Genomic DNA, 57,671 nt, shown 5'->3' with positions numbered 1-57,671 from the left:
GTGGCACTGTGGCCACGGCCACAGACATCATGCAATGCGACCTGGGCATTAAGGATGGCCGTATTGTGGCCCTGGCCGAGCATCTAGAGGGCGATCGGGTGATTGATGCGGCGGGGCAGTGGGTTTTGCCGGGCGGGGTAGACGCCCATTGCCACCTCGATCAGCCGATGTCCGATGGCTCGGTGATGGCCGATGATTTTTATACTGGCACCGTATCCGCCGCCTGTGGGGGCACCACCACGGTGATTCCCTTCGCCTGCCAGATGAAAGGCGGATCGCTCAAAGATGCCGTCGCCGACTACCACCAGCGGGCCGACGGTAAGCCGGTGATTGACTATGCCTTTCACTTAATCGTGTCAGACCCCACCCCGGAGGTGCTAGAGACCGAGCTGCCCCAACTGATTCAGATGGGGTATACCTCCTTCAAAATCTACATGACCTATGACGACCTCAAGCTCAACGATCGCCAGGTGCTCGATATACTCGCCCTGGCCCGGCAAGAGCAGGCTTTCGTCATGATCCATGCCGAAAATGCCGACTGCATTGGCTGGATGGTGCAGCAGCTAGAGCGCCTGGGCCGCCTAGCCCCCCGTTACCACGCCGCCTCTCGGCCCATGCTGGTTGAGCGAGAGGCCACCCACCGGGCGATCGCCCTGGCCGAGCTGGTGGATGTACCGATTTTGATTGTGCATGTGTCTGGGGCCGAGGCGATCGAGCAAATTCAGTGGGCTCAAAATCGCGGTCTGAGAATCTATGGCGAAACCTGCCCCCAGTACCTGTTTCTCACCGAGGAGGATTTGGGTGGCGAGCACGGGTTTGAGGGGGCCAAATGCATTTGTAGCCCTCCCCCTCGGGATAAAGCCAACCAGCAGGTCGTTTGGGATGGGCTGGTGAATGGAGTGTTTCAGGTGTTTTCCTCCGACCATGCCCCCTTTCGCTATGCCGACCCGTTGGGGAAGCAGATTCAGGGCACTCAGGCATCGTTCAAGTATGTGCCCAATGGCATACCGGGCATTGAGACTCGCCTGCCGCTGCTGTTTTCTGAGGGCGTCTTGCAGGAGCGGATTGATATCAACACCTTTGTCGCTCTCACCGCTACCAACCCGGCCAAGCTCTACGGGCTGTATCCTCGCAAAGGCACGATCGCCATTGGCAGCGATGCCGATGTGGTGATTTGGAACACCGATCAGTCGATCACCCTCACCAACGATCGCCTGCACCATAACGTTGACTACACCCCCTACGCGGGTATGACCCTGCAAGCCTGGCCCGAAGTGGTGCTCTCGCGGGGCGAGGTGGTCTATCAGCAGGGGCAGTTCACCGCCGCAGCTGGGCGGGGCGAGTTTTTAGCCTGCGATCGCCCCGCCTATGCCAAACCCTACCGCCGCGATCGCCCCGTTGTTTAAAGGTTTAATCGCTTTATGGCTGCAATTCAGTCTTCGAGCAATCTGGCTTCGGGCAACAAGTCTTCGGGCAACCAATCTCCGGGCAACCTGATCGTTAAAAACGCCCTGGTGTTGCCCTCCGCCCACGCTCCGGCGCTGCCCCACACCGATATTTTGATCGAGCAGGGGGTGATCACGGCCCTGGGGCCAGATCTGGCTCATCCCCCCGACTGTGCGGTGGTCGACGCCACCCATCGGCTGGTGGCCCCCGGTTTAATCAACGGCCATTTTCACTCCCATGAGCATTTCCACAAGGGTCGCTTCGACAATTTGCCCCTAGAACTGTGGATGCATTTTGTTCGCCCGCCGGTGCCACCCCCGGCCCTCACCCCTGACCAGGTCTACCTGCGGACGCTGATTGGCGCGATCGAAGCCCTGCGCACGGGCACTACCTTTGTGGTCGATGACGTAAACCAGGCCCCCCAGCTCTCGATCGATTGCATTGAGGCGGTGTTTCGCGCCTACGATGACATTGGTCTGCGGGCCTTAGTCAGCGTCAGCCTCTACGATTTACCCTTCTACCGGGCGGTGCCCTTCTTTGATGAGGAAATGCCCGCCGCCCAGCGTCAGGCCCTCGATCGCCAGGGAGCCCCCAACCGCGATCGCCAGCTAGACATTGCTCACCACCTGGCCAAAACCCGCCATCCCCGCCAGCATCGGGTCGGGTATGTAGTCGCCCCTTCGGCCCCCCAGCGCTGTACCGCTGCTTTTTTAAAGGAACTGGCCGCCCTGGCCGAAACCTACGACCTGCCGATGATTCTCCACCTGCTTGAAACCCGCTTGCAGGCGGTGACGGGTCAGCTGTTCTACCAGCGCTCTATGGTCGATTATTTAGACGATTTAGGGGTTTTGTCTGAGCGTCTGGCCCTTCAGCACTGCGTGTGGCTGACCCCTGATGATATTGAAACACTCAGCCGCTCGGGGGCCAGCGCCGTTTACAACCCGCTGTCTAACCTCAAGCTGGGCAGTGGGTCGATGCCCTTGCGATCCTTTCTCGCAGCCAATGTCAACGTGGCCCTGGCCAGCGATGGCTGCGGCTCCCGCGACAGCGTCAATATGCTCTCCGTCGTTCAGGCCGCCGCCCTGCTGAATAAGTCGCCCCACGACCCGCCCGAGCAATGGGTCTCGGCAGCAGAAGCGTTTCACTGCGGCACCGTTGGCGGGGCAAAAGCCTTTGGCCACGGTAGTGATCTGGGCAAAATCGCGGTGGGCTACCAGGCCGATCTGGTGGGCTATCGATGCGATCGCATGCCCTTTGTGCCGCTTAACCATCCGCTGCGACAGCTCACCTACGCTGAAACCGGCGGCTCGGTAGACTTAGTCATCGTCGATGGTGCTGTAGTGATGGAAAACAGCCGCCTTATTACCCTTGATGAGCCGCAGATCATTGAAAAAATCTGTGAGCTACACCGGCAGCTATTACCAAACCTCGAAGCCTCGGAAGCCACGGTAAAGGAGCTATTGCCCTACTACCGCCGCATCTACGATCGCTGCTTAGAACAAGACATTGATCCATATTATTCACAGAGATGACGGGCATCGCCTTAGCGTTATGAATAATGCAGGCTAAAGCATCGACCAAGTCGACAGCGGCGGGAATATTTGTTAGGGTGTGACTACCCAGTCATATGACCGATCAGTCACCCTGCGATTGTCGCTCTGCCGCCTATGCCCAACGCCACCTTTTTTAACCTACCCAATGCCAAGCGCCAGGGGATTGTCAATTGCGCGATCGCAGAATTTGCCAGCACGGACTACGACAGCGCCTCGATTTCTAACATCACCAAACAGGCCAAGATCGCCAAGGGAAGTTTTTACCAATATTTCGCTGACAAAAAAGACCTTTACCTGCATCTGATCGACCTGGCTACAGAGCAAAAAATCGCCTACTTCAAAGCCTCTCATCCCCCAGACTCGCAGCTTGGCTTCTTTGGCTATCTGCGCTGGCTGTTCAGTGCTAGCACCCAGTTTGACCTGGCCCACCCGGCCCTGAGCCAGATCGTCAACCGGGCCTTCTACGGCGACCTCTACTTCCGCGATGAGGTGCTGAAACGGACCCAGATCGCTTCCTTGGGCTACACCCGTGAGCTGGTCGAACAGGGGATTGCCCAGGGCGATATCGACCCCAGTATCGATACCGACTTTGCGGTATTTATGCTCAGCACCCTAGCTCACCGGCTACGAGACTTTATTCCCCAGCGGTTGGGCCTAACGCCAGAACAGCTGGCTCAAAGTCAGCTCTCCCAGGAGGATTGTGCTGCCATTGAGCAGACCTTTGACGATCTGGTGCGAGTGCTGGAGCACGGCTTGGGGCGATCGCCCAACCCGGCCCCCCACTAATACGTGACCAAGCTGATGTTGATGGGGGTGAGCTAGGGTTCACGGTTTCAGGTACACGGTTCACAGCTTGCCTTAAACCGCAGACCGTGAACCGTAAACCCCGCCGACCTGTCATCTTGCCGTAAACCGCAGACCGTAAACCGCATCCCCCTTTGCCTATGAGCCTCTGATTGTCAGAAGCTCACCGTTCGTCCTGTTCATATTTCTGCCCAGTGATTGCCATGGTTTCTCAACCCTATCCGTCCGACGCTACCGCCCCAGACTCGACAAAACTAGACTCGCCGCCGCTGGCTACGGCTGAGTCTCCCGGCTCTGCTCCCCCCGACTCCAGACCTGCTTCTAGTCCTGCATCTACACCGAATCGACAGTCCCGGCTTAGGCGCTTTTGGTGGCTGATTCCCCTGGTGGGGGTGGTGTTTACCGTGGGCGGTATTTCGGTGGTGCGTCTGCGAGATGCCGCCAGCGAAGCGGCGGTGGTGGCGGCCCCGGCACCTCTGACGGTGCAAACGGTGACCGCAGAGCGAGGCTCGATTCAGGCCTGGGTGTCGAGCGAGGGCACGGTGCAGGCGGTGCGGTTTAAGCACCTGGCCTTTGATGTCGATGGCGATATCACCTATTTGGCCAGCCGCGAGGGGCGCACCCTGCGGGCGGGCGACGCCGTGCGCCAGGGAGAACTGCTGGCCCAGATCGACGATCGCACCCTCCAGGCCGACATCAACCAGGCGGAGGCTCAGGTGAATGAAGCCCAGCGGCAGCGCGGGGCCGCGACCGCCAATGTGGCCCAGATGGAGTCGCAGGTGGCCTCGGCCCGAGCCCAGGTGGCCCAGGCCGAGGCCCAGGTAGCCCAGGCCCAAACAGCGCAAAATCTGGCCCAAACCGAATTGCAGCGGTATCAGCAGCTGTTTAGCCAGGGGGCAATTTCCGCCAGTGATCTCGACAATCGGCGCGGCACCGTACAGGATGCGGGTAGCCAGGCGGCAGCGGCCCAGGCTCAGGTGCAGACGGCCCAGGCCCAGGTCAGCACCGCCCAGGCCCAGGTGCAGTCGGCGCGGGAGCAGCTCCGGGCGACAGATTCGCAGATTGCCACCGCCCAGGCCCGGCTCAACCAGGCCCAGGTGACCCTCGAAGGCACGCGGCTCTACGCCCCCTTTGATGGCATTGTCGCCTACCTCAATATTCGCGAGAACGAGTACTACAGCCTCCAGGCGGTGTCGTCGCAGCTGGGCAACTACCAGGAGCTGCTGAGCCGGGTGCCGATTGTGGTGATTGACCCCAGCGAGTTTGAGGTGGTGGCCGACCTGTCGGCGGGTGTGGGCGATCGCATTCAGCCCGGCCAGACGGCCCTGGTGACCGCCAGCAATGGCACAGCCCTAACTCAATCCCAGGCCGGGGGTAGCCTGATCGACAGCGCCCAGGCCCAGGGCAGCATCTTTGCGGTGAATCCGGCGGTCAGCCCCGGCAACCGGGCGATTCAGGCGACGGCGCGGATGACCAGCGGCTCGGGTAATCTCCAGCACGGGGCCAGCGTCAATCTCTGGATTGCCGCCGCTGAGCAGGGCGATACCGTGGTGGTGCCGCTGAATGCGATCGCCTTTCGCGATCAGGGGGCCTACGTCTTTGTGGTCAACGAAGCGACTAGCACCGTCGAGCAGCGGCCCGTGGAGCTGGGCCTGGAAGGGTTTGACCAGCGGGAGGTTCTCAGCGGCCTGCAGGCCGGAGAACAGATCGTCACCGTGGGTCAAAACGGTCTGGCCGACGGGGCCACCGTGCGCGTGGTCGGCGATCGCGCCACTCAAGGAGGGCTGTAGCCATGGCTGCTCATAACATCCCCGTTCAGAACTCCGTCCCTGAACCTGACCCGGCTCCCCTGGGCCAACCGGCGGCGCAATCGAGTTCCCCGTTGACCCGCTTTTTCTTTCTGCGCACGGTGTTTGGCATTTTGCTGACCCTGCTGATGGTGTTTGGCGGGCTGCTGGCCTACGGCTCGATGGTCAAAGAGTCGAACCCGGATATTGCCCTGGCGATCGCCACCGTCACTACCACCTGGGGCGGCGCTGACCCCGAGACCATTGAGCAACAGGTCACCAACGAGCTAGAAAAAGAAATTCAGTCGGTGGAGGGGGTGAGTACCCTAGACAGCGCCTCCTTTAGCGGCTTTTCGCTGATCAATGTTGAATTTCGGGCCGATGCCGATGTCGATCAGTCGATTCAGCGGCTGCGAGAGGCCGTGTCTCGGGCCGAATCGAACCTGCCTCGGGAGGCCGATCAGCCCTCGGTGCAGGCGATCTCGGTGACCGATGCACCCATTCTCACCGTGGCCCTGTTTGGCGACCTCGACCCGGCCATTCTCAGTCAGGCGGCCCAGCGGCTGCAAGATCGGCTGGAGAAGGTGCCGGGGGTGACCGAGGTTGACCTGGGTGGTGCCCGCGACGAAGTCGTGCAGGTGCTGATGGACCCCAACCAGCTCACCAGTCTGGGCATTTCGCCGATGACCGTGGCGAATCGGCTGCGCACCGCCAACAGCGACATGCCATTAGACGACATTGAAAGCGATGCCATTGGCACCCAGGTGCGCTTTTACGGTCGGTTTCGGCAGCTAGAGGACTTGCAGAATCTGCCCATCACCCGACTCGATGGTCGCGTGGTGCGGCTCTCGGAGCTGGCCGACATTCGCCGCGAGCTAGAGCCAGAGACCAGTCTGGCGGCGATCAGCATCGCCGGGTCAGACTATACCTCGGTGGTCAGCGTCTCGATCAAGAAGGTGCCCGGGCAAGACACGATTCGGGTGATCGATAGCGTGCTGGCGGATCTAGAGGCCGCCCAGGGCGACCCGACCCTCTGGCCCCCCGGCATGGACTATGCGGTGACGGCGGACGACTCAGAGCTGATCTGGGAGCAGCTCGGCAACCTGTTTACCAATGCCATCCAGGCGATGATCGCGGTGTTTGCCGTGCTGTTTGTGGCTCTCTCCTGGCGGGAGGCGCTGATTGCCGGGCTATCGATTCCGCTGACCTTTTTAGGCACGCTGACGGTGCTGTGGCTGACGGGGTCAACCCTCAACAACATGGTGCTGATCGGCATGGTGCTGGCCCTGGGGATGCTGGTGGATGTGTTTATTTTGATGATGGAGGGGATGCATGAGGCGATCTTTGCCTCGGGGCTGAGCTTTAACCAGGCGGCCCTCAAGACGGTGAAAACCTACGCCGCCCCCGCCTTTGCCGGGCAGCTAACCACGATTTTGGCGATGACACCGCTGCTGGCCATCGGCGGCACCCTGGGCAAGTTCATTCGGCTGCTGCCGCTGACGGCGGTGATCTGCCTGCTGCTGAGCTTTGCGATCGCCCTGCTGATCGACATTCCCCTCTCCCGCTATCTGCTCGGCAACATCAAAGACCGCCGCAAGTCTCGGGTTGATCGCCTCAGCGAAACTGCCTCGGCCCGCTTCGTCCACTGGAGCCTGCGCTACACCGTGCGCAGCAAAACCACCGCCCGCGCCTGGACGCTGTTTGCCCTGACGTTGTTTGTCACCGCTACGCTGGCCTTTAGCCAAATTCCCACGGTGTTCTTTCCCGACGAAGACAGCGTCAAGCTGAGCATCAACGTCGAACTGCCGCCCAACACCACCCTGGCGGTGTCGCAAACCGTGGCCGACGATCTGGGGGAGACCCTGCGCCAAAAAGACTACTTCGACAACGTGATCAAATACGCGGGCCAGAGCAGCACCCTGGTCAGTACCGGTACCCTCCAGCCCACTACCGGCAGCTACCTGCTGGGGTTTTCTGGCATTTTGGTGCCCGAAGGCGATCGCAACCAAGTCTCCCAAGCCATCGCCAACGACCTGCGGGTTGAGCTAAACCAGTCCCTGGCCCAGTACCCTGGTGCCACCCTGCTGGTGAGCACCGAAAGCTCCACCGGGGCGGGCGACCCGATACAAATCGAAATTACCGGCAGCGATATGACCGAGCTGCGCCAGCTCTCCAACCAGGTGCAAAACCTGCTGCGGCAAGTGCCAGGGGCCACCGACGTGCGCGACAACCTGGGCAACCTCCAGTCTGACCTACGGCTGATTCCCCGGCGAGCAGAGCTAGATTTCTACGGTCTCAACGAAGACGAACTGGCCACCCAGGCCCGCTACTACATGACCGACACCGAAGTCGGCCAGTTTGTCATCGGCGGCAACCAGGACGATATCGACATTCGCCTAAGCACCGCCTGGCCCTCGCGCCAGGGCACCGTCGGCGGCCCCACCCGTCGCGATGAGCTGTCGCTGGTGCGCTTCTTTGGCAGCAACCCCGACCAGCCGGTGGTACCGGCGGGCGCGGTGGTAGAGGCGGTGCAGGGCCAATCGCCCCTGTCGATCACCCACCGGGGCGGTCAGCGCACGGTGACGGTGCTGGCCAAAAACACCAACCGCACGGTAGGCGAAATTCTCGCCGATGCCGAGCCGCTGCTGGCAGACAGCCAGGCCACCTGGCCCACGGGCTACAGCTACGCCTTTGCCGGCGAGGCCGAAGACCAGGCCGAAACCTTTGGCTCGGCGGGCCAGGCCCTGGTGCTGGCAATCTTCTTGGTGTTCGCCGTGCTGGTCTTACAGCTCAACTCCTTTAGCCAGCCGATCATTATTTTGATGACCATTCCCCTGGCGCTGATTGGCACCTTCGGCGGCTTTTTCCTGGCCTGGATTCCGTTTTCGTTCACGGCGTTTATCGGCATCATCGCCCTGGTGGGGATTGTGGTCAACAATGCGATCGTCATGGTAGACACCATGAATACCTACCGCCAGGACGGCATGACGGTGCAAAAAGCCGCCGCCCACGGCGTGTCCGATCGCCTGCGCCCGATTCTCACCACCAGCATCACCACGATCATTGGCCTGGTGCCCCTGGCCTTCAGCTCGCCCCGCTGGATGCCCCTCTGTAGCACCATCATCTTCGGCCTGATCGCCGCCACCGGCATTGCCCTGATCGTGATTCCCTGTCTGTATCTGCAGTTCACGCCCAAGCTGGAGGAGAGGGTCTGAGGGGTGAGGCGGTGCGATGGACCCGTGAACCCTTGCTACACCTGTGGCCCTATTGTCTAGCCCTAAGGCGTTTGCAAACGATCCGGTACGATGTCAATATCCGTGACCGAATAAGGTTGACCATTCAAGCACTTGCGAAACTCATCTCTTACCGTGAGGCCACTATGCCACGTGGTGTTAGCAACAGACTGACCATTTATTTTTACATCAAAGCTTTGAACGTCTTCCATCCCTGCTAATGCGGCATCAATAGTCGGCACAGCAAAAGCAATTACCCCAAAGGGAAGATTGGGCATTGCGTAATTAAAGGCCTTTACCGTAGCGGGGGGTTCATCATTTTGGGTCAGAGTAACTGTAATTGTCTCGACTGTTGTTGGACTCGGAATAGCTTCTGCTGCGAGAGCATTATTCCTCACCTCCCCATACATCGTTCTCTGTGTTCCTTAAATAATGAGTACTCCTCTGATTTTGACGCTGAAGTTAGACCAAACCACTTTCGAGCAAGTAAACAGGTTACGCCAGCAGTACTTTCCCCCAGAGCGGAATGTCGTCCCGGCCCACGTTATTCTGTTTCACCAGTTACCGGGCGATCAAGAATCGGCTATTTCTCACAGTTTGCAAACCCTGTGTGCTCAGACACGACACTTTCCTGTTTCCCTGCCCTCGCTCCAGTTTCTGGGCAACGGCGTCGCCATCAACGTGAGTTCCCCAGCGCTGATGCAATTACACAAAACCCTGGCGATCGCCTGGGACGCCTGGCTCATCCCTCAAGATCGCCAGGGCTACCGCCCGCACATCACAATTCAAAACAAAGTAGAACCCGCCACAGCCCGCCAGCTACACGCCGAACTGGACGCACAGTGGCAACCCATAACGGGATGGGGAGAAGGCCTGCTGTTGTGGTATTACCAACGAGGGCCGTGGGAGTTAGCCAAAGAATTTTGCTTTGCCCAATAGCGCTTGCCCCAGGTAGAGAATGACTGTCTAAGCCAATCGGAAGACAAGCAGAAAACCAAGGGGTTTATCCAGTAGTTTCTGCCAAGCTGAGGATCGCGGCCAGGGAAAACGAAGGACCGACCCACGAAGAAGGGCACCTTCACGAGGTAGGACAGATCGGTTCGACAGCCCCGCAAGTGTCACAGCCAACTGTCATACAAGCCAAAGAACGCTTAATTTCGTAACCAAGGGCATTGATAGCCATAGTCACTTGGGTTAGGACATCCAGAAACCCTAGAAACGTTCGAATGTTCAAACGTTCTTAGGAGACATGTCTTAACCGAACTGGCTACAGCTATAAAACAAGGATTGGCCTTTTCGCGACGACGGCTTGTTTTGCGGCTTGCTACTCTCTTTTCTTTGGTTTTTCCCATGTCACAGACCTACATCACCCACCTCGGCAAGTTTTTGCCGGGGGAACCGATTGACAACGACCAGATGGAAGCCTACCTCGGCTTAATCAACGGCAAGCCCTCCAAGGTTAAGCGCCGGATTTTGGCCAGCAACGGCATTCGCCAACGCCACTACGCCCTCGACCAGCAGCAGCAAACCACCCATCGCAACCATCAAATGGCGGCAGCGGCAGTGCGGAATGCCCTAGATAACGCCCACCTAGATCCGGCAATGGTAGATTTGCTTTGTGCTGCTACCACCTGGCCCGACTTACTAGTACCGGGCTTTGCCAGCATGGTGCATGGAGAACTGCCAGAGTTTTCGCCCCTAGAAGCCACCAGCCATCAAGGGGTGTGCTGTGCCGGGGTAGCAGCACTGAAATATGCAGCGGCTCAGATCAGCCAGGGCCAAAAGCGCTGCGCCGTGGCGGTGGCATCGGAGTCGGCTTCGCGCCTGTTCAAGCACACCCAGTTTGAATCCCAGCCCGATATCCGGGCGGGTAAGGCTATGCCCTTTGACACTGAGTTTCTGCGCTGGATGCTGTCGGATGGGGCCGGAGCTATGGTGCTGCGAAATCGTCCCAATACTGAGGGCCTCAGCCTGCGACTGGACTGGATTGAGCTGGTATCCCACGCTAATTCCCATCCGGTGTGCATGTATGCCGGGGTAGACAGCGCCCAGGGAACCCAAAGCTGGATGGACTACCCTAGTGTGGCCGATGCGGCAGCGGCGGGGGCAACCCACCTACGGCAAAATATTCGGTTGCTAGACCAGGTGGTGCAACTGGGGGTGGAAGGCTGGCTGCGGCTAATTGAAGCGGGGCGAATTCACCCGGCGGACATTGACTGGTTGCTGTGCCACTATTCCTCTCACTTTTTCCGCAGTCAGATTGTGGAGTTGCTGGAAAAGGCCAACGCCATGATTCCCGAGGAGCGCTGGTTCACGAACCTCTACACCAAGGGCAATACCGGCTGTGCCTCAATTTATTTAATGCTGGAAGAACTGTTCCACAGCGGCAAGCTCCAACCGGGACAGACGATCTTTTGCTTTGTGCCCGAGAGTGGCCGCTTCACCACGGCCTATCTCAAGCTGACAGTCGTGGATGGGACGGCGGCAGCACCGTCAGTTTTCGCTGCTCACCCGGCGCTTGAGCATTCAGGGGAGGACCTTGGCTCGCAGGCTGGGGTAAAGCCAAATTTGGAGACTGGTGAGTGGGGGTTAACTGATGCATCAGCGACCCCAGCTGGGTCAGATATTCATGCCGAACTGCTACGACAGTTAACGCTGACTTGGCTGGAGTTTGAGCGTCAGTTGCAGTCAGTGCCGTTAATTCGTCAGCTAAATCGCGGTGAGTTTACCCTCGACAGCTACCAGGCGCTGCTGCGGAATTTGCGGCCTCAGGTGGTGGAAGGGGCGCGCTGGATTGCTCGGGCGGCGTCGAATATGGAGAATTTTCAGGTGCGATCGCACTTTATTGGCCATGCACAGGCAGAGCACCGGGATTTTCAGATGCTAGAGCATAACTATGTAGCCGTGGGGGGTACCTTAACAGATATCGTCAATGCTGAGCAAAATCTGGGCAGCGAGGCCCTATCTGCGTTCATTTTTCACCGAGCGTCTCAGTTAAATCCGGTGGATTTAATCGGCAGCATGTTCATTATTGAGGGTTTGGGCAGCCGCTTGGCAAGACGATGGGCAGAGCAAATTCAGCAGCAGTTGAAGCTCACAAGGGATCAGGTTTCTTTTTTGGCCTATCACAGCGAGAACGACGACAGCCATACGGATAAGCTCAACGCGATCTTTCAGGCAGAGTGGATTACGGCTGAGATTGCTGCTCGAATTGTGAAAACAGCTCAGGTTACGGCGCGGCTCTATCGGCTCCAACTTGAAGAAATTGATTGATTCATTTACCCATGACTTTCTATCAACCTCAACCTTATAACCGCCTCGATCCTGACGGGTGGGATGTACTGTATCTTGATCAAGCGATTCCGCTCGACCCAATTGCCAAAGGCCATATGGTCAATGACTTGCGTAGTTTTAGCCGAGTCTATTTGCTCAACCCAATTCGGCTCATTGCTAATCTGCTGCTAGGGCTAATTTTGATTTTAAAACGGCTGATTCCCTTTGAGTTCAAAGCCTACGGCCTCATGCACCGGAGCGCAGCTTGGTTTCTCAAAACCTGGGTGCAGCCAGAAGCCTGCTATCTGATTGTGCGGCACCTGGGGCTAGGCTCTAATGTGGTTAATTTTCTAATCGACAATGGCCCCGATCGCACCATTCCTAAGTCTCAGCTATATCCCCAGACTGTGGCAGATTTGGCCAATAATGCCTTCCTTGAACATGATTTGATTCTGTATAACTTTGTCTACGACTATTATCAGGCCCAAGCCCACAACCCAGACTGGATTGCCCAGGTGCAGCAGCGAGGAGTTTGCTTCGACAGCATTCAGCCGGTGCAGCCTCAGATCGACTTCACCCGCCGCTGGCACCAAATTTTAGACCTAGAATCTGCGATTGAGCTATTCAAGGTGTTTTACTCCCTGTGTTTGACTACTAAAGAGTTTGAACGGGCGGTGCTGTCTCTACAATTCGACGAAAACTTTGGCTGCTATGTCAGCGCGATTACCGGCGACTATCGCTGGAATCCTGTGATTAGCAACCGCCACCCATTGGCCCCCAATAGTCCATTTTCAGCAGCTCGGGCGCTGCTGCTCCATGGCTTAACTACGGAGTACTTACACCGCTACCTAGAGCTAGCGGCGGCCCAAGCCCAGGGAAGGCAAGATCAAGCAGCGCTGGAGACGCTCCCTAATGCGCCATCTGCGATCGCCCTCGATCTGCCATAACCTAGACCATGAGCACGGGGCAACTGCCGCCAATAGGAGGTTTTGCTGATAACAATACACCTCTGGCTTAAAACTGCAACAGGTTAGGGTATTAGAAGTAGCCACGCCTAAAAAAGCCGACACCAATGAAATCGCCGAGTCTGCTAATGGCAGATTGCTACTGGAATTAAACTATCCAGATTCTTTCGTAGGTAATCCCTGTGCTGCGGGCAATTGGGTCATGGATAAATGGGCAATCTCCGGAATTAGCTTCCCTTAGCTTGAAGTAGATCTTGGTCTTTACTCCTGAGCCTGCCGCCTGCCATGAGAACACCGAAGGTCTACTCCATTGCCAGCTTTGCAGTCACCAGCCTTGCAGTCATCCTTGTTGCCGCCCTGGGCCAGACGGCTGAGAGCCAGAATGATAGAGCGGCTCAGGCTAAGCTTTCCCCCCAGCAGGTTGCATCACTCCAGTATGCAGGCATTCCCGTGGCGGTGCCCACCGAGGTTCCCCCTGGCTTTGAGGCCACCAGTCTAGATGTTACGCCCGTCGTTTCAGACGACGCGTTCTCTGGTGGGTATGTGATTGGCTACCGTCATGTTGACCCCAACACCGGCAATCAGATCTGCTTTGAAGTCGAAGCCGCGATGGGGGGCTTTGGCGGCCCGGTGCCTGAACATCAAACAGATGCCCTGCTCCCCGCCTTCACTCAGCCCCTAGAAGACATGGAAGACTACACCTATCAGCTGTTTTGGAGCGACGGCGGCAACGAGCTAGAGGGCTTTCCAGAGCCCATTCTGTTCTCAGACTGGATTAGGGGCGATCGCGCCTACTACCGAGTGGCCAGTCTGACCCTCGACGACCCAGGCTGCACCAGGCTTGCCCCAGAGACAGCGAACGAAGTCCTAGGGTCTCTGCAATACCTCGAATAGCTTCAAGGCTGTGACAAAGCTCGGTTTTGATGCCCCCTAGTAAGAAAGGTTTACGATGGCGCAGGCGATTCGTTCCTTAATTGAAACCCAATATGCAGACCAGGTGCAGGCCTTTGCAGACTCCCCCTGGTTTCAGCGTCTGGAGCAGGGGCAGGCCTCCCGGCAAGAGTACGATGCCTTTATCGTTAACCTCTGCCAAACTCACCTGAAGAGTCCGCAGATTTTGGCCTTTCTCTATGCGGTGGCCCCGCCCGAGGCTGCGCCCCAGATCAAACACAATTTGCTGGAAGAACTGGGGCTAGATCAGGTGGCGATCTGCCACCCCGATCTGCTGTATCAACTGGCGACGGCGGCGGGGTTTGATCGCGATCGCCAGACGAGTTTAGCTGAGGCGGCCCAGGCCCAAATTCGCCAGCTCTGTACCGATCCGCTGCTGTTTGGCACCATGCAGGAGCTGGGGCTGTCGGTGCTTTTAGAGGTGACCTGCTTTGAGTGGATGCTTTCTCGTCTGGCCAGCCGAATCGGTAAAGCCTTGAAGGTTCATCGCAGCCTGCCCTCGGAAAGTCTGGTCTGGTTTGACCACCATTCTGAGGTCGATATTCGCCACGCCGAGGAGGGGTTGGATAGCGTTGAACAATACCTGGCCTACTACGAAATCGATGCCGAGGATCTAGAGACGATTCTCGACATTACCTTCCGCGAAAACATTTTTGTTAAGCGCTACTTCGCCGACCTGCCCGCGATCGCTGGAGCTGCCCATGAAAATCGTTGAGGCCAGCCTATTTGCCCTGCAGATTCCCTTTGTGGAAGCCTTTGCCCACAGCGTGCGATCGCGTAGCAGCTCAGATTCCATTGTGGTGCGGCTGCGGGCCGAGGACGGCACCGTTGGCTACGGCGAGGCGGTAGCTCGACCCTACGTCACCGGGGAGACGGTGGCGGGCTGTTTGCAGTTTATGGAAAGCATCCTGTGGCCTGCGGTGCAAGCCGCTGACTATGTCCTCTGGGAAGGGCAGGATGCGATCGCCTGGCTAGAGTCGCTGACTCTACCGACAGAAGATTCTGCGGAAGCCGATACCGGCGTGGTGGCCTGGAATGCGGCGCGCTGCGGCTTTGAGCTAGCCCTGGTCGATTGTCTGCTCAAATCAGCCGGGGTTTCGCTGGGGGAACTCTTGCCGCCTCGGCACCCGGTGACCTACAGCGGCGTGATCACAGCCAGCAGCATTGAGGGCGCGGTGAAGCACGCCAAGCGCTTTAAGCAGTTTGCCCTACCCCATATCAAGGTGAAGATCACCGGAGAGGCCGATCGCGAGCGGCTGGCGGCAATTCGCACGGCGGTGGGGCCAGCGGTGTCGCTGCGGGTGGATGGCAATGGGGCCTATGGCGTGGCGGAGGCGATCGCCACCTGCGAGGCCCTGGCCGAATTCCAGGTCGACAGCGCCGAGCAAATGATTCCGCGCGGCGACCCCCAAGCGTTAGCGACGGTGCAGGCGGCTACCGCCATTCCTCAAATGGCCGATGAATCGCTGATTACCCTGGCCGATGCCCAGGCGCTGATTGCGGCCAGAGCCTGCCGAGGCTTTAATCTGCGGCTGTCGAAATGTGGGGGGCTGGGGTCAACGCTAGCGATTGCTGCCCTTGCTCAATCCGCTGGCATTCAAATGCAGGTGGGCTGCCAGGTGGGCGAGACAGCAATTCTCTCCGCCGCTGGGCGACATTTGGCGGCCCATTTGCCCGAGATCAGCTTTTGCGAAGGCTCCTACGGTAGCCTGCTCTTGCGCGAAGATCTCAGCCGTCGCCCCATCCACTTTGGCCACCAGGGGCTGGCGAAACCGCTGAAGGGGCCAGGGCTGGGGGTCGAAATTCAGGATGATCTGCTGGAAAAATACGCCCAGCAAACTGTTTCACTCTCAGCTAAGGCAGTGTGACGCCATGGCCAACCTGTACACCCTCGGGCTGCGCTGGCAGGGGCGAGCCTTGAAAGAACAGCTAGAGGCCGCCACCCAGGAGCCGGAGCTGGCCCAGCAGCGGCTCTTGCGCCAGTTGCTCCGCCGCCATAGCGACACTCAGTTTGGTCGCGAGCACCGCTTTGATCACATTCGCACCCCGCTCGACTACCGCCGGGCGGTGCCCATCCGCGACTATGAGGGCTTTCGGCCCTACGTGCAGCAAATGATGGCGGGCCGGGAGAAGATCTTGGTGAATGAGCCGGTGCGGATGTTTACCACGACCAGTGGCACCACCGGGCAACCCAAATATATTCCCGTCACCGCCGGGGTAGAGCGGGGCGGGGCGCGACTGATGCGGCAGTGGCTCTACCGCATTCTGCAAGACCACCCGACGTTTTTGAATGGGGCGGTGGTGGGTATCGTCAGCCCGGCGATCGAGGGCTACACCCCCGGCGGCATTCCCTACGGCAGCCTGTCGGGACGCATCTACCAGCAGATTCCGGCTTTGATTCGGCGTACCTACGCCATCCCCTACCCGGTGTTTGAGATTGCTGACTACGATCGCCGTTACTGGGCGATCGCCCGCTACGCCTTGGCACGACAGGTGTCATTTCTCTGTACGCCCAACCCCAGCACCCTCAAGCGGCTGGCCACGGTGATGACTGACCAGGCAGAATCCTTAATCCGAGCGATTCATGACGGCACAAGCGGCGAGGGGTTGTCCGTTCAGCGCCCCCAGCCCGAGCGGGCTAAACAGCTAGAGCAGATCTTCCACACCACCGGGGCGCTGCGGCCCCAAGACTGCTGGCCCCACCTGGCCCTGCTGGGCTGCTGGACGGGCGGCTCGGTGGGGGCACAGGCCCGCCAGCTCACCGCTGACTATGGTCCCCTGCCGATTCGCGATCTGGGCTATTTGGCCAGTGAGGCCCGCATCACCCTGCCCTACCAGAACGACACCCCCGCTGGCCTGCTCGATCTGACCCTGAATGTTTACGAGTTCATTCCCGAAGACTGCGCTGAGATGGCCGACCCGCCGATTTTGCTCAGCCATGAGCTAGAGCAGGGGCAGTGCTACCAGGTTTTATTGACCACCCCCAGCGGTCTCTATCGCTATCACATCAACGATGTGGTGGAGGTGACGGGGTTCTACCACCGATCGCCCCTGGTTGCCTTTTTACGCAAGGGCCGCGACATGAGCAACTTGACCGGGGAGAAGCTGCATGTGAACCATGTGCTGGCCGCGATCGCCGCTCTGCAATGCCAGTTTCACCAGCCCATCGGCCCCTACCGCCTAGTAGCCAATGCCCAGGCCATGCGCTACGAGCTTTACTGGGAAGCGGCGGACATCCCCAGCCAGGACTGGGTTCAACAACTGCTGTCGGCCCTGGATACAGCCCTGGCTGAGAACAACACCGAATACGCCCAAAAACGTGCCTCGCAACGGTTACATCTCCCCTGTCTCCATTGCATGAAACCAGGCTGGGCAGAGGCGACCCAGCGTCGGGCGATCGCCCAGGGCCAGCGGGAAGTGCAGTACAAATGGCCGGTGCTCACCCAGCAGCCCCTGCCGCTGGATACTGAGGCGATCGCGCAAACCTATGAGCTGACGCTGCCCTATGCCCACCCCCACTGATGGTCTCTGGCGGAATGGGTTGTGGCCGAGTCGGCATCCGGTGGCCTGGCTGTGGGGGCTAACTCTGCTGTTTTTGCTGCGAGTGCTGGGCCAGGTGCTGGTGGCCTGCTGCCAGGTGCCCTTTTTGCCCCCTATGCCCCACTGGTATTCGGGCCTGCTGCCCTACCCGCTGCTGTTGCCCAGCCAGTTACTGATTTTGGTGCTCCAGGTCAAAATTAACCGCGACCTGGCCCAGGGGCGGGGCTGGTTTCAGCGGCCTCGTCCCCGTCTGGGTAAAGCGCTTCAGTACTTTAGCTACGGCTACGCCGGGGTGATGGTGATTCGCTACGGCCTCACTATGAGCCTCTATCCAGAACGCCGCTGGCTGGGGGAAGGCACTATTCCCATCGTGTTTCACTGGGTGCTGGCCACCTATCTCTGGCTCTGGGGCTGGGGCCATCACCGGGGGAGGCAGCTATGAGGGTAGGGATCTTTCGCCATTGCGCTCGACTGTTTGCTCACAAGCGGGTCTGGCTGTTGTTGTTGGCGGGGGTGACGGCGCTGCTGCTGTTGCTGGTGGGGCGGGGCAGTGCGATCGCCGCCGCCTGGCTGGGCTACCAGCTCGACTATCTGCCCGCTAGCTACAGCGTTCACCTAGAACGCCGGGTGACTGTAACCGCCCCCGATGGCACAGCCCTGGTGGCCGATGTCTACCATCCCCGCACCGCTGCCCCGACCCCGACCATTCTGGTACGCATTCCCTATTCCAAACAGCTCAAACACATCCTGTTTGCCCGCACCGTGGGCCATCTCTGGGCCAGCCACGGCTACACCACGGTGATTCAGGGCACCCGAGGCCGGTACGAGTCGGGCGGCAGCTACGATCCGCCCTTTTTGAACGAGGGCCAGGATGGCCGGGCCACGCTGGAGTGGATCGCCCAGCAGCCCTGGTACAACGGGCAGATCGGCATGTGGGGCGGTTCCTACTTTGGCTATACCCAGTGGGTGCTGGCCGACGCGCTCAATCCGGGGTTGTCGGCGCTGATTCCGCAGATTTGCAGCACCGACTTTTACCGCATGTTCTACCCCGGCGGTGCATTTTCCCTAGAAAGTGCCCTCTACTGGGCAACCCTCAGCTACGGCCCCCGCGATATCCCCCTGCCCCAGGATCAGCTCCAGCGGGGTTTTGAGGGGTGGCCCCTGCTAGAGGCCGACAACCGAGCGGTGCAGAATATTCCGTTTTTTGACACCTGGGCCAGTCACACCGATCGCGATCGCTACTGGCAGTCGGTCGATGGCACGGATCGCGCTCGCCAGCTTCAGGCCCCGGCCCTGCTGATGGCGGGCTGGTACGATCCGTTTTTGCCCACCCAGCTGGCCGATTTTGAGCAGATTCGCGCCAGTGCAGCCCCTCCGGTGGCCGAGGCCACCCGCCTGATCGTCGGCCCCTGGACCCACGCCAATACCGTCACCTTCCCCGACGGCAGCCGCCCCCGCAACTACCGCTTTGAGAGCATTGGCCCCAGCCTGCCCTGGTTTGATCAGCAGCTCAAGGGCAACCCCAAGACGGCCTACCCCGACCCGGTGTTGATCTACGTCATGGGCGCTAACACCTGGCGCGGCGAATCGGCCTGGCCTCTGCCCCGCACCCGCTATACGCCCTACTACCTGCACAGCCACGGTCGGGCGAATACCCTCCACGGCGACGGCGTTCTAAGTTTGGAGATGCCGGGGAAAGATGAAGTGAGCGATCGCTTCATCTACGACCCGCAAAACCCGGTGCCCAGCGCTGGAGGCACCATGCTGGGGCCACACGCAGGCATCCAACCCCAAAATGCAGTGGAACAGCGGGAGGATGTGCTGGTCTATACCACCCCGCCCCTGACCGACGCGATCGAAGTGACGGGGCCAGTGCAGCTGCAACTCCAGGTTTCGACCACAGCTCCCCACACCGATTTCACCGCCAAACTAGTGGATGTCTACCCTGATGGCAGGGCTTACAACGTCTCTGAAGGGATTCTGCGGCGGGGCTACGGCAGCGCCAATAATCCGCTGGCCGACCCTCAGGCACCTACCGAAATCACGATCGATCTCTGGCCCACCAGCCAGGTCTTTTTTCCGGGCCATCGTCTTCGTCTAGAGGTCTCCAGCAGCAGCTATCCCCGCTTTGACCGCAACCCCAACACAGGCCGCAACATCCCCACCGAGCGCCAGCCCGTCACCGCAACCCAGACGGTTTACCACCACGCCGCCGCTGTCTCCCAGCTGATTCTGCCGATTATTCCAGCGAACGAGTAATATCAAGTCCGCTTAAATGCTCCTAATCTGTCATTCCCACGGAAGTGGGAATCCACTATAGCTGTAGCCAGGCCGGTTCAGACATTTCCCCTAAGAACGTTTGAACGTTCGAACGTTTCTAGGGTTCTGGATGTCCTAACCCAGGTGACTATAGCTATAACTCCTAACCTGACTAGCCGTTGACCAAGCTGATTGTGACAAGCTCTAAACGGTGCGGGAGACAGGTTCTCGGTCTCTCTGCAAACTCCATTCGGTATTAGTGGATCGCAGCCTGCGATCGCCCTCTTATCCTCGAGAACATACCTTGCAAGGCAGTAATTCAGATGGATTACTGCCCCGCGCCTTCGCGAGGACAGGCTCTAGGCGGGAGGAACAGGCAGGGATCGTTGCGGTAAACCGCCTTAATGATGCCGGGCATGGTTCGCTCTACCACGGAAGATAGAAATTGACACCACATCCTTGGCAAAACGTTACATTGGTTAATGTAACGTCGTTACTGTCGCAAGGCAATACCACCCATGACTATTCGTGATCAACTACCGCTAGAACAGCAGTTTGAGCTTCAGGTCTTTGAAACTCAGATTAAAGACCTTTCTCAAGCTGACGCCCAGACTCTACTCATTCAGCTGCGAGAGGCCATGCTATATCAGGCCACCACTTTCCGTGAAATTTTGAAAGAGACTTGGGGCATTGGCAAAGATATTAATGTCACTTTAGAAGCGTTGACAGAAGAGTAGTTTGTTCAGGCCGAAAGCATGATTAGATATGGTTAGTCAATCACCGTCACGCCACATTAATAGCTCTAGCCACTCTCAGGTGAGTCTGTGCTGGGCTAGTTTAATCGGATTGATGTGGATTCTCAGTTTAGTGGGCACTTTTACCCTATTTAGTGCCCAAACCCCTTTGGCTTATTGGCTCTGGGCAATCCTGATCAGAACCTTTTTGCATACCGGTTTATTTATCGTTACCCATGAAGCTATTCACAGAAATATTTCTAACCTTCATGGGCTTAACGATGCATTCGGGTATATAACCTCATGGTTATACGCGCTGTTGCCCTATCAGCTACTGGCTAAAAACCACCGGCTTCATCACCGATTCCCTGCGACCGAACAAGATCCTGACCACCATAAGCTCAATCGGGGAGGGTTCTGGTTATGGTATATCCAGTTTATGAAAACTTACCAGACAGGTGGGCAAGTTTGGGTATCACTGATCGGCATTAGCTTAATTTTCTGTGCCTTCATAATTTGCCACATTCCGGCCATTAATCTAATTCTTTTTTGGATTATTCCCATGGTGCTCAGCTCACTTCAGCTGTTCACCTTTGGCATCTTTCTTCCCCATCGGCAACGCGACAACGCCCCTGAATACGACAACACTATTAACAGCATTCATCTGCCAGTTTTTTGGTCATTTATTACTTGCTACCATTTTGGGTATCACCAAGAGCATCATCTAAAGCCTCATCTGCCCTGGTACCAGTTACCCCAAGCTTACCGAAGCAGCAAAGTATAACGTTATACCAGCCGTCGTTAATGCATCTCGTTTTTGGTAATTCCACCAGGAACAGCAGTAGCTATTGGGACACCGTTACATTTGACCGTGATATCAATTACACCTTTTGCAGGCATGGCCTAGAAGCCAATTAAGGAGCATAGCTGTATTGACGCAGCAACGGCAGCCCTCGATCAGAGAGACGGGTGGTGGCCGCCATGGTACAGCCCCTAAGACGATGCAATCGCAGCTCCCAGGTCAATTCCCCTTTTCCGCTCGCTTCAGCCGGCCCCAATCCTGGCACTCCCTTGTGTCAAGGCTTGGGCCGGCTGGCTATTGGGCTAAGCAATTATGACTGTCAAACGTAAAGAGAAGCTTTGTCCGAAAGTTCACGTTAACAGGCAGACTATCAAAAAACCGTGAGAATAGACATACATAGTCTAGTGCTGAAAATTGCTTACCTGTAATCTAATTCAGTACAACTGAGTACCAAGGCCCAATCCTGAAGATCTAGCTAGATAAACAGTTCCAGATTGTCACTGCATATTCAGGCCTTTTTATAGAAAAACTGAATACATAACGCGATTAAAGTCTTATCATTAACCGCCTTTTTTTCTAGCCGTCACGGGAATACCTGTCATTTTCGTGAAAATGGGGATTATTAGATATACCTCAAGTCAAGATGCAATAGACGACAACAGGGCTAATAAACCTGCCCACATCTCATAGCAGCAGCATCGTCACATCTGTTTACATAACATTCCATACAGCAGATCAGTTAGTCAAATCACCTATGCTTGGCCAGTGCTAAACCATAGGTAGACTAATGGCTTTTGGTTGATAGCTTTTGACCAATTTCTAGATGGCTTACTCAGTTCCTAATTTATCGTCACGGCTCACGGTGCAAATCTACCAGGATGTTCTATACCTGCTAGAAATTAGTGATTACCCGTCATCAAATCAGCTCGTTTCATTCTCAGAAATTTTCGTTTAACTCTCAAAATTTAGCCTACAAACTTGAACATCAGAACGATTTAGCTCTGACTGGATATTGGCATCATTTCTTCGATGAGGATGCCTGTAATCTAGCCGAAAAATCCTGGTGGCTAGGGTTAGTGGGAGGGCAAGTTGTCTTCTCAGGACAACAGCCTTTATCTATCGATTATCTACTCGAGATAATTGAGCGCTATATTTTTCGGGTTCGCAGTGAACCAGTTCAAAGTACTGTACTCGGCCTCAAAGAAGACTTGCATTTGGATGATTGCGATCGCCCACTAGAGCCATTACCAGTTTTTTTGAGCCGCTTATATGAGTTGAAGATAATTCAGCCCGAGGAGGTTCGACAGGCTCTACGACTCAAAGTACTGCAAGACTTAGATCAGATGCTATTTAGTCATTCTGGTCAAGCACAGTTTAAACCAGAGACTGATCTCTCAATTGCAGGTCTAACTCCTGGCTTTGAGATTTCAGAAATACTGGCCGAGTCACGTCGTCGGCAGCTCATTTGGGAGCAGATTAAACGTGTCATCCCCAATCTAGATAGCAAGCTTTTCATTCATGAGAAAGCGATCAGAGAATCCGACATAACCGATCGTCAGAAAAAATATCTGAGAGCCCTTATTTCCCACGGTGAAACCCTAAATTCTATCACAGTTGCTCTAGCTCAAGACACTTTAGAAATTGCTAGAGGTGTGGCAAAGTTAGCGGAACAAGGATTGATTGAGGTTGAGTTGCCGCCCCGCAAAGCAGCCTCTGAAGTCTTAATTGTCGATGACTCTCCCGTTATGCTAAAGCAGTTCAAGCAATTGGTTTCTAGTTGGGGATACCAGGTGCGATCGCATGATGATCCGGTGACTGCGGTAGAAATTATGCTGGAGACACAACCAGCCATTGTTTTCATAGATATCAACATGCCCAATATTTCTGGATTTGATTTATTGAAGCAAATTCGGCGCTATCCACAGATTGCGACTACTCCCTTAATTATGCTAACGGCAGAGCGTACGCTCTCGAACAATTGGCGATCTCAATGGAGCGGTTGCCAGTTTTTATCTAAGCCCCTTACTACAGAAGAAATTCCCAAGTTTGAAACAGAGTTAAGAGGAATATTAAAATTAGCAGTGCCTATAAAGAAGGAAAAATTCTAAGGCAGATCGGCACAGACAAACTGATTAATGACAGATTTTTCCATATCGAACTCTATTCCCATAGAGATAGTTCGATATCGAGATTATCTAAGATGAGTAGTCAATCGACAATAACTCTACTCTTCATCGAATCTTGGCTTAGAGCACTTACTGCTTTAAGTTATCGCATTCTCAAAAGACTTTTTTGATTAAGTTCCGGATATCGCAAATTCGGCTAGAAGTTTGGCTTGTAGAACCAAAAAGCATCAGAGATCAAAAAGAGGTGTATATGCAAATTTTAGTGGTTGACGATAGTGCTGTAGATAGGCAGTTTTTGTCAACATTACTTGAGGATATGGGGCATAGAGTAGAAGCATCTGACAGTACAGAAGGCGTTGTAGAAAAGCTCTCTACCGGTGAATACAGCTGCTTATTTTTAGATATTGTGATGCCCGAACAGGATGGTTATAAATTTTTGCGAGAGATTCGCACTAACCAGGTGACAGCCCAGCAAAACGTAGTTTTTTGCTCCAGCAAAAAGACCCCTGTAGAAGTTAAGTATGGCCTCAAAAGAGCGGGAGCCAACGACTACATTACTAAGCCTGTGAGTCGAGAGCGGCTGGCAGAGGTTTTGCAAAAACTCTAAATCTACATTTGTTGTTTAATTATTTTCCTATGACGGACTCTCTTGACGTCGAGCTTGATTCCTTAGCTCTGCCCGATAGCACCTACTTTCTGACTCAGGTGGGCAGTCGACAACTAGCTTTTCCTGCTACCGAAATTGCCGAAGTGATGCTAGTAGAGCGATCGCAGATACTGAGCCTTCCCTTTTATCAGCCCGGCCTTTTAGGGGTGGTGCATGTTCAGGGTCAGCTGGTGCCGCTGGTAACCCTACAGTTGTTGCTAGAGGGAGTCAGCGGCGTAACGCGGGAAGTGTTTAATGCTGTGCAGCTAAATACCAGTTCCCCGCTAGCGGGGATTGCGCTGGTGATCGACCAGCTAGTGGGCAACTGCACCGCCGAGCAGCTCGCTCAAGATTCAACGATCGAGCCATTTAATCCTGACATTGTCCCGGCAGAGCTTTGGCAGCCTCGCCGTTGGATACCGTTGGCGGTCTGAGTAGCCCGCCCCCCTGATAGCCTGAGCCGACCGAGATGGCTTCAGTTGGGCTCAAGCTGCATTTAGCCTAAAGCTCTCTATTTTTTTGACCTATTTTTAGTGAGACTCATTTATGAAACGTCGACGTCTATTTAATCAGTTGACCCTTGGGGCGATCGGGGCTGGGGTGGCTTCTGCCTGTAGCAGTTCTCCCAAGGTATTTACTCCTAACAGCAGCAGTGGCGGGGGCAACCCTCGTATCGAATGGCGCATGGCCACCAGCTGGCCCGAAAACCTAGACATTGTCTTTGGCACGGCTCAACGGATGTGCGATCGCATCAGCGAGCTAACCCAGGGCAATTTCTCTATTACGGCCTTTCCGGCAGGGGGCATTGCACCCCCGCTAGAAATTCTCGATACGGTGCAGGCTGGAACGGCTGAGTGTGGCCACACGGCTGGCTACTACTACACCTCAAAAAACCGAGCCTTTGCCTTTGCCACGAGCATGCCCTTTGGCCTCAACCCCCACCAGCACGTGGCCTGGCTCTACGGAGCCGGGGGGCTAGAGCTGATTCGGGGCATCTACAGCGCTTTTGGCGTGCTCAACTTCCCCGCTGGCAGCACCGGCAACCAAATGGGCGGCTGGTTTCGCAACAAGGTCAACTCCGTCAGCGAAATGCAGGCGATTAAAATGCGCATGCCGGGGCTGGGCGGCGAAGTCCTTAAGCGGATGGGGGCTGAGGCCCAAAACATGCCGCCCAACGAGATTTTGCTGGGTCTAGAACGCGGCAATATAGACGCGGCAGAGTGGGTCGGGCCTTACGAAGATGAAAAGCTGGGTCTCAACCAGTACGCCCCCTATTACTACTATCCCGGCTGGCACGAACCGGGCACAACCTACGAACTCATCGTCAACCAGGCCGCCTGGGATCGGCTGCCGGTGGAGTACCGTCAGGCGCTAGAGCTAGCCGCCTTTGAAGCTCAAGTCAAGATGCTGGCCGAGTATGACGCGGCCAACCGAGAGGCCTTGCAACGGCTGATCAGCTCTGGCACCGAGCTGATTTCCTACACCCCAGAAATCATTCAAGGAGCCCGCAAGGCCGCCAATGATCTCTATGCCGAGTACGCCAGTCAGGATGCCAGCTTCAAGCAAATTTACGATAACTGGAATGCCTTTCGAGGGGGGATCTATCGCTGGAATAGCGTGAACGAGCGCAGCTTTGCCGAACTGATTTTCTCCGATACCTAAGCCTGTTTCACCTAAAACCTAAAACCAGTGTGTTAGGGACGGAAACACGGCCCAACGGGCCGATCGCAGTTAAGAACTGGATTGTTGTTCAAAGTTTAGCAACGTAATAGCAGGAGTCAAATTACCATGACTGTCCCTGGCCAGAATACCTGGGAAGCCTCCGACTACCCTATCGATGCCCCGGTCGATATCAACAATGACGCATCTCCCTCCGCTGCCGGTCGGAAAGCGGAAGACAATGCTCCTGTACTTCAGGTCGTACCCAATGAACCCAGTTTGCCCCGACGAGGCCTCGGCATTGGTTTCAAAGCCACGGTTCTAGCGGCAGTGTTTGGCGTGCTGCCGGTGCTGGTGGTTGGTAACGTGGCGTACCGATCGGCTGACCAATCCATCACTGAGCGAATTGCTCAAGAAGAAATTTCTGGAGTTGATCAGCTCTCTGACCAGCTGCGCCGGTTTTTGCAGGAGCGCGTTGCCAATGCCAGCACCGTCGCCAATATCACCCAGGAATCAGGTCTGTTTGCCAGCGATCTAGAGCCGAGAGAACAGGCCGCGATCGCTGCGCAGTTGTCTCGAGAGCTGACGCAGTTTGTGCAAGACTATCGCACCTACTCCAGTCTGGGGATATTCAGCGTCAATGGCGATGTTCTGGTGCAGTCTACAGGCTCTGCTCAAGAGGTGAACCAGCGAGGAGCTACCTATTTTCAGCAGGTGCTGTCGACCCAGGCCCCAGTGATTAGTGAGCCGGTGGTGGTGGAGTCTGCCCTAGCCAGCGCAGCGGCTATCTATGTCGCAGTACCCGTCAAAGATACAGCGGGGACAGTGCTGGGGGTGGTCGCGGCTAAGATTCCGGTGGAATTTGTCGGCAATGCTATTCTCCGCACCGCTAGTTTGGGCAAAGAGACTCAATACCGATTGGTGGACAGCTCCGGCGAGATTTTCCAAAGTCTGCCCGTCGATCCTGAGAACCCTCAGGTGGGGTTGCCCCTAGCCGACCTGCTAACCCGGTTCGCCGATGCCAATGCTGAGAAACAGCGCCAAGCCTGGATTGAGACAGTTCAAGGCCAGGAATTTCTCAATGCCTACGCGCCTCTCCAGGGGTTTGATGCCCTGAACTGGAGCGTGGTCACCTCCACCAGTACAGACTTAGCCTTTTTGCCCCAGCGCCAGCTGCTGCAGACGATTTTAGTGGGTACGCTGCTGACCGGAGTCACAGCAGTACTGTTGGGGATTGTGCTGGCTCGACGCGCCACCAGACCGGTCAGCCAAGCGGCAAAGGCCGTTGAACTACTCGGCCAGGGTCAACTCGATGCCCGTGTACCGGTGCGAGGCAATGACGAACTGGCCATTTTGGGCATGAACGTGAACCGCATGGGAGCCCAGATTCAGGAGTTGCTGGCGACGCTGCGGCAGAATGCTGAGCAGCTGGGCTTACAAAACGACGTGCTGGCAGATCTGGCCCGTCACGAAGCGCTGATTCAGGGCGATGCCCAAGCGGCGGCGACCTCCTTTAGCGAAGCGATCGCCCGGACTCTGAGCCTCGATGGCGTGAGCGTTTGGCTGATGCAGCCAGAGCAAACTCGGCTGCTGTGCCTGACCCGCTATCAGCAGGGGGACAGGCAGGCCGACATCGTTACCGCTCTGGCTACCGACGAGGTGCCGACCTATTTTGCGGCGATCGCCCAAAATCAAACCCTGAGCGTCACCCGTGTCGCCGACCATCCGGCGGGCCGAGAGCTACAGGCTGAAAATGCCCTGGCCCCCACGACCGTTTCGCTGCTAGAGGTGCCGATTCAGATTACCGGTACCGTGGTCGGCAGTCTGCGCTGCGAGCACGGCAGCCCCCGCGACTGGCGGGCCGAGGAGCAAACCTTTATTGGCTCGGTGGCCAACCTAATTTCGCTGGCGTTAGAAAGCGAACTCTTGCAGGGAGAGGTGAGCCACCTGCTAGACGTAGTGTCGGAGGTAGAAGAGGGCAACCTGACGGTGCAGGCTCGGGTGAGCGATCGCACCACCGGTCTGGTCGCCGATACCTTCAACCGCCTGATTGAGCGGCTGGCCGATGTACTCCAGCAAGTGACCGAAACGGCCCAGCAGGTGACAGCGGGCGCAAACCAGCAAAAAACTCAGGCTAGCCTAATTGCGGCCAATGCCGACCAGCAGGTCACCGGGGTAAACCAGATTCTAAAGCTGACGGCCCAAGTCGAGACCCTAGCCGAGGCCACCGTCCGCCAGGTCGCAACCACCAGCGCCTCGCTGCAAGCGGTGCAAACAACGGTGGCCACAGGTCAGCAGGCGATTACCAACCTCACCTCGGGTATTGGCATTTTGCAGGAAGGCAGCGATCGCATTATTCAGCAGATGAAGACCCTGGGCGAATTTGTCGGCCTGGCCGATCAGTTTGTTCAAGACCAGACCCAGGTGGCCTCCCTCACCCAAACCCTGGCTCTGAACGCATCGCTGGTGGCCGCCCGCGCCGCCGAACAGCGGGACCCCCGCCAGTTTGTGGTGGCAGCGCGAGAATTTAGCTCCATTGCCAACCAGGTTAGCCAGCTAGCCCAGCAAACCAACAACAGCCTGACCACGCTAGAACAGCGCAGCGCCCAGATTCAAAGCGTTGTGTTTGCCGTCGATGCTGATGTGCAGCGGCTGGGGGGGCTGGTGGAGGAGTTTACCGAGGGTGTTGGCCAATCGCGGCAGGTATTTAGCGATGTGCAGACGGTGACGGTCGCCGCCGTCGAGGCCGAAACAGCGGTCACCCAGGTGAGCCAAAACATTGTGGGAGCGGTGCAGGAAGCCGCCGCCGTGGTGCGTACCATTACCGACATTGCCACCCAAACCGCCGAGTTCACCCAGAACAACCGCCTCCAGTCAGAGCAGATGGAGGCCCTGTCTTACCAGCTGCTCGAAACCATTCAGTTCTTCCAGCTACCCGCTACCCCCAATGGCGTTGCCCCCAGCGCCTTAGCGGCTAGCCCTAGTGCTGTGTCTATAGCCGCGTCTGCTGCTGGGGCTGCCGATCACCCCCTGTAATCCGAAATCCGCCATGGGAAACCCCGACTCAAAACAGGTACCCCGTAGGGGCATTGCCGTGCAATGCCCCTAGCAATCGGGGATAGCCAGACAGGATTCGGTATCGGTATAAGACTCAGGCTTGCCGATCGCTCTGTCTCAGTCTACTGACTCGTTATCTAGGTAATTCTATGTCAACGACCATTCCGCCTCGGTCTCAAGCGGCTGAACAAACACCTCAAACTCCCGCCAGAAATCTGTCTGGGGAAAGCCCGCAGGAGCGCCGCCCCCAAGGGCGGTCAAGGACTGGGCGGGGGCTGCAGGGGCAGGCGATGCTGCTGGCGATCGCCGTGGGGATAGTGCCGGTGGTGACCATCGGTGGCCTGACGGCCTGGATGACGCGCCAGGCTGGCCTTCGCAACGCCGAACAGCAGCAGCTAGTGCAGACTCAGCTGCTGGCCGATCGCCTAGGAGAGTTGCTGGCGGAGCGATCGCGGGACGCCCAGCTGGTTGCCAGCCTGGCCATGTTTGCAGAACGTGACCGCCGCCTGGCGACGTCATCGGCTGAAAAAAAACAAGTGCTGAATCAGGTGGTAGCGGAGAGCGAAGCCATCAGCATGGCCTTTCTCGACCCCCAGGGCCAGCCCCTAGTTCAGTCTGACGCCAGCAATCCACTGCCCGAGCTGGGCAATCGCCCCTTTTTTCAGCAGGCGATTCAGTCGCGCCAGACGACTGTCGCGACGCTAGATGCAGCGGCCAACAACCAGGGGCATGTCGAACTGGTAGCCCCGGTGATCGATCGCACCAGCAATCAGCCCATCGGGGCGATCTGGATGCAAATTCCCCTAACCGCGATCGCGCCGCTGTTTGATCGCCATTTAGCAACCGGCAGCCAGTGGCATCTGTTCACCGGAGAGGGCGCGTTTGTGGCCGGTAGCCAGCCCAACTACCTGGCCAGCACAGTCGCCCAGACCTTTGATGGCCTGGCAGAACAGCACGCCTCCCGGCAGCCCACGGCCGCCCTGTTCCCAGCAGCCGGTGGTCAGGCCCTGGTCAGCTACGCCCCCGTGGAGACCATCGATGGCCTGGGCGATCCTAACCTGGGGGCACTGCTCACCACCGAGCAGGCGATCGCCCTGGCCCCAATCCGGCAGCAGGTGCTGCTCTTGCTGCTGGGCACGGCAGCGGTAGCCGGAGCCGGGGCGATCGCGCTGGTCTGGTTTGCCAAACGCACCGCCGCCCCCATTGTCGCCGCCACCCAAGCGATCGAAAACCTGAGGCAAGGCGACTTTGCCCCCCCTCCCCTGGGGCAGAGCCAAGGGGAACTGGCGGTTCTCAGCACCGCCATTGACCAGTTAGCCCAACACTTGCAATCGTCCTTTGCCACCCTAGAGCAAACTCGGGCTGAGCTAGAGCAGCAGTTTGGCCAGCACGCCACCGTTCAAGACGACCGAACTCAGGCGTTGCAGCACGAGCTAGACCAGCTCCTGAGCGCCTTTTCCGCCGTCAGAATGGGAGATTTGACCATCACAGCAGCGGTCAACCCGACGGAGATGGGCCAGTTGGCCGCCGCCTTTAACCAACTGATTGAGCGGCTGGGTCAGATGCTGGCGGCGGCCTTGGCCACAGCCACCGAGGTCACCCAGTCGGCGGGCGATGTAAAAACGCTGGCGGTCACTATGGCCAGCCAGACCGATCAGCACGTACAGTCGGTCAGCCGGGTGCAGTCGCTGGTAGAAGCCATCCAAACCCTGTGCCAAAACCAGCAGCAGCAGGTAACGGCGACCCTCGATGCGATCGCCCAGGGTCAGACGGCCATGGCCCAGGGACAGCAGGACATAGAGGCGATGACCAGCGACGTGGGCAGTTTGCAGCGAGAAACCCAGCAGATGGTTGGGCGTACCCAAACCCTGACCAGCTACGTCGATCTCGCCACCCAGTTCGTGAAAGACCAGAAGCGGATTGCCGCCCTAACTCGGGTGCTGGCCCTCAATGCCTCGATGCTGTCTACCCGCGCCTCTGAACAGCAAGACCCCACCCAATTTGCCGCCGTTACTCGGGAATTTGAGACCATTGCCAGCCAGGTGAATGATCTGGCCGCCGAAACCAACCAGAGTCTGGTGGTCTTGCAGCGCCGCACCGAACAAATTCAAACCGTAGTGTCGGGTCTAAACCACGACGTGGAGGGCCTTAGCCAGCAGGCCGACAGCCTCACCGCCGGGATCAGCCAGACCAATCAAACCTTCGAACACATTCGCACCGCAATGGCTCAGGTGACTGATCTGGGGCAGCAGGTAACCCAAGTCAGTCAGGCGATCGCAGGCGGGGCCGAAACCACCCTAGAGTCGATTCAGCCAATGGCCCAGGTCGCTGCTGCTACCTCCACCCAGGCCCATGCAATTCGCCTCCAGTCCCAGTCGCTGGCGGCGATCGCCCACAACCTCGATCGCAATGTCACCTATTTTCAACTGCCCGCCCAGGTCCATATTTCCCTCCCGCCGTCAACACCTGAGGCCGCTGCCGCTGCCGATGGGGCGGCTGATGCGATCGAGGTTTACCCCTAACGGTCTGCCCAGCCATCCCTCTCGCCTGCCGCTTGTTTCCACCGTACTCTTCTGTTGCTAAAACACCATGCTTAATCCTGACCAATCCGCTTCGGCCCCGGATAACGGCACCCAGGCCACCGATGAGTCTGCGGATCTAATGGAAGCGCAACTCCAGCAGGAACTGCGCAGTATGTTCGAGGTCGATACCCAAAAGGGCCTGCAAACCTACCTCGATCAGGCGGCGCAGCTACAGCCTCAAACCTGGGCCAAAGATATCCAGATCCTGTATCGCGTCATTCACACGATCAAAGGGGGGGCCGTAACCGTAGGGGCCGAAGGGGTTTTGCAGGTCGCCACCCGCCTCGAAGACCTGCTCTCCGATCTGCGCCATCTGACCACGGCCCCGCCCCTAGACGACCACCTGCTCAACGACATGTTGGTAGAAGCCGGCGAACTGATCGCGGCCACCCTGGCGATCGCCCATCAGCCCCAAACTCAGGTCCAGACTCAGGCCCAGACTCAGGCCCAGGTGCAACCCGCCCTGCAGCGCCTACAGCAGATCCGGGATCAGGTGCAGCAGGCCTACCTGCCGCAGTGGTCTGAGCAACAGCAGATTCAGCAGGACTTTGCCCAGCAGGGGCTAGAACTGGTCGTGCTAGATCTGGAGATTGCCCTAGAAACGCTGCCGGTCTCGGGTTATCTCCCCGAATCGATGCTTCTCAGCGCCCGCCACCTGATTGATCAGCTCGACCAGATTGGCCGAGACCTAGGCTTCTCCACCGGTTGGCAGGCCTTACTCCATCAGGCTGAGACCCTTTTGAGCCAACCCAGTATCCCCCTCTGGCGCACCCAATGGCCCCGCCTGTTTCAAGCCTTAAAAGACTGTGCCAGCCAGGCTGGGCAACCGGTTGCCTTTGAGCTAGTGCTGAGTGAAGACCAGGTAGCATCCGCCCCGGCAGCCGTTGCCGACCCAGATGGGGCTGACAATCGGCTCAACTCCCAGGTTGCGGTGGTCGATAGCGGGGATTTACTCGGAGACGTAGACCACTTTTTCGATCGCCTCGATGGCCTGGATCTAGATCTAGATCTGGATCGCTCGAAGGAAACCGCCGATCTGCACCCCGCTGATCCAGCGACAGAGCCCCTGACCACCACCGCAGATGACAGCTCCAATGCCTTAGCCGCTGAGCTCAAGCCACCACTGACCGCCACAGAAGACTGGGTGCTACTACCCAATGCCCAAACCTGGGTGATTGAGCCGTTTGATGCTGCCCCTGTGGATGACGACGAGCGATCGCCTTTAGCATCTCGCCTCGATCGGGTCTCCACTCCAGAGGCAATCGATGGGGCGGCAGCTCCAAACCTCGATCAGACGACCCCAGCCGCAGACGCTAGCCCAGATACTGTGCAGATTCCAGTCCCCCTGGCCAAGCTAGATCAATCTGCCCAAGATTTAATTGACACGCTGCTGTCGGCCAGAAGCACCCAGGGCCTGTATCAGGTTCTCCAGGCTCAAATTTTACAGATGGTGGCCTTAGCCCAGGAGGGCGTTCAGTACGCGACCCAGCTGCGCCAGATTCAAGAAGACTATGCCCTGCTCGACAACTTCAAAATTTCGGTGCGCGGTGGCAGTCGCCCCACCCTAGAGCGCTATCGCCAAGGCTATACGACCGTTAACCGGCTGCTAGAAACCAGCCTGAGGTTGTCTGAGCTGGGGGCCGAGGCCGGAAAGTCTACCCAGCAAATGGCCGACAGCCTCCAGTACCTCGACGGTCGCGTGCTCAAGCTCCAGACGACGGTGGAAGACAGTCGGCTCGTGCCGTTTAGCAATCTGGGGTTTCGGGCGCGGGCCATTCTCCGCGATCTGACCACCCGCTTCCAAAAGCCCGTCCGGCTGGTGGTGGTGGGAGAACGCATCGAGCTAGACGTGGGCACGGCTCGCAGCCTAGAGCCCGCCCTCCTGCACCTAATTCGCAATGCCTTTGACCATGCGATCGAACCCGTGACCGATCGCCAGCGGCTGGGCAAACCCGAACAGGGAACCCTCACCCTCACCCTGCGGCGTCAGGGCAGCGCCTACCAGCTCGACGTTGAGGATGACGGTCGCGGTATCGATGCCCCAGCGATTCAGGCTCGGGCTCAATCGTTGGGGCTACCCCTCACCCAGACCGACACAATGGCCGATTTGCTAGCGGTGATCTGCCAACCCGAGTTTAGTTCTGAAACCCAGGTGAGTGCCCTCTCTGGGCGAGGGGTGGGCATGGATGTCGTTGTGGCGCAGATGCAAAAACTCGGCGGCAAGCTCACCCTCGACACGGCATTGGGCAGCGGCACCACCTTTCATCTTCAGTTTCCGGTGCCTCACCTGCTGGTCTCTTGTGTGGTGCTTCAGGCGGGCGATCGCAGCTTTGCCATTCCCACCGAAGATATTCGCACCACCACCCTGTTTGAGACGCTGCCCGCCAGCCCTGTGAACGATCGCACTGCCCTATATTCCTGGCAGATCGAGACAGAAGACGGCCCCATCCCTGGGTTAGATCTGCTGGAATACTGGCAGCCCCAGGGCAACCGGCGATCGCTCGACAACACCGCCATCTGTGTCTCGGTGCAGTCTAGTTTAGGGGGGCGTAGGGCCTGGCTGATCGCCGATGATTTGCTGGGGCAGACCGATCTAATCATTAATTCGCTCCCTTCTCCCCTCCAGCCTGCCGAAGGCCTGATGGGCGTGAGTCTGCAACCCGACGGCACGTTGCTACCCGTACTCAACGCCCCAGCCCTGGTGGAACGACTGCATCTTGCGCCGAAACAGGTGGCGGCAGCGGGCTCAGCCGACCCCATCGCCGAAGCAACGATCGCCATTACCCCCACCATTTTGATTGCCGATGATGCCGCCCTGATGCGCCGTCGCCTGGAGGCCAGCCTGACCACCCACGGCCACGAAACCCACACCTGTGCCGATGGCCTAGAGGCCTGGAACTGGCTCCAGACCAACCCTTTACCAGCGCTGATCATCACCGACATTGAAATGCCCCATATGGATGGGTTCACCCTGATCGATCGCTGTCGTCAAACAGGCATTCAGACGCCAGTGCTGGTAGTCTCTTCTAGACTATCGGAGGACTGGTTTGAAGAAGCCCGCCGAGTCGGCGCTACCGACTACCTGACCAAAGGGTTCTCGACACCAGAGCTGCTTCAAAAAGTCGATGAGCTAATGCAATAATTCACGGCAATGCGACCGTCTAGGGGGTCAGAACCGGAACCCTAGCCAAACACTAATCGGGCAGGGCCACTCGCACGATAGTCTGCTGTCCAGGAATACTCTCGATCAGCAATTCGCCCCGGTAGAGTTCGACTAAGCGTTTGGCAATTGTGAGCCCCAGGCCAGTGCCAGCAGCTTCTGTCTCGGATTCAAACTGGAGATAGGCCCCCACATTGGCGATCTGGTCGGGGGTCATGCCCTGGCCATAGTCGATCACGTAGAAGGTGACCTTGCCATCGCCCCGCGACCCAAATACCTTAATTGGGGTGCCAATCTCAGAAAACTTAAAGGCATTGTCGAGCAGCTCTTCGCAGACCTTGCGCAGCTGCGACTCAGACATGGGCAAGACCAATTGCTCTAGAGAAATCTCCAGGTCATCCTCGCGCAGGTAGTCGGCGGCAAGCGCCTGGGCAATCTCGGTGATGATCTCGTCGGCGCGAGCAAGGGGCTGGCGATGCAGGGCCTGGGCAGAAATTTGCTCGGGGCTGAGCCGTTCTAGCTTGGCAAACAGCATCACATTTTGGGTCAAGCGCGCCGTGCGTTGAACATTGCGGTGAATGGCCTTAGCCAGGGTTACTACCGCTTCAGGTTCCAGGGTTTCGGCCTCCTCGATCAGGGTAGTGGCTAGCTTGAGCACTTCGCGCATGGGCGCACCGAGTTCGCGGGGCAGGGCGGTGCTAATGCTGCTGCGCAGGGCGCTGAGCTGCTGCTGCGTCTTTTCTTGGACAGCACTGCTGGCCCCCAACCGGGTCCGAATCATCCTCAACAAGTCGTCGTGGGTAAAGGGTTTGGTGAGGTAGTCGTTGGCGCCTAAATCCATGCCGCTGCGAAAGTCGATCCGCTCGGCCTTGGCGGTGAGAAACACAAAGGGCAAGGTAGCCAAACCCGGATCTTGGCGAATCTGCTGCAAGACGCCGAAGCCATCCAGCACGGGCATCATCACGTCACAGATCACCATATCGGGTTTAAATTCGTGAATTTGGCGCAGGCCCTCTTCGCCGTTGGCGGCGCTATCAACAATAAAGTCTTCGGCATTGAGAATATCAACGATGCTGTCGCGTACCCCAGCTTCGTCTTCGATCACCAGAATTTTAGCCATGATGGTCACTCCACAGTACAAGGGGTAAAACAACAGTAAAGGTGGTGCCTAGGCCCACTTCACTCACCAACGAGATGCGCCCCTGATGGGCTTCGGCGGCCCGCTTAGCGATTGCTAAACCAAGGCCGGTGCCGGAAATATTCCCCACGTTTTCGGCGCGGTGAAAGGCACCAAAGAGCCGGGATTGGTCAGCAGGGGGAATGCCAATGCCGCGATCGCTCACTTGAAATATGCTTTCGCCATCCCCACAGGTCACCGCAAAGGTGACCGGGGTATGCTCGGGGGAATATTTCACCGCGTTGGAGAGCAGGTTGAGCAAAATGTGTCGCAGCAGCTTTTCGTCGGCCAGCACCTGGAAGCGATCGCCCGTGGCGGTAAACTCGATGGGGCTGGCAGTACTGACCTGGGCAAACTGGACTTCTTCAACCAAGTCGCGGCAAAACCGATGCAGGTCGATAGGGGCCAGGGTACAGGCCAGCTTGCCCGCTTCGGCCTTGCCGACGGTAAGCACATCGTTGAGCAGACCAATCATATGGTGCACGGAGGTCTGAATACGCTTTAACACCGTCTGCTGCTTTTCTGGCGTGAACTTATGGGCGTAGCGCTCTAGGGTTTCGGCAGAGGCCAAAATAGTGGTCAACGGCGTGCGAAACTCGTGGGAAGCCATAGAAATAAACCGAGTTTTGAGATCGCTCAGCTCTTTCTCGCGGGTCAGAGCTTTGCGGATATCGACCTCGATTTGCTTGCGCTCAGTAATGTCGCGGGTAATGCCCCGGTAGCCCTCAAACTCACCCTTGACGTTAAAAACAGGGGAACCGCTAATTTCAAGAATGACGGCCTCGCCACTGGGGCGCAGGCAGGTGGCTTCGAGCTGGGTAAAGGGCTGGCGCTGGCCCACCAGCAGTGCCCAAATGGTACTAAAGCGCACCGCCTCGTCATCGGCCATAAAGTCAGTAAACCGGTGGTTGAGAATTGCTTCAGCGGGGCAGCCGAGAATTTCGCTAGCGCGGGGATTGATGTAGTTAAAGCTAAACTCGCGGTCGATCTCCCAAACCCAGTCGTTGGTCTGCTCGACCAGGCTGCGAAATTTGATCTCGCTGGTTTGCAGAGCGGCTTTGGCCTGCTCGCGATCGCTGATATCTAGCCCCACAAACACCGCAGCGCCGCCCTGGTCATACTTTTGAGCCACCAGCAGCCAGTGGCTAGCTATTCCCTTCACCGAGAACTGCATTTCTTGGCTAATAATATTGGCATTGCTGGCTAAAAAATCTTGGGCAAACTGGCAGAAGGGTGAGGCTTCCCCCAAAAAGCCCAGATGCTGGCCGACAAAATTGGCGGGCAGCAGGTTAAAGGAAGCGGCCAGACGGCGGTTGCAGCCCAGGTATAGCCCGTCTTTGCTGACCCACGACACCATGGCGGGTACCGCGTGGAGGACGGCCTGAAGCTGCTGATTGGTTTTGGCCAGAGTTTGCTCAGCCTGGCGACGCTGATCAACTTCTTGACGCAGCTTTTCAGTCACCTGACGCCAGCAGGCCGTGCGTTCTTCCACCCGCTGCTCTAGCTGATCGTTGAGCTGTTGCAGGTGAATTTCGTACTGTTTGCGGGCTTCGAGATCTTCCTGGAGCTTTTGATACAGTTCTGACTGACGCACGGCGATCGCCACCGATCGCGCCAGCTGCTCCACCAGTCGAATTTCCCAATCGCGCCAGCGGCGGACATCGCCGCACTGGTGAATCACTAACAGCCCCCAGAGCTGATGGTCGCAGACAATCGGTACCACCAGATTGGCTTGGATTTGCAGCGCCTCCAGCATATCGATATGGCAAGGGCTGAGACCCGCTCGGTGAATGTCTTCCACCGCCTGAACACGACCGTAGCGGTAGGCCTCAGACCAGTGTTTTTCAAAGCAGGTGTCTTCGATGGTGTAGCCCAGCAGCGAGTTCCAGGGCGGCACCACCGACTCTACAGTTACGGTGCCGCTAGCGGTGGTCTCAAACCGATAGATCAAGGCGCGATCGGCCCCCAGCAACTGCCGGACATCCCCTACCGTGGTAGCGAGAACGTCTTGCACCTCAAGGGATTCGTGGATCCGCTGGGTCAGGGTAGTGAGTAGGCGATCGCACTTGGCCTGTTCTTCGAGCTGTTCGGTGCGCCCCTGCACCAACCGCTCTAGCTCAGAACTGTGACTTTTCCAGATCTCAACCTTCTCGTTATCAGACTGCTTAAACGACTGCCACAGGTGACTAAAGGAAGCCTGAAGTTCGCGCAGATCAAGGCTGTAGAGCAGGTCTGTCTGACTGATCACCCCCAGGGGCTGCTGCTCCGGGGTGCCGACCACCAGGCAGGGTAGGCGGTGCTGGCTCATCTCCTGGTAAGCCAGCCAGAGCGAATCGTCGGGTTTGAGGCACAGCTGCGGATCTCGCATAATAGCCCGCACTGGCAGCTGGGCCAAGTCGGTGTGCCGCGATTGAAAGCGCAGCACATCCTGCCGCAGTACCACACCGAGCAACACCCCGGCAGCCGTGGGGTCAACCACAGCTACGCAGCTCACCTGATAGTCTGCTAGCAGCGTAGCGGCAGCTAGAGCCGAGTCGGTGGGATGGACGGTCACCAGGGTGGTGGTCATGCGCGAATGCGCCCGCTGTAGCTTGAGCACGTGGGGAGGCTGGAGCGCCTGCTGAAGCGAACTGATAGTTATCAGTCGCACCGGACGCTGATCGTGATCGACCAGGGGCATATGGTGAATCTGCCGCTGGCGCATGAGATTTAATATATCGAGGGCGCTGACGGTTTCGCTGACCGGCAGCACCGTTAGCGAGTCAGTCATGTGCTGAGCAACCGGGGTATCTAGATCCACGCTGTTGACCACCAGGCGAATGGCATCGCGATCGGTGACCAGACCGACGAGCTGGTGTCCTTGCACCACCAATACGCAGCTATGCCCCTGAATTGTGTCGCGGTTTAACTCACTAATCACCTCTCGCAACGTGGCCGTTTGAGGCACCATCAATGGGGCCATGCCAAGAGACCAAAGCACCTCGGGATTATGACTTTGAGAAAAATCTGCGGTTTGAAGGTTGGGCATAGCGATGACCGCCGGTAGAGAGGGGAAGTAACCAGACTGCAGCGGTAGCTGCGCTGAGCCAGTCGATGCAGTGAACCTGCAAGAGTCGGGGATTTTTTCTTTTCTTTTCTTCAACCTCAGGGCAGTCCGCCGGATGACGTATTAGAAGATACCCAACATCCTCTTCAAACTTGCCTGATCCGCTCAAACCTCTAGATTGAAACCACTTCACGACCTAGGGGCTGTCTTAGAACAATTCTGGCAACAAAAATACACGAGGATTTTGGGGCCGTTCTAAGGCGCAGAGCCAACGCCCCTACCTGGCGGTATTGCCTTGTCAGACAACCCATTGTTCCCCAACCAATACTGGCCATATCAATCGACAAGTACAGAACGGCACTATCTCCATCTATATCTATGGCCTACAAGCACTTCCCTGAACTGGGGTGGAGGTGTTGTCGTTTACGTACGATCGCAGCCCTATACGAAGATGTAACCCTAGAGCGCTCTAAGGACATCTCTGAGCCCCAGAACAGTCGCTTCTCCATTGGTCGGGGTCTGCAAGCTTGGGCACGGTTGAACTTGCATAGCTGGCTCAGGGTTGATAAAGGCACCTACGGGTCTTTGAAGCAAATATAGGCCATAGAAATAGAGTTCTCGCCACAAAAAGGCTGCTTGGCTTTCAAAACGCGATTGAGTCCTTGGCGATCGACAATTTGCTTAGCCCCCTGTAAATTTTCCCAAGTGATGCGAAAGTGTCTCTGCCCGTTGCTTAAGTTGTGTCATGGGTAAGATGTCGCGGTAGCGCTGGTCTGGTTTAGTTGAGTCAGGCTCTGTGAGGTGCGTGATGTTTCCAGCCTGGTTAGTCATTGCGGTGGTGGGGGTGGCGATCGCCTCTGCCTCCAGCCTGCTCAGTTCTCGCGACATTAAATGGTTTAAGCGGCAGCGTCGCCCCGACTGGTTGACCTTTGAGTTTGCCATTCCGTTTGTGTGGACAGTGGTCTTTATCTGCGGCGGCTGGTCGGCCTACATCGTCTGGCGACAAACCCAGAGCTGGTGGTTGATGGCGGGGTACGTCTTGCTAGAGCTGCTGATTGTCAGCTATACCCCGGTGATGTGCAAATTGCAGAGTTTGCGCGTGGGCACAGCGATCGGGGCGGCGGGGTTTGTGTTTGGGCTGCTGCTGGCCTGGCCCGTGGCGCAGGTAGACACAGCGGCATTTCTTCTGTTGCTCCCATACCTACTGTGGAGCCCAGTAGGAACGCTAATTACCTGGCAGATGATGCAGCTGAATCCGGGCCAGTAAGCTGACTTAAGGTGACCAGTAGAAGGTCTAGGTCTCAGGTCCACCAACTGGTTGCTCTAATCCTGCGGCTGTCGTGTGGCAATGCCCAACGTTGCCCCTTCAATCGCGCGCAGTTGGTCCATCACCGCCACCACGCGCCCGTGGCTGACCGCTTCGTCGGCGTTGATCACCACCACCGACTCCTGGGTGCTCCCCATCAGCTCACGCACGCCAGTCTGGAGATCTTCGAGGGCGATCGCCTCCCGGTTCAGGGCAATCTCCCCCGACTCCTCAACGCTCACCGTAATCCGCGTGCGCTGCTGCAACTCAGCACTGGCCGCCTGGGGCAGGTTCACCGGCAGCGATTCTGAGCGGGTGAGAAACAGGCTCGAAATAATGAAAAACGTCAAAATCGCAAAGATCACATCGATCATCGGCACGATGTTGAGTTCAAACTCATCTTCGGGTTCTTCGGGAAAGTAGGACATAGGGGAATAGGTATTGGGTGTCGGGACATCCCCTCCTGGGAGGGGCAGGGGTGGGTTAATTCGAGTGTCGGGACATCCTCTCCTAGGAGGGGCAGGGGTGGGTTAATTCGAGTGTTGGAACATCCCCTCCTGGGAGGGGCAGGGGTGGGTTGATTCGAATGTCGGGTGTCGGGGCATTCCCTTCTGGGAGGGACAGGGTAAGTTAATTAGCTTTGCGGTTTTACCTTGCACCTAAAACCTGCACCTAATACCCAATACCTGAAACCGGGCACCCAAAACCTGGTACCCGATACCTGAAACCCACCACCCGCCACCTACCTCACCAACGCCTCTTGCCTGAGCTGGCTCTGCCGTTCGTAGTGGGTCTCGTACAAAATCTCAAACTGGCCGCCGTACTCTTGAATCAGCGCGAGCTGGCGTTTGTAGAAGCCACGAAACAGGTTGGCAAACAGCAGCGTGCCAATGGCGACCACCAGCCCGGCGGCGGTAGACACCAGAGCCTCGCTGATGCCGCCGGTTACGGCGTTGGCATTAGAGCTAATGTCGCCGAGTTGAATGGCGGCAAACGAGGTGATTAGGCCAAGAATAGTGCCGAGCAGCCCCAGCAGGGGAGCGACGCTGATGATGGTGGCAAAGACGGTGTTAAACCGGCGCAGATGGGGCAGTTCGGCCTGCATGGCGCTGGCCAGGGCCAGGTGAAACTGCTTGGGGCTGGCCCCTTCGATAGCTAGCGCTTCGAGAAAAATGCGGGCGATGGGCAGGTTAACGTTCTGCCGTAGCTTAGGGTACACATCCATGGGGGCCTGCCGATAGGTGCGCAGAATCTCTTGCATCACCGGGCGCTGGCGGCGGTTGATGCGAATCCAGAAGAGGGTGCGCTCAGCGATCAGTGCGATCGCCAGAATTGAAAACCCCAGCAGCGGCCACATGACGATGCCGCCTGCCGCGAAAATAGTACCCATAGGCTCTAGTTGCAAATTGGTGTCATTAAATTAACCCCTGTTGGCGGTGCCCTGTCAAGACAGATTCGACAGTGAATGCATAAAACGGGCCTATCTAAAGACAAGCCGTTTTTTTATCCCAAGCGTGGGAGGTATAGCCATAGCTACTTGGGTTAGGACATCCAGATACCTTAGAAACGTTCAAACGTTTTTAGGGAAAATGGCTTAACCAGACTGGCTACAGCTATAACTAAGCACTCCAGTGGCTCCCATCAAATGATATTGGCTGTCAATTGTGTAATATGATTAAAGCCGTTTTGCCGTTTCCCAGGGCAAGTGCCAATGAGCCTTTCAGAGATCTGTGTTCAACAACACGAGCACGAGCAGAAAAAGCTGAAGCGACTCTTGTTGTGGGGGCTTTTGGGATCCTTGGGTGCCCACGGGATCGCGCTCAGTCTCAGCCAGTTCAACTTCTGGCAAGCGGCCACCGATGAGCTAACGCCTATCGAACTCATTGTCACCGAGTCTCTAACCGAGCCACTGCCCGACGAGCCAGAGGTCTTGCCCGACCCCACCCAGCCCGCCGAACTCAGCACCCAAACCAACAACCCAGCGGCGACGACGGCCAGCGCTCCACCCCGGGCAGCGGTGGTGGCCCCAACGGAGCCATTGCCCCCCCCAGTGGAGCAAGTTACCCCCAACAATCCAGAACCGCTAGAAGACACCCAGGCCGAATCAGCCCTCAAACAGCCCCAGTCCACCGCCGAAGAGGAACCGACCCTCAGCGAAGACGAACCGACGGAAACGGCTGAAGCAACCCCAGAGGAACTGGAACCCGAGGCCGTCGCCACGGAACCCAGCGAATCTCAGGCCGAGCGGCTACGCGATTTGCTCCAGCGCCTGCGCGACTCCCAGGCCACCGCTGGCACCAGCACCGCCGCCGTGCCCACCGAGTCGGCCACCGCTGGCACGGGCACGATTCCCAATGCGCCTGCGGAGGACAGCCCTGGGGTCGCAGCGGCTCCCTCTACCACCCAGGGCAGCGGCCAGGGGCAGGGCTCGCGCACCGTCGCCTGTCAAAACTGTGTGCGCCCCAGCTACCCCCAGAGCGCTCTGGCCGCCGGGGCCGAGGGCCAACCCATGGTCAGCGTCGACATCAACCCCGACGGCAGCGTGCGCAGTGTTACCCTCACCCGCTCCAGCGGCAATGCCGACATCGACCAGGCCGCTATTCAGGCCGCCCGTACCTCCCGATTTCAACCCGTCGCAGGCGGGGCTAGCGTGCCGATCGAGTATGACCTCACCATTGACGGGTCGCGTCGCAACCGCGATGCCCGTCGCCGCGGCGAGCGCCAGGCCGTAGAAGTGCCCACGTCCCCCTCGCCAGAAACCACCCCGGCCCCGGCAGAATCTACATCCGCCTCGCCCCAGCCCAGTTCTGGCCCCGAAACGCCGCCCGAAACGCCAGCCGAAACCCCGGCCCCAGCCGCCGAGCCGGCGGCTCCCCCAGTCCCGGTTACACCCCCGGCAACGCTAGCCCCCGCTGACAGCGCTCCCCCTGAGTCAGTGCCCGAGTCAGTGCCCGAGTCAGCGCCCGAGCCTGCCCCTGCCGCTCCACCGCCGATCGCGCCCCCGGCTCCGGTTGCCCCTCCGGTAGCTCTACCTCCGGTAGCTCCACCCCCTGCAGCCCCAGCCCCAGCCGCACCACCAGCTGAGTCAGCGGAGTGACCTGGCGCGGTTCAGCTATGCAGCCAGGTCGCAGTCCAGGGCAGTGCAGCAACCACCAGCCAGATTAGAGGCCTCGGGCCGAGTCTGGCTGGTTCTGTCATTGGCCCAGGTTCTAGCAAAGCCTGCACCCGCTGTTCTAACCGGCTGAGCGTCAGGACTTCGTTAAACCCCAGGCAAGGTTCGAGATCAGGCGCATCACGCTGGGTCGCTAGGGTCATTTGGCGCGAGAGTTTCACCAGCAGCTCAGCCAGTAATAAGGGATCGCTGGTTTCGGCAGCGCGGCGGTCGGCACGCATCTCCCGCAGCAGCAGCAGTTCTTCCCATAGGGTCGAGGTATTGGGCAAGCCAATAGCAAAGCGACGCACAATACTCAAGCCTAGAAAGCAGAGTGGGTCGCGGTAGTCGGCGTGGGCCTGCTCGTGGGCGAGCATCGCCTGCTGTTCGGCAACGGTCAACTGTTCTAACCAGCCCCGACTGACCAGCAGAGATGAATGCCATAGCCCCACTTGGGCCGCAACCGGTAGGTCAATGGCTAAACAACGGGCCTGACCACCCGTGGGCAGGGCGACGGTAGCATATTGCCGCAGCCGCCACTCGGTTTGGATGACTCGCCCCAGGCTGTAGACCCCAATGCCCCCCAGCCACCCCAATATTCCCCAGCTGACCCAACAGCCCATAGGGCTAACCAACCAGCCCATCATGGTGCCGTGGTGCCCCATGGAGATCACCGCCCCAGCGGCCAGCATCACCATCAGCGGCGGCAGGCAAAAGGCAACTAAGGCTGACTGCCAGCGAGCCTGCCATGAACCAGCGGGCGATCGCCATTGCCACCGCCACGCCACTGCTATCAACCCCGTGATCAACAAAAGACTGCTGTGCATTACGCGTCCTCCCCTGAGCTAGGCGGTTGGGCTGAACGCAGAACCCGCAGGCGAGCCGCGATCGCATCGAGCTGATCTAACTCTGCCACATCGAGACTGTCGGCAAAGGCCGCCACCAAGTCGGGGCTACCGACCGCTAAAAAGCTCTGAAGCTGCTGGTGAGCCGTCAGCACCCTGGCCTCCTGCTGAGACACCGTTGGCCGCCAGCGGTAGACCCGGCGAGAGCGACCCGACTCCTGGGGGGGTATGGCCTCGCGCCGCAGCCAACCTTTTTTGGCTAGCCGCTGCAACACCGTGGTCACCGAAGCCTGAGTCAAATCGCGATCGGGGTCCGACAGAATTTGGTCGTGAATCTCTTTCACCGTAGCGCTGCCCTTGGCCCAGACAATGGCGAGAATTTCGGCCTCTAGCGGTCCGAGGGTAAGCTGGCGGGGACGATGGAGAGGGAGGGGGGACATGGGGAGGGGTGGCGGGTGGATGGGTGGATGGGTGAAGGGGTGGATGGGTGGATGGGTGGATGGGTGAAGGGGTGAAGGGGTGAAGGGGTGAAGGGGTGGATGGGTGGACGGGTGAAGAGGGGCTGTTGCTTGATACTTTACACGCCTTTTTCCACCCTACGATTAGCGTTAAGACGTGGGTCGAAATCAATCGTAGGGTGGGGTGGGGGGTGGCACTAGGTCCCAACCCACCAGAGGGCAAACGCAGTTTACAAATCATTCCGCTCACCTGCTTCGCGTTGCACTCTGGATTCGCGTTGCACTCTGGATTCATGTTGCACTTTGTAATAGTTGACGGGCTGTCTTTTGATTTAGAGGGCCGGGGCACAGACAATGCTGGGCGAGAGGATTGTTGTCCGATCTCCAGTTCAAGCGCCCCAGGTCTGCAAAGGGTTGGGGTTTTTTAGTTTTGGTTTTGATGTCCAGACTTTCAAACGACTAACTTGCGCTTTGCCCCAAAGCAGACCAAACAGGCCCATTAGCCCAACGCCGGCCATAGCTATGGATTACAGTAGGGGCAGTGGCTAGGATCGGCCTGGGGAGGCAGGTCAGCGGGTTGACGGTTCTGCTGGTAAGAGCACTGCTGACACTGATAGCGCACGAGCATAGTCAGTAGCGTGGGAGTACCGCACAGGCTACAGGGCAGTCCTGGCCACCGCTTCACCTCCCTAAAGCCAGGGCAGCCGCAATCGGGGCAGGTCTGGGAAATCACCTGTAGCAGGTGCTCAGTGGCCTGGGCAATGACCTTCAACCGGGTGGGGTTATAGAGGGCGCGCATATCGGTTTCGAGGCGGGCGGTGCCGTTGGCAGACTGTTGAATAGCGGTTGTCACCGCCGCTGCCAGTTCGTCGGCAGCGGTAATGCCCTTGGCGATCAGAGTTTCGTCAACCCGGACGATCAGCCCGTGGTGAGGAAAATCTACGGCGGCGGCAAAGGCTTCGGCTTCGGACCAGTTGCGAACCACCTGCTGGCGGTAGTTGGTGTCGGTGGAAAGGCACTCACCGACAATTTCTAACTGGTGCTGGCGATCGCACAGAATAACCAACTCGCGATCGCAGGAGATAAACGGCATCTGAGGATGCGGCCCAAAGCTGCCCTCGCTGGCGATCGCCAGGGTCTCCCCAGTACAGTTCAAAGCGGCCTCGGCTTTGAGCCGGGCGGTGGAGAGCTGGTCGGAGAGGCGCTTTACCTCGCCGGTAAAGGTGCCAAACCCGTCGGTATCAAAGGCAGGGGGAACGCTTACCGTGACACCTAACTGCGTTTCGAGCAGGGGGGCGATCGCCTGCTCTTTGCGGTGCATGGTAGCCAGCACCGCCACTCGGCCAGCAAACCAATCGCGCAGGTCTGACATGGTAAACTCCATCGTCGTGGGCAAAGCGATTATAGAAGAAGTCGTGGGCGTGACGGCTAGATTAAAACTGCTCTACTCCAGCCACAGTCACCTGGGTTAGGACATCCAGAACCCTCAAGAATATTTGAACATTCAAACATTCTTGAGGAAATGTCTCAACCAGACTGGCTACAGCTATAACGCCAAGAGAAATCAATCCATTTCCGCTGGGAATGGGTAAGGGTGAAGAGGAAACCCACCCCGGCTATGCTGTTGGAAACAGCCGAGGTGGGCTGGTTCAGAAACCAGCCGAGACAGTCAGGTGGCGATGGAAACCCTAGGGCCTGCGGCTAGTTATCTCTCTCCGAACCAGTACTTGGGGAGGATGAGGGCCGACAAAAAGACTTGGATTGCTCAAGGCTAAATGGGGACGAGATCGCAAATTCAGCCTGATAACAATCCATGCTTTCTACTTTTCTCTCCTCCTAGACCCGTTTAATCGCCAGGCGCTTCAGGTCAGCCTCGGCCTTAGCAGGGTCAAACTTGATACCATCACAGCCGGTTTCACCCCGTGAGGTTTCGTGGGCTGTGTCAAAGCAGTAGGCTTTAGTTTTCTAAATCCTTTCCGCTTTTTCTATATCATTGAGTCTATATCAACTTTTCAGGCTGCGGAACCCCTCACCCCGCAAAACTCAACTGCAATTTCCGATGCAAACAATAAGCCAAAATTATTTAATAGAGTTTATGCAATAGTTTTAATCAATCTTTTGCGGTCCTTCTTTTGCGGTCCTTCTTTTGCGGTCCTTCTTTTGCGGTCCTTCAGGGCGCGATCGCCAAAAGTTCCATCACGGTCAAAAACAGGTTGCCAATTGGGTCTTGGGCAAACTTCAAAGTGAGCCAGCCTAGCCCTGTCGTTGCCGGGGTCAGCAGCCCTCGCCCAAACGCCACCCAGCGGCGATCGGGCCAATGTGCTAAGCCTAGAGCGCAAAAGTTAGGCGGGCCACGGCTCACACCAACACGTCGTCTAGCGATCGCCGGGGCGACCTGGGCAGCTCTGGCCCCCGCCCAAACCGCACCACCAGGTCGGGCCGTTCTGCATTCAACCCCAGTGCCTGGGCAAACGCAGGCCGCAGGGCCGTCTCCTCTACCGGCTGGTTCAAAAACGCATGGCGAATGCCCAGGGCCGTGGCTTGCAGGGCAAAGCGCTCATAACAGCGGCCCACCGCCACCCAGTGGGCTGGGTCGTTTACCGCAGACACAAACACCGCCACCCCCGCCGAACTCCGCAGTTGTCGGATGCACTTCTCATTCTCTGAACCGGGTCGCAGCACCAGGGGCAAGATCAGCTTGCCTAACCAGCGGGGTAACGACGGATTTCCCGACGCTGCGCTGTACAACCCATCTCCCCTGCGTTCTGCCTCCGCTGGGTTGAAGCGAACCCAGGCCATCAGTTCTTGCACAAAGGCGGGGTTTTTGAGCTGAGCGGTGTTACCTTGCACCACAAAGTCTTCCACGATCGCTAAGTCAGCGGGTTGGGTCAGCATTACCACCCGCACTCCGTCTCCGCTGCCTGCCGCCGTCAACAGGGCCAGTTCTTTTGGGTTCAGAGGCTGGCCGTCGTACTCGGTGCGGCTGCACTGGCGGTGGGGAATCGCTTCAAACAGCGGGGTGGTCTTGGATTCGCCGGGGGCAAAGGTGAGGTGTACAGCGCCATCCCCAACCGTATCAAACCTCGCCTGCCCCGCCAGCCCTTGGGCCTTGGCGGCCTGGAGAATGTTTTCGGCAGCGCAGCCCAGGGATACGTAGAGGTGGTGGTCATCGGGATCGACCACGGGGCAGCGGCGAGAGAGGTCAGGCAAGATGGTAATGCTCTGCTCATTGACTCGAAACCGCCAGCACTGGGTATTGTGGCTGGAGGCAGCCTGGGTGCCGTAGCGAACTAAATCGTTCAGGCGGCTGGGGTTATCCATAGTGAATCCCTCGGTTAGTGAAATCCGAAGCGGGCTCGGTCGATGGTGCAGCGGAAGAATTCGCCCTCGCGCTCAAAGCGGTCAGTGCCAAAGAACCAACCCGCTCGAATCCGAGTGGGAATGGTGTATCCGTCGAAGGTGCTGCTGGCTTCGGCGATGACGCCAAAGGTGCCGTAGTGGTAGTCGTCCCCCTCGGGTTGGCCCCAGCGCTGGAGGGCCACCTGCTGGATCGCCCCCTGGACATTTAGGGTTAGCGTCAGGTGGGCGGGTTCACCAAAGGCAGTGAAATCGGCCTGGAGCTGGGAGTCATTTAACTCGGTCCAAATAATTTCTGGATTGCAGAGCACCGAGGGCAACCACACCGCTTCGCCCTGGACGCGCCCCGCCGCAGATTTGGCCACATCTTCCCCGCTGGCCTGCATGACTGGCAGTAGCCCTAGCAGCTTCCAGCGCATGTCACCCTGGCCGTCTACCAGGCGATCGCTGCCAACGATCGGTAGGCCCTGCATCCAGGCGGTGGCCCGCCAGATCATGCCTCGCGGCCAGCGAATCACTTCTTCGCCCGTGAATCGGTGCCACTGGTCGCCCAGCTTGATGGTGCCGTGCATCTGCAAGCGCACCGCTGAGGCCAGGGGGGTGCCAGGGGCAATAGCCCACCGCAGGTAGCGTTGGGCCAGGGGCGGCAGAGCGGTGAGCGCTGTTAGGTCAAAGCGCCCATCGCCTGGCAGCAAGACTTCAGCAGAAACGGACGGCGATTGCCATAGGGTCTCCGGCGTAACGGGCGTGGCGTGAGCTAGGGGTTGAGGCATGGTCACCTCCCGAAACAGAACATTGATCGGCTAGCGTCTCTCTCAGGGCAGCCCTCTCAGGCTGTTTGCAGCGATCGCCCCTTGAGTAGAATTACTTATATTTTAGAGCGATCGCCCCAGCGCCGCGTGAGACCGACTCAAAACTTAAACCCTGAGCCCCTTGCGCGAGTGGAGGACCAAACTGAGCGCTAGGGGCATCGGTGCCGATGGTTGCGATTAAGATTTCCCCAGTGAGAGTGCTTCTCTCTCTAGAGAGGGATTTATGTAAATAATATAGAACTGACGGAGCAGCGCTAAGTTGCTTTAGACCAGGCATGGGGGGCAGTTGAAATGGCAGGTATCGACGTCAGGAAATCGGTTGATACCCATGGTGCCCGTAGCCCCACGCAGCCTTGGCAGGGCAATTACGCGATCGCAGAAATCGCCCTACAAATTCGCCAATCGCTCGATCTAGCTACGATCTGGCAAACCACCGTAGATGCCGTACAGCAGCTTTTGGGCTGCGATCGCGCCCTGCTCTACCAGTTTGCTGCCGACTGGAGTGGCCAGGTTGTCGTTGAGGCGGTGTCAGATCCGCAATGGTCCATCTTGGGTCAGCTCATCCACGACCCTTGCTTTGAGGCTAATTGGCTAAAACCCTACGACGAGCGGCAGGTACGGGCGATCGCCGATGTCGCCACCGCCCACCTCACCCCCTGCCATGCCGAGTTTTTGGCTGGGTTTCAGGTCAAGGCCAACCTGGTGGTGCCGGTGCTGTGCGAGTCGCGGCTATGGGGCTTGCTGATTGCCCATAGCTGCACCGCGCCCCGAGATTGGCAGCCTGAGGAAATTACCACCCTGCAACAGCTTTCTATCCATGTAGGCATTGCTATTCAGCAAGCCAGCCTGGTAGCGCAACTGCAAGCTGCCAAGGCTAACCTAGAGGCCCAGGTGGCCGCCCGCACCGCCGACCTAGAGCAAGCCAATCAGCAACTCGCTGCCGAGGTTGCCGATCGCAAGGCGATCGCAGCCGACCTGCAACAGCGGGAGGGGTTTTTGCGCCAGGTGCTCGATAGCCTGTTTGCCTTTGTCGGCGTGCTAACCCCCGAAGGCATTTTGATCGAAGCCAACCAGGCCCCCCTAGAAATCGCGGGCCTTACCCGCGAAGAGGTGCTAGGCCAGCCCTTTGCTGATGCCTACTGGTGGGCCTATTCCCCCACGGCCCAAGATCAAATTCGAGCAGCGATCGCCCAAGCTAGCCAAGGTCAAGCGGTGCGGTTTGACATCGAGGTGCAAGTACGCGGCGGCAGTTTCATTACCATCGACTTCTCGCTCAACCCCCTCAGAGATGCCACCGGGCGTATTACCCACCTGATTCCCTCTGGTATTGACATTACCCAGCGGAAACAGGCTGAACTGGCCCTGCGCCAAAGCCGCGATCAGCGGTTTCAGCTCGCTGCTATTGTCGAGTCATCCCAGGATGCGATCATTAGCAAAACCCCTGAGGGCGTCATTACCAGTTGGAACCGCGCCGCCGAACGACTGTTTGGCTACAGTGCCGCCGAGGCGATCGGCCAGCCCATTACGCTAATTATTCCACCTGAGTATCAGGCCGAGGCCGCCCTGCAGTTCCAGCAACTGTGTGATGGCAAAACGATCAAAACCTACGAAACCCAGCGGCAGTGTAAAGATGGCCGCCGGGTGGAGGTGGCACTGACTACTTCCCCCGTACAGGATGAAACCGGCACCGTCATTGGGGTCTCCAAAATCGCCCGAGACATTACTGCCCAGCGGCAGGCCCAGCGCGCTCTGCAAGAGCAGACCGCCACGCTCCGCAGCTTCTACAATTCTTCACCGCTGATGATGGGGGTGGTGGAACTGTCAGACCACGACATTCTGCACATTTCAACTAACCAGGCGACTGCCACCTTTTTTAACACCACTGTTGAGGCGCTAGAGGGGCAATGGGCTAACGATCTCGATGTGCCTCCCGACCTGATTCAAACCTGGATGGGGCACTATCACCAAAGCCAGGCCCTAGGACAGCCAGTGCAGTTTGACTATGACCACACCACCGAGGCCCAAGCGACTTGGCTATCGGTGGTGGTGTCGTATATCGGTCTCGGTGAGAGTCAGCGCCCCTGTTTTTCCTACGTGGCAGCAGATATTAGCGATCGCAAACAAACCGAAGCCGACCTACGCCACTTCAACCTGGTGCTAGAGAATGCCGTGGAGGGCATTGCCCGCCTCGATCTGGCTGGCCGATACCTCAGCGTCAATCGCGCCTATGCGGCGATCTGCGGTTACGAGCCCGGTGCTTTGTTAGGCCACGATTGGCACTCTACCGTTTATGCCGAAGATCTACCTACCTTAGCAGCCGCCTACGCCACCGTACAGGCGACGGGCAAAGTCAAAGTTGAGGCCCGAGGGGTGCGGCAGGATGGCTCGCTGTTTTACAAACAGGTAACCATGATTGCTGACTACGACCCCCAAGGTGTCTTGGTCGGCCACTACTGTTTTCTCAAAGACATCAGTGAACGCAAACAAGCCGAGGCCGACCTGCGGGCCAGCGAAGCCCGCTGGCAATTTGCCCTAGAGGGGCCAGGCGACGGCGTTTGGGACTGGAACGCCCAGACCAACACCGTCTTTTTTTCGCGCCAGTGGAAAGCCATACTGGGCTACGACGAAGATGAAATTGGCACCCGCTTAGAAGAGTGGAGTAGCCGAGTTCACCCCGACGATTTAGAGCAATGCTACGCCGACTTGCAGCGCCATTTCAGCGGTGAAACTCCGGTCTATCAAAATGAACACCGGGTGCGCTGTAAAAATGGCAGCTACAAGTGGATTCTCGCCCGGGGCAAGATGATTGAATGGTCTGAAACCGGTGAACCATTGCGCGTGATTGGCACTCACAGCGATGTGACTGAGCGCAAACAAATTCAGGAGTCCTTGGAAGAGGAACGCAGTTTGTTCATCGGTGGCCCCACCATCGTGATTCGCTGGAGAACCACCCCGGGATGGCCCATAGAATACATTTCTCCCAATGTTGAGGCTGAGCTAGGGTACCCCGCTAACGATCTGCTGACCGAAAATGTAACCTATCTTTCCTTGGTCCATCCAGAGGATATTGAACGGGTGCAGACCGAAGTGGACAACGCAACGGCAGCCCACGACCAGTCCTACACCCAAACCTACCGGCTGCGCCATGCCAATGGCGAGTTTCGCTGGATTGAAGACTTTACCCAGGTAATTTACGCTGCCGATGGCTCGGTGAAGCAGTTTTTAGGCTATATCCAAGACCAAACCGATCGCAGGCAGGCCAACCTCGCCCTTCAGCGCAGCGAAGCACGCTACCGCAGCATTATAGAGACCACCCTAGAAGGGGTGTGGATGCTCGATGCCGAGGGCAAAACCACCTTCGTCAACCAGCAGATGGCCGATATGCTGGGCTACAGCGTTGAAGCGATGGCCAATACCGCTCTGACAGATTTCATAGCTCCTGCCGATCAGGCCCAGGCCCAAGTGTATCTAGACCGTCGGCAGCGGGGGATTGAAGAAAACCATCCGTTTAAGTTTCGCCGGCAAGATCGGTCTGTATTGTGGGCCTTAGTCTCGGCAACGCCGTTATTCGATGAAAACCAAAACTATGCCGGTTGCACCGGACTATTAACTGACATTACTAAGCTCATTACTATGCAAGAGGCACTGCAAACCTCAGAAATGCAGCTCAGCAGCGTCTTAAATAGTTCTCTAGACGGCATTATGGCCTTTCGCTCAGTGCGCGACGAGCAGGGCACCATTGTTGACTTTGAGTGGCTGTTGAGCAACCCCACCGCCTGCGATTTGGTAGGGCGCACTGAGACCGATCTAATCGGCAAGCGGCTGCTCGAAGAAATGCCAGGCAATCGGGAAGAAGGGCTGTTTGAAGGCTATGTACACACCGTTGAAACCGGAGAACCCTACCAGCGAGAATTTCACTATAACCACGACGGCATAGAGTCTTGGTTTGAAAATATTGCCGTCAAACTAGGCGATGGCTTTGCCGTCACCTTTCGCAATATCACCACCGTAAAACAGAGCGAACAAGCCCTGCATCAGCTCAATCAACAGCTCGAAGATCGGGTGGCAGATCTGGCCCAGCGCCATGGGGAAATGATCACCTTGAGCGAAATCAGCGACTTTCTTCAGGCTTGCTCAACGGTCGAAGAAGCCTGCTACACCATTACCAACCTGGTCGAAACCCTGTTTCCTGACTGTGCCGGAGGGATTTTTATCAACCGCAAATCGCGCAGTCAGCTGGAATTGATAAGTAGCTGGGGCAGACCACTCTATTCAAACACCGATTTTGAGCCCCACCGCTGCTGGGGGCTACGGCGCGGGCGCATGCACTACGTCAGCCAAGATCGCCTGAGTCTGCGCTGCCACCATAGTCGAGCCAACGAGGCCACCGCGACCCTCTGCATTCCGATGATGGCCCAGGGCAAAACTCTGGGGCTGCTGTACCTCAGCACTGAAACGCCAGGGGGGCTACCCGAGCCCAAGCGGCAACTGGCCCGCGCGCTGGCAGAGCAGGTGAGCATGGCGATCGCCAACCTCAAACTGCAAGAAACCCTCCGTCACCAGAGCATTCGCGACCCGCTGACGGGGCTCTACAACCGCCGCTACCTCGAAGAAACACTCACCCAGGAGATCGTGCGGGCTCAGCGCAAACACCATGCGATCGGGGTAATCATGATCGATATCGACCATTTCAAACGGTTTAACGACACCTTTGGCCACGATGCTGGCGATTTTGTGCTGCACCAGGTTGGTACCCTGCTCAAAGAAAACGTGCGCAATTCTGACATTGCCTGCCGCTACGGAGGGGAAGAAATGACCCTGATTTTGCCAGAGGCTAACCTGGCCGAAACCGCTGCCCGAGCTGAGCTGCTGCGGGCAGCCATTAGTCAACTGTGCCCCCACCATCACGGGCAGCGGTTAGGGACGATCACCGCATCCTTTGGCGTCGCCGCTTTTCCTCACCAGGGCAAAACTGTAGCAGCCCTGATCAAAACTGCCGACGAGGCGCTCTACCAGGCTAAAGCAGCGGGTCGCAATCAGGTATTTGTCTCTGAATAACTCTCACCCCAATTGAATGGGCCTTTTATACCGAATCCGAATCAGACAACCCCGATTCATAATCCAGGAACCCCGTAGGGGCGTAGCATGCTACGCCCCTACAAATCGGGGGTATTCGTTCAGGATTCAGTATTAGGTAGCGGGGAACGACATGCGGATGCGGTGTTACTCAGATTTGGGATAAACCTGGATGTCTGAGGCGGGAAGAGGCTTAGCGAAAAGATAGCCCTGGCCAAATTCACAGCCTAGCGCTTGCAGACATTGGAGTTGTTCTACGGTCTCAATGCCTTCGGCGACAACCGGCAGCGCCAGCTGATTGCTCAGGGCGATGATGGTGTTGACTACCTGGTGGTTGCGGTTGCCGGGATGAATTTGTTGCACAAAGGAGCGATCGATTTTTAGGGTGTCGATGGGAAAGCGATGCAGATAGCCCAGAGATGAATAGCCAGTGCCAAAGTCATCCAGGCTAATTTGAATCTGGCGCGATCGCAGCTGGTTCATCACCGCGATCGCGGCCTCTGCATCTTGCATCAGGGCGCTCTCGGTAATTTCTAGCTTTAGATAGGCTGGGTTGACTTCGGTCGCGGCCAATACTCGGTCAATGTCGGCCAACAGCGTTGGGCTATCAAACTGTCGCACCGAGAGATTGACGCTCACCGTCCAGTCGGTGGCACCCTGCTGGTGCCAGACGCGCAGTTGCTCACAGGCCTGCCGCAACACCACCAGTCCCACTTTCACCACCAGGCCGGTCTCTTCCATACAAGGAATAAAGTTTCCTGGTGGCACCATCTGGCGCTCGGGGTGTTGCCAACGCACCAGGGCCTCGAAGCCCACCACCTGGCGGGTGGCCAACTGGACGATTGGCTGGTAGTAGGTAATAAATTCTCGATGCTCTAAGGCCCGTTGCAGATCGGTTTCTAGGGTGAGGCGATCGCGGGTGGCGGTAGACAACAGGGCATCAAACACCTGATAGCTGCCCTGGCCCTGGCGCTTGGCGCGGTACATGGCGGTATCAGCCGCCTGGAGCAAGGTCTCGGGCTGGGCCGTGGTGGCATCGGCCAGCGCTACCCCCATGCAGACCGACACAAAAAAGTCGCAGTTGACCACTCTAAAGGGTCGGACAAAGCTCTCAAACACCGTCTCGACCCATGCTTCTAAAGTCTCTAGGTCAGCCAGATGATGCAGCAAAAAACAAAACTCATCTTCCCCGAGCCGCGCCAGCATATCTCCAGGACGCAGCTGCAACTGCAAGCGCTGGGCAATGGCTTGTAGCAACTCATTGCCGACGGCGTAACCAAAGGCCCCATTCACCAACTTAAACTGATCGCAGTCTAGATAGGCCAGTCCAACGGAGTAAGGGGTGCAACGACTCGACGCCTGGGATGTCTCGCCAAAACTGCCCTTTGATTGAGCAGTTTGCAAGGCCACAGAGGTCGCCTGCAAAAGTCGGCTCCGGCTGGGCAGTTGGGTAAGGGCATCTTCATCGATCAGCGCCTGTAGTTGGGCGGTGCGCTGCTGTACCAACCCTTCTAGCTGAGTATTGAAGGTGGCCAACTGCTGGTATTGCTGGTGAATGCGCAGCATGGAGCGAGTTCGGGCCACCAGCTCTAACAGATTGACAGGTTTGCTGACAAAGTCGTCGGCCCCCGCCGCCAGGCAACGGCTGAGGTCTTGCTTAGCATTCAGAGCCGTCACCATGATGATAGGCACTCCCCGCCACTGGGGCAGCGCTTTGATCTGCCGACAAACTTCCATGCCGTCGATGCCAGGCATCATCACATCGAGCAAAATGAGGTCTGGCTGCACAGAGCTGAGGCAGTCTAGGGCAATTTGGCCATTAGCCGCATAGTGCAGAATATAGCCCTGGTTACTCAGCATGGCTTCAACCACATCAAAATTGTCGGGCTCATCGTCGACGACCAGGACAACGGGCATTGCGGTGGCAGATAAGGTCATGGTGGAGAGGTTTGCTGGATCAGTAGCGTCTGGATCAGGTCAACGAGTTGCTTTAGCCTGACCGGCTTACTCATATATTCTGTAGCACCAGCGGCCAGGCAGCGATCGCGATCGCCGGGCATAGCCAACGAGGTCAGGGCGATCACCGGCACTTCATCAAGGCGCGGGTCACGGCGAATATGGCCGATCGCCGTTAACCCATCCATCCCCGGCATTTGAATATCCATCAAAATCAGATCGGGGGTCAAGTGCTGAGCACGGTCAATAGCTTCCTGGCCGTTGTAGGCAATTTCAACCCGGTAGCCCTTGGCCTGTAGATAGCTCACCATAGTGCTGATATTGGCTTCATTGTCTTCGGCCAGCAAAATCAGCGGTGCTGTGGCGGTTGCCGCCGCTGGTGCCGGTGGCTCAGGGGAGGCCTCTGGAATGGGGGCGGGAAGAGGGGCAATCGCCTTGGTATAGGGCAGGTCAAAGGTAAAGCAGCTGCCTACCCCCACATCACTAGTCAGCCCCACCTGCCCCCCGTGCAGATCAACAATGCGCTTGACCAGGGCCAGCCCCAACCCGGTGCCCTCGTAGTGCCGGTTGAGGGCGCTGTCTACCTGCACAAAGGGTTGAAACAGGCGTTGCTGCTCTAAGAGGGGGATGCCAATGCCGGTATCGGTCACGGCAAACCGGAGGTAGGAGGGGCCTTCGCTGGGCAGCACGGGCGCTAAAGGGATGACCTCAAGGGTGATTTGCCCTCCCTCGGGCGTGAATTTCACCGCGTTGTTGAGTAGGTTGATCAGCACCTGCCGGATCCGCCGTTCATCTAAGGTGATGGCTGGTAAATCGAGGGGCAGATTAACGGTGAGTTGAATGCGCTTTTTCAAAGCGGGCTGTTTGACAAACACCAGGCTAGATTGGCAAAGGGGGGCGATCGCTGTGGGCGTTAAGTCTAGCTCCATTTGACCAGCTTCAATTTTGGCGACATCTAGCACCTCGTTGATTAGCTCTAGCAGGTGCGAGCCGCTGCGCTCGACGGTTTTAAGCGCTTTGAGTTGCTTGGCGTTAACGGTGCCAAACACATCCTCTTCTTGCAACGCCTCGGTCATGCCCAGAATCGCATTGAGGGGAGTGCGCAGTTCGTGGCTCATATTGGCCAAAAATTCGTCTTTGAGACGGGTGGCCCGCATCAGTTCATTATTGGTCAGGGTTAGCTGCGCCTGGGCCTGCTGCCGCTCGGTTAATTCTTGTTGCAGTTGTTCAAACAAACTGGCCTGCTGAATGGCGATCGCCAATTGGTTGGCAATCTGCTGCAACAGCTGGGCTTCTTCTGGCTGCCAGACACGACGGCTGTGGCAGGCATGAACCACCAGCACCCCCCATAGCTTGTTGTTGCCATGGGGGGGTACCCAACGGTGGGCTTCGGAACTGCGCAGTTCTTGGAGAATGGGGGCCACAATTTTAGAGCGAATCTGCCCGGCCTGAGAATAGTCCACCAAACAGTCGGTCCAGATGTCATCCATCACATCGGGCACAATTCGGGGTTTCCCCTGCCAGTAGTGTTCCAGAATCTCCTGAGACCAGGTTTCATCCTCCCAATGCATGGCTTTGAGGCGGGGCAAGCCAGGGGCAACGGCTTCTTCAACAATGCAGCTGTGGCCGTCGTGGCAGACTTGAAACACAATGACCCGATCGCCCTGGAGCAGCTCTTGCACCTGCTGGGTCGCGATCGCCAAAATCTCCGGTAAATCCAGAGACTGCCGAATCTGTTGCAGAATCAGTTCCAGGGCCGTTTGCTGCCGCAGTTGCCGCGCAATCTGGGCCTCTGCCTGTTGCCGTTCTAGCAACTCTGTCTGCACCTGCTCATACAGGCTGGCCTGCTGAATGGCGATCGCCAACTGGTTAGCAATTTGCTGCAATAACTCAACTTCCCAATTTAGCCA

At 57.5% G+C, this 57,671-nt stretch carries 39 protein-coding genes (2 of these 39 cut by a window edge); 26 read left to right on the top strand and 13 right to left on the bottom strand.

Annotation, left to right across the window (positions count from 1 at the left end):
- The 5 genes from hydA to RRF56_RS26000 all read left to right on the top strand — a co-directional run.
- Positions 1-1,406 carry the 3' portion of a dihydropyrimidinase gene (hydA, locus tag RRF56_RS26020; RefSeq protein ID WP_317036064.1) on the top strand. It extends 28 nt beyond the left edge of the window, so only the last 1,406 of its 1,434 coding nucleotides appear in the window; the start codon falls outside the window, past its left edge; the stop codon is at positions 1,404-1,406.
- Between the two features lie 15 nt (positions 1,407-1,421).
- A complete protein-coding gene (locus RRF56_RS26015; RefSeq protein ID WP_317036063.1) occupies positions 1,422-2,978 on the top strand; it encodes an amidohydrolase family protein in 1,557 nt (518 codons plus the stop codon).
- 135 nt (positions 2,979-3,113) lie between these two features.
- On the top strand, positions 3,114-3,785 hold the full coding sequence (locus RRF56_RS26010; protein ID WP_317036062.1) for a TetR/AcrR family transcriptional regulator: 672 nt from the start codon (positions 3,114-3,116) through the stop codon (positions 3,783-3,785).
- A 221-nt stretch (positions 3,786-4,006) separates the two neighbouring features.
- Positions 4,007-5,593: an efflux RND transporter periplasmic adaptor subunit gene (locus RRF56_RS26005; RefSeq protein WP_317036061.1), complete on the top strand. Its 1,587-nt coding sequence runs from the start codon at positions 4,007-4,009 to the stop codon at positions 5,591-5,593.
- 2 nt (positions 5,594-5,595) lie between these two features.
- On the top strand, positions 5,596-8,805 hold the full coding sequence (locus RRF56_RS26000) for an efflux RND transporter permease subunit (RefSeq protein ID WP_317036060.1): 3,210 nt from the start codon (positions 5,596-5,598) through the stop codon (positions 8,803-8,805).
- A gap of 62 nt (positions 8,806-8,867) precedes the next feature.
- Here the strand turns inward: RRF56_RS26000 and RRF56_RS25995 are convergent, their stop codons facing one another.
- Positions 8,868-9,233, bottom strand: coding sequence for a hypothetical protein (locus RRF56_RS25995; RefSeq protein WP_317036059.1), 366 nt, complete (start codon positions 9,231-9,233; stop codon positions 8,868-8,870).
- A gap of 22 nt (positions 9,234-9,255) precedes the next feature.
- On the opposite strand from RRF56_RS25995, the gene RRF56_RS25990 reads away from it, so the two are divergent.
- From RRF56_RS25990 to RRF56_RS25905, 18 genes are all read left to right on the top strand, one after another.
- The gene (locus tag RRF56_RS25990; RefSeq protein WP_317036058.1) at positions 9,256-9,762 is read left to right on the top strand and encodes a 2'-5' RNA ligase family protein; all 507 of its coding nucleotides are present in this window, start codon (positions 9,256-9,258) and stop codon (positions 9,760-9,762) included.
- A 411-nt stretch (positions 9,763-10,173) separates the two neighbouring features.
- A complete protein-coding gene (locus tag RRF56_RS25985) occupies positions 10,174-12,096 on the top strand; it encodes a beta-ketoacyl-ACP synthase III (RefSeq protein WP_317036057.1) in 1,923 nt (640 codons plus the stop codon).
- 11 nt (positions 12,097-12,107) lie between these two features.
- Complete coding sequence (locus RRF56_RS25980; RefSeq protein ID WP_317036056.1) at positions 12,108-13,043, top strand: DUF6999 family protein; 936 nt, start codon at positions 12,108-12,110, stop codon at positions 13,041-13,043.
- A 303-nt stretch (positions 13,044-13,346) separates the two neighbouring features.
- Complete coding sequence (locus RRF56_RS25975) at positions 13,347-13,955, top strand: hypothetical protein (protein ID WP_317036055.1); 609 nt, start codon at positions 13,347-13,349, stop codon at positions 13,953-13,955.
- A gap of 55 nt (positions 13,956-14,010) precedes the next feature.
- Positions 14,011-14,727: an iron-containing redox enzyme family protein gene (locus RRF56_RS25970; RefSeq protein ID WP_317036054.1), complete on the top strand. Its 717-nt coding sequence runs from the start codon at positions 14,011-14,013 to the stop codon at positions 14,725-14,727.
- Positions 14,714-15,880: a mandelate racemase/muconate lactonizing enzyme family protein gene (locus RRF56_RS25965; RefSeq protein ID WP_317036053.1), complete on the top strand. Its 1,167-nt coding sequence runs from the start codon at positions 14,714-14,716 to the stop codon at positions 15,878-15,880. The genes RRF56_RS25970 and RRF56_RS25965 overlap by 14 nt, the downstream gene beginning before the upstream one ends.
- A gap of 4 nt (positions 15,881-15,884) precedes the next feature.
- Entirely contained in the window at positions 15,885-17,534 is a 1,650-nt protein-coding gene (locus tag RRF56_RS25960) for a GH3 auxin-responsive promoter family protein (RefSeq protein ID WP_317036052.1), read from the top strand.
- Entirely contained in the window at positions 17,518-17,994 is a 477-nt protein-coding gene (locus RRF56_RS25955) for a hypothetical protein (RefSeq protein ID WP_317036051.1), read from the top strand. The genes RRF56_RS25960 and RRF56_RS25955 overlap by 17 nt, the downstream gene beginning before the upstream one ends.
- Complete coding sequence (locus RRF56_RS25950) at positions 17,991-19,811, top strand: CocE/NonD family hydrolase (RefSeq protein WP_317036050.1); 1,821 nt, start codon at positions 17,991-17,993, stop codon at positions 19,809-19,811. Before RRF56_RS25955 ends, RRF56_RS25950 begins: the two co-directional genes overlap by 4 nt.
- A 518-nt stretch (positions 19,812-20,329) precedes the next feature.
- A complete protein-coding gene (locus tag RRF56_RS25945; RefSeq protein WP_317036049.1) occupies positions 20,330-20,548 on the top strand; it encodes an NblA/ycf18 family protein in 219 nt (72 codons plus the stop codon).
- Between the two features lie 130 nt (positions 20,549-20,678).
- On the top strand, positions 20,679-21,329 hold the full coding sequence (locus RRF56_RS25940) for a fatty acid desaturase (RefSeq protein ID WP_317036048.1): 651 nt from the start codon (positions 20,679-20,681) through the stop codon (positions 21,327-21,329).
- A 920-nt stretch (positions 21,330-22,249) separates the two neighbouring features.
- Complete coding sequence (locus tag RRF56_RS25935; protein ID WP_317036047.1) at positions 22,250-23,455, top strand: response regulator; 1,206 nt, start codon at positions 22,250-22,252, stop codon at positions 23,453-23,455.
- A 268-nt stretch (positions 23,456-23,723) separates the two neighbouring features.
- Entirely contained in the window at positions 23,724-24,080 is a 357-nt protein-coding gene (locus RRF56_RS25930) for a response regulator (protein WP_317036046.1), read from the top strand.
- A gap of 29 nt (positions 24,081-24,109) precedes the next feature.
- The gene (locus tag RRF56_RS25925) at positions 24,110-24,553 is read left to right on the top strand and encodes a chemotaxis protein CheW (protein ID WP_317036045.1); all 444 of its coding nucleotides are present in this window, start codon (positions 24,110-24,112) and stop codon (positions 24,551-24,553) included.
- A 112-nt stretch (positions 24,554-24,665) separates the two neighbouring features.
- Positions 24,666-25,781, top strand: a complete 1,116-nt coding sequence (locus RRF56_RS25920) for a TRAP transporter substrate-binding protein DctP (RefSeq protein ID WP_317036044.1) — start codon at positions 24,666-24,668, stop codon at positions 25,779-25,781.
- A gap of 126 nt (positions 25,782-25,907) precedes the next feature.
- Entirely contained in the window at positions 25,908-28,814 is a 2,907-nt protein-coding gene (locus RRF56_RS25915; protein ID WP_317036043.1) for a cache domain-containing protein, read from the top strand.
- Between the two features lie 170 nt (positions 28,815-28,984).
- Entirely contained in the window at positions 28,985-31,357 is a 2,373-nt protein-coding gene (locus RRF56_RS25910) for a methyl-accepting chemotaxis protein (protein ID WP_317036042.1), read from the top strand.
- A 67-nt stretch (positions 31,358-31,424) separates the two neighbouring features.
- Complete coding sequence (locus RRF56_RS25905) at positions 31,425-34,559, top strand: response regulator (RefSeq protein WP_317036041.1); 3,135 nt, start codon at positions 31,425-31,427, stop codon at positions 34,557-34,559.
- Positions 34,560-34,611: 52 nt separating this feature from the next.
- On the opposite strand, the gene RRF56_RS25900 is transcribed toward RRF56_RS25905, so the two are convergent.
- Positions 34,612-35,697: a response regulator gene (locus RRF56_RS25900; RefSeq protein ID WP_317036040.1), complete on the bottom strand. Its 1,086-nt coding sequence runs from the start codon at positions 35,695-35,697 to the stop codon at positions 34,612-34,614.
- Positions 35,690-38,782: a CBS domain-containing protein gene (locus tag RRF56_RS25895; RefSeq protein WP_317036039.1), complete on the bottom strand. Its 3,093-nt coding sequence runs from the start codon at positions 38,780-38,782 to the stop codon at positions 35,690-35,692. The genes RRF56_RS25900 and RRF56_RS25895 overlap by 8 nt, the downstream gene beginning before the upstream one ends.
- An 826-nt stretch (positions 38,783-39,608) precedes the next feature.
- On the opposite strand from RRF56_RS25895, the gene RRF56_RS25890 reads away from it, so the two are divergent.
- A complete protein-coding gene (locus tag RRF56_RS25890) occupies positions 39,609-40,067 on the top strand; it encodes a TspO/MBR family protein (protein ID WP_317036038.1) in 459 nt (152 codons plus the stop codon).
- Between the two features lie 56 nt (positions 40,068-40,123).
- Here the strand turns inward: RRF56_RS25890 and RRF56_RS25885 are convergent, their stop codons facing one another.
- Both RRF56_RS25885 and RRF56_RS25880 read right to left on the bottom strand, forming a co-directional pair.
- Complete coding sequence (locus RRF56_RS25885; RefSeq protein WP_317036037.1) at positions 40,124-40,534, bottom strand: biopolymer transporter ExbD; 411 nt, start codon at positions 40,532-40,534, stop codon at positions 40,124-40,126.
- Between the two features lie 314 nt (positions 40,535-40,848).
- Positions 40,849-41,496, bottom strand: a complete 648-nt coding sequence (locus RRF56_RS25880) for a MotA/TolQ/ExbB proton channel family protein (protein WP_317036036.1) — start codon at positions 41,494-41,496, stop codon at positions 40,849-40,851.
- A 321-nt stretch (positions 41,497-41,817) separates the two neighbouring features.
- Between RRF56_RS25880 and RRF56_RS25875 the strand changes: the two genes are divergently transcribed.
- Complete coding sequence (locus RRF56_RS25875; protein WP_317036035.1) at positions 41,818-43,203, top strand: TonB family protein; 1,386 nt, start codon at positions 41,818-41,820, stop codon at positions 43,201-43,203.
- Positions 43,204-43,214: 11 nt separating this feature from the next.
- Here RRF56_RS25875 and RRF56_RS25870 read toward each other — a convergent pair whose 3' ends face one another.
- The 6 genes from RRF56_RS25870 to RRF56_RS25845 form a co-directional block, all read right to left on the bottom strand.
- The gene (locus tag RRF56_RS25870) at positions 43,215-44,084 is read right to left on the bottom strand and encodes a M56 family peptidase (protein ID WP_317036034.1); all 870 of its coding nucleotides are present in this window, start codon (positions 44,082-44,084) and stop codon (positions 43,215-43,217) included.
- Positions 44,084-44,542: a BlaI/MecI/CopY family transcriptional regulator gene (locus RRF56_RS25865; RefSeq protein WP_317036033.1), complete on the bottom strand. Its 459-nt coding sequence runs from the start codon at positions 44,540-44,542 to the stop codon at positions 44,084-44,086. Before RRF56_RS25865 ends, RRF56_RS25870 begins: the two co-directional genes overlap by 1 nt.
- A gap of 538 nt (positions 44,543-45,080) precedes the next feature.
- Positions 45,081-45,932, bottom strand: a complete 852-nt coding sequence (locus tag RRF56_RS25860) for a DUF6671 family protein (RefSeq protein WP_317036032.1) — start codon at positions 45,930-45,932, stop codon at positions 45,081-45,083.
- A 798-nt stretch (positions 45,933-46,730) separates the two neighbouring features.
- Positions 46,731-46,922, bottom strand: coding sequence for a hypothetical protein (locus RRF56_RS25855; protein WP_317036031.1), 192 nt, complete (start codon positions 46,920-46,922; stop codon positions 46,731-46,733).
- A complete protein-coding gene (locus tag RRF56_RS25850; RefSeq protein ID WP_317036030.1) occupies positions 46,919-47,881 on the bottom strand; it encodes an Acg family FMN-binding oxidoreductase in 963 nt (320 codons plus the stop codon). The genes RRF56_RS25855 and RRF56_RS25850 overlap by 4 nt, the downstream gene beginning before the upstream one ends.
- Positions 47,882-47,895: 14 nt before the next feature.
- Positions 47,896-48,690 carry a DUF6920 family protein gene (locus RRF56_RS25845; protein WP_317036029.1) on the bottom strand — a complete coding sequence of 265 codons (795 nt, stop codon included), beginning with the start codon at positions 48,688-48,690 and terminating at the stop codon, positions 47,896-47,898.
- 330 nt (positions 48,691-49,020) lie between these two features.
- Here RRF56_RS25845 and RRF56_RS25840 point away from each other — a divergent pair, with 330 nt between their 5' ends.
- The gene (locus RRF56_RS25840; protein ID WP_317036028.1) at positions 49,021-53,787 is read left to right on the top strand and encodes a PAS domain S-box protein; all 4,767 of its coding nucleotides are present in this window, start codon (positions 49,021-49,023) and stop codon (positions 53,785-53,787) included.
- Between the two features lie 165 nt (positions 53,788-53,952).
- Here the strand turns inward: RRF56_RS25840 and RRF56_RS25835 are convergent, their stop codons facing one another.
- Together RRF56_RS25835 and RRF56_RS25830 are read right to left on the bottom strand one after the other, a co-directional pair.
- A complete protein-coding gene (locus tag RRF56_RS25835) occupies positions 53,953-55,743 on the bottom strand; it encodes an EAL domain-containing protein (protein ID WP_317036027.1) in 1,791 nt (596 codons plus the stop codon).
- Positions 55,740-57,671 carry the end of a PAS domain S-box protein gene (locus RRF56_RS25830; protein WP_317036026.1) on the bottom strand. 4,359 nt of this gene lie beyond the right edge of the window, so 1,932 of the gene's 6,291 nt are visible here — the last part of the coding sequence; the start codon falls outside the window, past its right edge; its stop codon occupies positions 55,740-55,742. Before RRF56_RS25830 ends, RRF56_RS25835 begins: the two co-directional genes overlap by 4 nt.

Origin of the sequence: Nodosilinea sp. E11, from assembly GCF_032813545.1 — a bacterium.
Lineage (GTDB): Bacteria > Cyanobacteriota > Cyanobacteriia > Phormidesmidales > Phormidesmidaceae > Nodosilinea.
This window is presented reverse-complemented; position numbering and strand designations above follow the sequence as displayed.

Excerpts from the sequence above, each read along its gene's own strand:
- RRF56_RS25905 (WP_317036041.1), top strand. The coding sequence starts at position 31,425 with ATGCTTAATCCTGACCAATCCGCTTCGGCCCCGGATAACGGCACCCAG.
- RRF56_RS25910 (WP_317036042.1), top strand. The coding sequence starts at position 28,985 with ATGTCAACGACCATTCCGCCTCGGTCTCAAGCGGCTGAACAAACACCT.
- RRF56_RS25850 (WP_317036030.1), bottom strand. The coding sequence starts at position 47,881 with ATGGATAACCCCAGCCGCCTGAACGATTTAGTTCGCTACGGCACCCAG.
- RRF56_RS25920 (WP_317036044.1), top strand. The coding sequence starts at position 24,666 with ATGAAACGTCGACGTCTATTTAATCAGTTGACCCTTGGGGCGATCGGG.
- RRF56_RS25890 (WP_317036038.1), top strand. The coding sequence starts at position 39,609 with ATGTTTCCAGCCTGGTTAGTCATTGCGGTGGTGGGGGTGGCGATCGCC.
- RRF56_RS25955 (WP_317036051.1), top strand. The coding sequence starts at position 17,518 with ATGCCCACCCCCACTGATGGTCTCTGGCGGAATGGGTTGTGGCCGAGT.
- RRF56_RS25975 (WP_317036055.1), top strand. The coding sequence starts at position 13,347 with ATGAGAACACCGAAGGTCTACTCCATTGCCAGCTTTGCAGTCACCAGC.
- RRF56_RS25925 (WP_317036045.1), top strand. The coding sequence starts at position 24,110 with ATGACGGACTCTCTTGACGTCGAGCTTGATTCCTTAGCTCTGCCCGAT.
- RRF56_RS25980 (WP_317036056.1), top strand. The coding sequence starts at position 12,108 with ATGACTTTCTATCAACCTCAACCTTATAACCGCCTCGATCCTGACGGG.
- RRF56_RS25985 (WP_317036057.1), top strand. The coding sequence starts at position 10,174 with ATGTCACAGACCTACATCACCCACCTCGGCAAGTTTTTGCCGGGGGAA.
- RRF56_RS25990 (WP_317036058.1), top strand. The coding sequence starts at position 9,256 with ATGAGTACTCCTCTGATTTTGACGCTGAAGTTAGACCAAACCACTTTC.
- RRF56_RS25870 (WP_317036034.1), bottom strand. The coding sequence starts at position 44,084 with ATGCACAGCAGTCTTTTGTTGATCACGGGGTTGATAGCAGTGGCGTGG.
- RRF56_RS25950 (WP_317036050.1), top strand. The coding sequence starts at position 17,991 with ATGAGGGTAGGGATCTTTCGCCATTGCGCTCGACTGTTTGCTCACAAG.
- RRF56_RS25900 (WP_317036040.1), bottom strand. The coding sequence starts at position 35,697 with ATGGCTAAAATTCTGGTGATCGAAGACGAAGCTGGGGTACGCGACAGC.
- RRF56_RS25915 (WP_317036043.1), top strand. The coding sequence starts at position 25,908 with ATGACTGTCCCTGGCCAGAATACCTGGGAAGCCTCCGACTACCCTATC.
- RRF56_RS25860 (WP_317036032.1), bottom strand. The coding sequence starts at position 45,932 with ATGTCAGACCTGCGCGATTGGTTTGCTGGCCGAGTGGCGGTGCTGGCT.
- RRF56_RS25995 (WP_317036059.1), bottom strand. The coding sequence starts at position 9,233 with ATGTATGGGGAGGTGAGGAATAATGCTCTCGCAGCAGAAGCTATTCCG.
- RRF56_RS25875 (WP_317036035.1), top strand. The coding sequence starts at position 41,818 with ATGAGCCTTTCAGAGATCTGTGTTCAACAACACGAGCACGAGCAGAAA.
- RRF56_RS25970 (WP_317036054.1), top strand. The coding sequence starts at position 14,011 with ATGGCGCAGGCGATTCGTTCCTTAATTGAAACCCAATATGCAGACCAG.
- RRF56_RS25880 (WP_317036036.1), bottom strand. The coding sequence starts at position 41,496 with ATGGGTACTATTTTCGCGGCAGGCGGCATCGTCATGTGGCCGCTGCTG.
- RRF56_RS25885 (WP_317036037.1), bottom strand. The coding sequence starts at position 40,534 with ATGTCCTACTTTCCCGAAGAACCCGAAGATGAGTTTGAACTCAACATC.
- RRF56_RS25945 (WP_317036049.1), top strand. The coding sequence starts at position 20,330 with ATGACTATTCGTGATCAACTACCGCTAGAACAGCAGTTTGAGCTTCAG.
- RRF56_RS25840 (WP_317036028.1), top strand. The coding sequence starts at position 49,021 with ATGGCAGGTATCGACGTCAGGAAATCGGTTGATACCCATGGTGCCCGT.
- RRF56_RS25930 (WP_317036046.1), top strand. The coding sequence starts at position 23,724 with ATGCAAATTTTAGTGGTTGACGATAGTGCTGTAGATAGGCAGTTTTTG.
- RRF56_RS25895 (WP_317036039.1), bottom strand. The coding sequence starts at position 38,782 with ATGCCCAACCTTCAAACCGCAGATTTTTCTCAAAGTCATAATCCCGAG.
- RRF56_RS25835 (WP_317036027.1), bottom strand. The coding sequence starts at position 55,743 with ATGACCTTATCTGCCACCGCAATGCCCGTTGTCCTGGTCGTCGACGAT.
- RRF56_RS26000 (WP_317036060.1), top strand. The coding sequence starts at position 5,596 with ATGGCTGCTCATAACATCCCCGTTCAGAACTCCGTCCCTGAACCTGAC.
- RRF56_RS25965 (WP_317036053.1), top strand. The coding sequence starts at position 14,714 with ATGAAAATCGTTGAGGCCAGCCTATTTGCCCTGCAGATTCCCTTTGTG.
- RRF56_RS26010 (WP_317036062.1), top strand. The coding sequence starts at position 3,114 with ATGCCCAACGCCACCTTTTTTAACCTACCCAATGCCAAGCGCCAGGGG.
- RRF56_RS25845 (WP_317036029.1), bottom strand. The coding sequence starts at position 48,690 with ATGCCTCAACCCCTAGCTCACGCCACGCCCGTTACGCCGGAGACCCTA.
- RRF56_RS26015 (WP_317036063.1), top strand. The coding sequence starts at position 1,422 with ATGGCTGCAATTCAGTCTTCGAGCAATCTGGCTTCGGGCAACAAGTCT.
- RRF56_RS25865 (WP_317036033.1), bottom strand. The coding sequence starts at position 44,542 with ATGTCCCCCCTCCCTCTCCATCGTCCCCGCCAGCTTACCCTCGGACCG.
- RRF56_RS25960 (WP_317036052.1), top strand. The coding sequence starts at position 15,885 with ATGGCCAACCTGTACACCCTCGGGCTGCGCTGGCAGGGGCGAGCCTTG.
- RRF56_RS26005 (WP_317036061.1), top strand. The coding sequence starts at position 4,007 with ATGGTTTCTCAACCCTATCCGTCCGACGCTACCGCCCCAGACTCGACA.